The sequence below is a fragment of the Streptomyces sp. NPDC040589 genome (assembly GCF_055594445.1).
This window is the reverse complement of record NZ_JBVIWP010000004.1, coordinates 714,769-758,960: the sequence shown is the minus strand read 5'-3', so window position 1 is coordinate 758,960 and position 44,192 is coordinate 714,769. Positions and strand designations below refer to the sequence as shown.

The following is a 44,192-nucleotide window of genomic DNA, read 5'->3' as shown; positions in this document are numbered from 1 at the left end:
CCCCCCCTCGCCCCCCCCCCCCCCCCCCCCCCCCCCCCCCCCCCCCCCCCCCCCCCCCCCCCCCCCCCCCCCCCCCCCCCCCCCCCTCCGCCCTTGGACTCACGAACACCCGTGTTCAGGTCGCCGGTATCGGTACCGGCCAGCTGGCCGGGCACTGGGATGCCATCGCACCGGTGTCCGGCAAACTCCCGTACGACAACCACCTGTTCCGCCGGAGGGGCTGGTCGGCGAGAGCGGTGTTGTGTCAGGAGCCGTAATAGGGATTCACGGCGATGTACCCGGTCTCGCACTCGTCGGGCGTTCCGGGTGCGCTGCGGCACAGGGTCATCGTGAGGCTTCTGATGCCGCTCGGGTCGGTGGCGGCGAAGTTGTGGAACTCGGTGGTCGTGCCGCAGCCGTCGGTGTTGTGGTTGTCGCCCAGGGCGTGGGCGGCGCCGGAGCCGGTCTGGAGGGTGAGGGGGGCGTAGACGGAGCGGTCGTCGCAGGTCTGGTCTGTGACGGCCAGGGCGCCGTTGTGGAAGGAGTTCCGGTCGACCCAGGTCACCTGGACGCGGGTCCGGTCTCCCCGACTGGTGGTGGTGTCGCCACTGGTGGTGTGAGCCCAGCCCTGGCCGGCGGTCCCCAGCGTGAGCGCGGTCGTGGCGGCGACCACGAAACCTGCACGGCGCATGTACAGGCCTCCTCCGGCGGAGCGGCCAGCTGTGCTGCCGCGTATGTCGTGTCAATCCTCGACCGCTCCGGGCAGTCACTTCTCGCGAGGGGCCGCCACATGCGTGAGCGGCTCGGGAGGAGAGCCGGCCGCGGAGACCGCCGCGCTACCCGCGTTGGCCAAGGCGTCGCCACTCTCGTCCGCCATCGCGCTAGAGCGTCGCGCTGCCGCGGCGTCGGTCCGGTCGGGGCGGAAGCGTGGGGGTGGTGGCCGGGAACTTCACGACGCCGCCCGCCGGAGCTCCGGCTCCGCCCGGCCGTCGGGGTGGGTCAGGCCGAGGTGGTCGCGGAGTGTGGTGCCGGTGTAGTCGTGGCGGAACACACCGCGCTCCTGGAGCAGCGGGACGACGGTGTCGGCGAAGGCGTCAAGGCCGCCGGGGGTGATGTGCGGGACCAGGATGAAACCGTCGGCGGCGTCCGCCTGGACGAAGGCGTTGATGGTCTCGGCGACGGTGGCCGGGGAGCCGATGAACGACTGGCGGCCGGTGGTCTCGATGACCAGCTCGCGGATCGACAGGTTCTCCGCCGCGGCGCGCTCGCGCCACTGCCTGGCGACGGCGATCGGGTCGCGGAACATGCGGACGCTGGCCCGGCCGCGGGCGATGTGGGCGGCCCTGCGGGCTGCGCGGCACGTTGAACCGGCCCGCGATGTCGAAGTGCTGCCCGCGGTGGACGAAGGCTCCGGCTTGCGCGTCCTTCAGGAAAATGCCGGATTCCCGGTCGGCGACGATCTCGTCGCCGTGCCAGGAGTCGAACAGCTCGGTGGCGGTGGCGAGGAACTCCTTGGCCCGGGAGTAGCGCTCCTCCTGCGGGAGGAAGCCGCCGCGCCGGAAGTTCTCGCCGGTGAAGGCGTCCCAGGAGGTGACGACGTTCCAGGCGGCCCGTCCGGCCGACAGGTGGTCCAGGCTGGCGAACTGCCGGGCCACCTCGTAGGGCTCGTTGAAGGTGGAGTTGATGGTGCCGGTGAGACCGATGCGCTCGGTGACGGCTGCGAGGGCGGTCAGGACGGTGAAGGTGTCGGGGCGCCCCACCACGTCCAAGTCGTAGATCCGGCCGCCCTGTTCACGCAGTCGCAGCCCCTCGGCGAGGAACAGGAAGTCGAACTTGGCGCGTTCGGCGGTCCGTGCGAAGTGCGCGAACGAGCTGAACTCGATGTGGCTGCCCGCCTGCGGGTCGCTCCACACGGTGGTGTTGTTGACGCCGGGGAAATGGGCCGCGAGATGGATCTGCTTCACGGGCTTGCCCGTCGTCGCCCTGCTCGTGGCCGGTGCTCCGGTGGTCGGTTCGCTCATGGTCGTACAACTCCTCCGGCTTCAGGCGGCGGCATAGCGGTTGGCGGGGCGGGCGAGCCCGAGCAGCCCGCGCAGGGTGTTCGCCTCGTAGGCGTGCCGGAAGGCGCCTCGGCGTTGCAGTTCGGGTACCAGGCCACGGGTGACCTGCTCCAGGTCGTGGCCGATCGCTCCGGGGCGCAGCCGGAAGCCGCTCAGGCCGGCCCGGCGGCGCTCCAGCAGCAGGTCCGCCAACTGTCCGGGCGTGCCGGTGAAGATCTCGGCGTCGCTGGTGTACGGGTAGCCGGACAGGCCGTCCAGACGGGCCTTGCGGTCCGCCGCCGCCGTGGGGTCGTCGTCCAGGAACACGACCAGGTCACCGAAGATGTGCAGCGGCTCCTCCGCCCGGCCTGCCTCGGCCTGGGCGGCACGGATCTCGGCGACGACGGCCTGGCCCTGGTCGGTGTCGTGCGGCGTGACGTACCCGATGTCGGCCGAACGGCCCACCAGTTGATACGGCACGCTCTGGTGCGCGAGCGCGCTGACGACGGGCTGCCCCTGCGGCGGCCGGGGGGTGATCGAGGGTCCCTTGACGCTGAAGTGCCTGCCCTCGAAGTCGATGTAGTGCAGCTTGTCCCGGTCGATGAAGCGCCCGGTGGCGACGTCGCGGATCTCCGCGTCGTCCTCCCAGCTGTCCCACAGGCGGCGTACCACCTCGATGTGGTCGGCTGCCTCGTCGAAGAGGCCGGTGACCAGGTCCCGGCCGGCCGGGGTGTCCCAGTCCTCTGCGCGGAGGGGCGGGAAGGCACGACGGCCGAAGTGGGCGGCCTCGTTCCGCCGTGCCGACACCTGGACGCGCAGGCCCGCGCGGCCGGTGCTGACGTAGTCCAGGGTGGCGATGGCCTTGGAGATGTGGAAGGGCTCGGTGTGCGTGGCGACCACGGTCGGCACCAGCCCTATGTGCCGGGTCAGCGGTGCGACCCGGGCCGCGACCAGTACGGCGTCCAGCCGGCCCCGTAGCTGGTCGGTGCGCACGTCCGGCTCTGTGGGATGCGAGGACTGCGGTCCGAGCGCGTCCTCGAACGTCACGAAGTCGAGCAGGCCGCGTTCGGCCTCCGTCACGAGGCCGGCCCAGTAGCCGGCGGTGAACACGTCGTGGGGCCGGGCACCGGGCTCACGCCATGCCGCCGGGTGCCAGCCCGTGCCGTCCAGTGCCACGGCAAGGTGAAGAGGGGGAGGTGCGGACACGAAGAGGGTGCCTTCCAGGTCGGCCGTAAGTGATCACCAGCCCTCCCGAGGAGGGCACGGGGCCCGCCATGTTCCGGTATGGCGGGCCCCATGTCGTCGCAGATTAGGCGGGGTTGGGCGGACGAAGGTGGAGGGCGTATTGCGGTTCCATGAAACCGTTCGGCCCCTGCCGAGCGGGCCCTTCCGCGATGTGAACGGCCCAGTCGAGGATCTGGACCGCCGCCCCCGCGGCCTCCAGACCTTGGCAATGGGCGTGGTGCCTGCGGGCGATGCCGTCCAGGTCGAGATGGCGGCCGAAGGCGGGGTGGGCGGCAAGCCGTCGGGCGTAGGTCCACAGGTGCGGGTGGTCGGCGATGCGGTGGACCGCGGCGGCGTCGAGGTGCAGCCGGTGCACGGTGTCGAGCTGGACCAGGGCCACCCACAACCGCACGTCGGCGGCGGTCAGTTCGTCGCCGAGGACGAAGTCCTGGTCGGCGAGGCGCCACTCCAGTGAGCCCAGGACCCGTAGGAGGGAGCTGAGGGCGGTGTGGCGCGCCGTGGAGTCGGTGTCGGCCTGTCCGGCCTGCTGTGCGGCCTCGTTGATGTTGTGGTCACAGAGACGTTCGACGGCCTCTGTCTCCTCCTCCGCGCCGTGCGGGTAGAGGACGGGCCGGTCGGTGCCGTCGTCACCGAAGCGCCGGGCCAGGTCCCGGAGGATGTGCGAGGAGTGCGTGGTGACGATCCGCCCGGTCCAGGTGTCGCTCAGCACCGGTGCGAGGGCCGGCCCGGGATGCCGGTGCGAGCTGGCCTCGTACAAGGGGCTCAGGGCGGAGTGTCCGCCGTCGGGCAGGTCGGGGAGGACCGGCAGCAGCACGACCGGGAGGGTGTCCTCCAGGCCGAGCAGGCTGTGGGTGATGGCGATCCGCAGACAGTGGGGGCAGGACAGCGAGAGGTGGAGACGGTAGCGGCGCGGCGCGGCGTAGTAGCCGCTGTTGGCGTCGCAGCCGATCCTGCCCCGGAACGGCGGCGGTGAGGGGAGGGACGGGACGGTGGTCAGGGGTGCGGCGGGCATGTGTCTCCCTGGGTCCGGGTCCGGCTTCTGGTTCTGGGAGGTGCGGCGGGCGGGCGGCGCACATGGGGGACGGGTGCGCGGCGGCGTCGGCGCACACCCGTGCGCGGCGGGGTGCGGTGCCGGTGGGCGCCGCCGGTTCAGCGGAGGGGGCTCGCCGCGCTGCAGACGCGCAGGAGATCGATGTGCCGGCGGGAGGTGAGGAGCAGGGACCACCGGCCCGCGCGCGACGCGCGGTCGGCGGGCGGCTCCAGTCGCTCCATCATTTCCTACCGATGCACTAGGGATCTCTGCTCTGGAGTGTCAGGCGGCTTTCCCGCCACGTCAAGAGGGCCCGCACGCGCCGCGGCCGCTCCCTCTCCCCCTTCCACTGCCCCGGCCCGGTTCCTCAGCCGTTCGCCAGCTCTCCGAGCAGCTTCCAGGTGCGGCGCCGGTCGGCCTCGGTGCCCAGGTCCGTCGTGGTGAAGACCACTTCCGTCGCCCCGGCCTCCCGGTATCGCGCGACCTCGGCGGCGACCGCCTCCTCGTCCCCGATCACGGCCTGGTCGACGGCCCGGGTGCCGCCGGACAGTCCGATGACGCGCTGGTAGGACGGAAACCGCTCGTAGAACGCGAGCGTCTCGGCCGCCTTCTCCCGCACGCTCTCGGCGTCAGCGGTGACGACTCCGGGGACGAACGCCACGATGCGCGGCGCGGTCCGGCCGGCCGCCTCGGCCGCGGCGGTGACGGCCGGGACGATGTGTTCGGCGAGGGCGCGTGGGCCGGCCAGGTACGGGAGGATGCCGTCCGCGAGTTCGCCGGAGACGCGCAGCGCCTGCGGCGCCATGGCGGCGACCAGCAGCGGCACAGACGGTTCGGCACCCGGCACCGCGCCCGGCAAGGGGGTGGTGGCGGTCAGCAGCTCTCCGTGGAAGTCGGCGCTGCCCGTTTCGACGAGTTGGCGCAGGGCGGTGAGGAATTCCCGGAGCAGGCGGATGGGGCGCTCGTGCGGGATTCCGAAGCCGGTCTCCGTCAGGTACTTGGTGCCGAGCGCGAGCCCGAGGTGGTAGCGGCCGCGGGTCGCCGCCTGGGCGGTCTGGGCCTGGCTGGAGATGAGGAGCGGATGGCGGCCGAAGACGGGGATCGCGGAGGTCCCGACGTGCAGCCCGGGTACCTCGCGACCGACGATCGCGGCCAGCGTGGGCGAGTCGTATGCGAAGGTCTGCCCGAACCACGCGGAACGTAATCCGGCTTCGTGGGCCTCCCGAGCCAGCCGCACGGTGCCGTCGATCTCGTGGTGAAGGGGAAGCGCTACTCCGATGGTCATACCCGGGGCAACCGGCCCGCTCTCGACCGGCATTCCCGCTCGCGCATGACAAGCTCATGACCGCTTTGTAACGGGGTTTCCTTCTGATGGCTCGGCTACTTCCGGGCCATGCAGCGATCCGCTTCGTAAACCTCGGGCGCTCCGGCGTCAAGGGCAGCCCGCCGTACCCGGGGACCGGATTCCCGTAGCCGTACGGGGCGTTTCATCGCAACGCCGTCATCACCAGCCCCCGGATCTCCTGTTCCGACACGTTTCTTCCGCCGCTCACCAAGCGGTCGAAGACCAGCCCGTCCACGCAGGTCAGCAGCGTGACCGTACGGTTCTCGGAGTCCGGGAGGCCTTGCGCGGCCAGGAAGTCCCGTACGACCTGCCGCCCCGCGTTCTCGCGCGCCACGAGGATCTCCCGCAACTCGGGGTGGCGCACGCTCTCGAGGGCGCACGCGTAGCGCGCGAGGGAACGCCGCCGTCCGTCTCCGGTGAGCCGCCGCTCGACGAAGCCGGCGATCCCGGCCACCAGTTCCTCGGCATGCTGCGGCATCGGTGTCTGCTCCCCGATCTCCTGGAGTTCGGTCTGGTCGAGTGCGACCAGACGCCGGACCAGTGCGGTGAGCAGTGCCTGGCGGGTGCGGTAGTAGGCGGATGTGGTGCCGGGCGGCAGGTTCGCCGCCCGGTCCACGGCACGGTGGGTCAGTCCTCGTATCCCGCTCTCGGCGAGCACGGCGATGGCCGCGTCGGCGAGGAGGGTGCGTCGGTCGGTGGACATCCCTCCTTTCTACACCTGTAGAGAGTCGGAGTACTCTTCTTCTACATCTGTAGAAGCACGGTGAACGGGGGCGGGCCAGGCATGGGCGGCAGTGCGGTGGTGGTCGGGGCGGGCATCGGCGGGCTGGCCGCCGCGATCGGCCTGCGCCGGATCGGCTGGGACGTGACGGTCGTCGAACGCGCTGGCGTCCTGGCCGACGTGGGCGCGGGCATCTCCCTGCACGCCAACGGCATCCGCGCCCTGGACGTCCTCGGCGTCGGCGAAGCGGTACGCGCGGCCGCCCGGCCCCAGTACACCGGGGGCACCCGCACTCCCGACGGCAGGTGGCTGGCGCGTATGGACGGGGCCGTGCTCGAACGGGAGCTGGGCACGCCGATCGTCGGTATCCCCCGAGCCGTACTGCACCGCCTTCTGCGTGCGGCGCTGCCTCCCTCGTGTCTGGTCATCGGATCCGAAGTGGCATCCGTCGACCGCTCAGGCCCCGGCCGGGTCCGCGCGCCGGTCACCGACGGCGTCCTGGACGCCGACCTGGTCGTGGCTGCCGACGGTGTGAACAGCCGGCTGCGCGGACAGTTGTTCCCCGGCCGGCCCGGCCCCGCCTACAGCGGATCGACGGTCCTGCGTGCCATCACCGAGCATCCGGTGCCGTTGCGCACCGACTTCGAACTGACCTGGGGGAAGGGAGCCGAGTTCGGCCACATCGCCTTCACCGACGGCCGGGCCGAGTGGCACGCTGTGCTCAACTCGCCCCCGGGCATACGGCATCCGGACGCCCTCGCCGCGCTGCGTCGGCGGTTCGGTGACTGGCACGACCCGATCCCCGCGTTGCTCGACGCCACCCGGCCGGACGCCGTCCTGCACCATGACATCCACGAGCTGGCCACGCCCTTGCCGGCCTTCGCCGAAGGCCGGGTGGTCCTTCTCGGCGACGCCGCCCACGCCATGACCCCGAACCTCGGCCAGGGCGCCTGCCAGGCCCTGGAGGACGCGGCCACCCTGGCCGCCGCGCTCGCCACCGAACCCACGGTCGATTCGGCACTGGCCCGATACGACGCCGAGCGCCGCCCCCGCAGCCAGTCCGTGGCCCGGGCCGCCCGCCAGGCCGGCCGGATGGGCCAGCAACTGACGCACCCGCTGGCCGTCGCCCTGCGCAACGCGGCCCTCCGTCTGGCCCCCTCCCGCGCGACCGTCCACGCCATCCTGCGCCATGCCGACTGGACGCCACCGAGCCTGGAACGCACCGGGCCGACCAGAGACGCGGGCACGCGGTCTTGATCCAGTGCGGCGGCCGTTCCTCCACGTGGTCAGCGCTGAAGGGACGTGAGGAAGTCCCCGAGGAGTGTCGTTCTTCCGGCGCCAGGCCGACCTGCCTCCCGCTGCCTGGCGCGCCGCTTATGGCACAGCCGGCGCGCACAGCGTCTGACACCCGCGCGACAAGCCACCAGCCGCTGATCGGAAACGGTCGAGCGCACTACGTGCCGTCCAGACGGGCGAGGCCGCACTGCGCTGACTGACACCCCGCGGTCAGCCTTTGCCAGTGGGCAGCCGACGGGCCCTTCCGTCCAGGGGACGCGGCGCGTGCGGGCCCCTGTTCAGGTCCCCGCACGTCGAGAAGCCGAGCAACCTATCGTTGCGGTCATGGTCTTCCAGTCGACGACAGAACCCACCGTCTTCCACGCGGCGTTCCGCGATCAGTTCGAGATCTTCCTCGATGAGCATCGGTCCGCGCTGCGCGACAGTCTCAACGGGCTGACCGAAGAGCAGGCGCGCCGCTCGCTGGTCCCGTCCAAGACCACGCTGCTCGGCCTGGTCAAGCACGCCACGTTCGTCGAGAAGGTCTGGTTCGACGAGGCGGTCACCTGCCGGTCTCGCAGCGAGATCGGCATTCCCGACACGCCCGATGAGTCGTTCGACCTCCACGACGACGACACGGTCGCCTCGGTCCAGGATGCCTATCAGCAGGCATGCGCCGAGTCCCGCCGAGCCACGGAGAAGCTGACGCTGGACGACCTCGTACGAGGCAACCGCCGGGGCCCGCTGCCGCTGCGCTGGATCTACCTCCACACGCTGCGCGAGCTGGCTCAGCATTGCGGCCACGCCGAGATCCTTCGCGAGCAGATCCTCAGCGACACGACGCGCCACGGCTGATCCGGAGCGCCGACCCGGGCGCCGCCCCCGGGTCCCGTAGGGTCAACATCGTTGCACCGCGAGGGACTTGGAAGGCGGAGACATGAGGCGTGACGAGCTGATCCGGCCGGTGCCGGAGCTGTTGCGGCAGCACGCCGAGGCGGCCGGGCAGCGGGTCGCCTACTCCGACTCCTCGCGCAGCGTCACCTACGCCGAGCTGGAGCGCCGTACGCGGTCGCTGGCCTCGTACCTGAAGACCCGGACGACGCTGGGCGGCGGCGACCGTGTCGCGATCTGCCTCGGCAACCGCGTGGAGACGGTGGAGAGTTGCCTCGGCGTGCTGCGCGCGGGGATGGTCGGCGTCCCGCTGAATCCGCGGTCCTCCGACGCCGAGCTGGCCCACTTCCTCCAGGACAGCGGTGCCGAGTTCGTCATCACCGACGCCGCGCGTCTCGCACAACTGCGGCGCCTGGGAACGCCGTACGACCGCCTGGGCGTCCTGGTCACCGGGAGCGGCCCGGCCCCGGACGGCGCCGAGCCGTTCCTGAGCGCGGTCGAGAGCGACGCGTCCGCGGAGATCGACCTGCTCGGGCTCGACGATCCGGCCTGGATGCTCTACACCTCGGGCACCACGCACCGGCCCAAGGGCGTGCTGTCCACGCAGCGGGCCGCGTTGTGGTCCGTGGCCGCCTGCTACGCCCCGATCTTCGGCCTCTCGCCCGACGACCGGCTGCTCTGGCCGCTTCCGCTGTTCCACAGCTTCAGCCACTCGCTGGCCATCCTGGGCGTGACCGCTGTGGGCGCGAGCGCCCGGATCGCCGGTGAGCTGCTGCCGCCTGGCGGGCTACGGCACGAGCTGCTCACGGCTCACGAGGGGCTCGGCGGCCCCTTCACCATGCTGGCCGGTGTGCCGACGACGTATCACCAACTCGTCGATTCGGCGGGGGAATTCCCGCAGGCGCTGCGGATGTGCGTTGTGGCCGGTGCGTCGAGTGGTCCCGCTCTGCGCGCGGCCGTGGAGGAGAACCTCGGGGCGCCGCTGCTCGACGCGTACGGCAGTACCGAGACCTGCGGCATGATCGCGGTGAACCGCCCCGACGAGCCCGGAGCCGACGGTTCCTGCGGGAGGCCCGTCCCCGGCATGGACGTACGCCTGGTCGACCCGCGCGGCGGCGAGGACGTCCCGGACGGGGCCGAGGGCGAGGTCTGGGTGCGGGGGCCGGGCCTGATGGCCGGGTACCACGGGCAGCCCGAGGCGACGGCCGCCGCGCTGCGGGACGGCTGGTACCGCACCGGCGACCTGGGCCGCCGCGTGGAACGCGGTCATCTCCGGCTCACCGGCCGGGTCAGTGAGTTGATCATCCGCGGCGGTGAGAACATCCACCCGGCGGAGATCGAGCAGGCTTTGGCGCGGTGTCCGGGCGTGTCCGAAGCCGTCGTCGTGGGGGTGCCGCACGACGTGCTCGGCGAGGTGCCGGTCGCCTTCGTCGTACCGGGCCCTGACGGGATCGACGCACGGCAGGTGCTCGCCGAGTGCCGGACCCGACTGGCCGACTACAAGGTGCCGACCGAGATCCACGAGATCGCCGCCGTCCCGCGCACCGCGTCCGGCAAGATCGCCCGGCACGCGCTGGCCGTACCGGCGGCGGCCGCGGCCGACACCGCCCATACCGCCCTGCGCGAGCGGCTGCTGTCCCTCTCGCCCGCCGACCAGGAACGCGCGCTCCGCGAAACGGTGCTCGCCGAAACGGCCGAGGTCTGCCGGTACACGCCCGGCGATCTGCCCGACCCGGCCGGCCCCTTCACCGATCTCGGCTTGACGTCCGTCGGCGTCGTCGAACTGGTGGACCGGCTCGGCGAGCTGACCGGCCTGAACCTGCCGTCGACGCTGGTCTTCGACCACCCGACACCGGCCGAGGTCGCCCGCTACCTGCGCGTGGCGCTCTTCGAGGCCGGGTCCGAAGAACGCCCGAAGTCGTACGGCGGTCAGGACCGGTCCCCCGACGACGATCCCGTCGTGGTCGTCGCCATGGGCTGCCGCTATCCCGGTGACGTCAACTCTCCCGAGGGTCTGTGGGAGTTGGTGACGGAGGGGCGGGACGCCATCTCGGAGTTCCCGACCGACCGCGGCTGGGACCTGGACGCCCTGTACGACCCCGATCCCGACCGGATCGGCACGTCGTACACGCGGCACGGGGGATTCCTGCACCGGGCGGCGGAGTTCGACGCGGGGCTGTTCGGGATCTCGCCGCGCGAGGCGCTCGCGATGGATCCGCAGCAGCGGCTGCTGCTGGAGACGTCCTGGGAGGTGTGGGAGCGGGCCGGAATCGATCCGGCGTCGGTGCGTGAGAGCGACACCGGCGTGTTCGTGGGCGTGATGTACGGCGACTACTCGGCACGCTTCAGCCGCTCTCACGAGTTGGAGGCCCATCTGGGGCTGGGCTCGGCGGGCAGCGTGGCCTCCGGGCGGATCTCGTACGTCTACGGTCTGCGCGGTCCCGCGATCACGGTCGACACCGCGTGCTCGTCCTCGCTGGTGGCGCTGCACTGGGCGATGCGGGCGCTGCGCTCGGGCGAGTGCTCGCTGGCGCTGGCCGGCGGGGTCACGGTGATGGCGACGCCCAAGCCGTTCCTCGCGTTCAGCCGGCAGCGCGGGCTGTCGCCTGACGGGCGCTGCAAGTCGTTCTCGGCGGCGGCCGACGGCACGGCCTGGGGCGAGGGCGTGGGACTCGTCCTGCTGGAGCGGTTGTCCGACGCTCGGCGCAACGGCCATCCGGTCCTGGCCGTGCTGCGCGGCTCCGCCGTGAACTCCGACGGCGCGTCCAACGGGCTCGCCGCGCCCCACGGGCCGGCACAGCGGCGGCTGATCACACGGGCGCTGGCGGACGCGGGCCTGCGCGCCGGTGACGTGGACGCGGTGGAGGCCCACGGCACCGGCACCAAGCTGGGTGACCCCATCGAGGCGCAGGCCCTGCTGGCCACGTACGGACAGGGCCGCGAGCAGCCGCTGTGGCTCGGGTCGGTCAAGTCCAACCTCGGGCACACGCAGGCGGCGGCCGGAGTCGCCGGCGTCATCAAGATGGTGCAGGCCCTGCGACACGGCGAACTGCCCCGGACGCTGCACGCCGACTCGCCCTCACCGCATGTCGACTGGTCCTCGGGCCGCGTGGAACTGCTGACCGACGCCCGCCCCTGGCCTGCCTCGGACCGGCCGCGGCGAGCGGGGGTCTCGGCCTTCGGTATCGGCGGGACCAACGCGCATGTGATTCTGGAGGAAGCGCCGGAGAGGGGCGCGGCGGTCCCCCAGGAGACGGTGGCGGCACCGCCTGTGCCGTGGCTGCTCTCCGCCGCCGACGAACCCGCCCTGCGCACCCAGGCCCGCGGGCTCGCGACCGAAGTGGCGAACCGGCCAGGCCTGTCGCCCGCCGACATCGGCTACTCGCTGGCGGTGACGCGCTCCGCCCTCCCCCATCGCGCGTTCGTGCCGCCCGGTGACCGGACCCGCGCTCTGGACGCGCTGAGCGCGCTCGCGCAGGGCCGGGACGCACCAGAAGTCGTACGAGGACTGGCGGACCCGGAGATCCGTACGGCCTTCCTGTTCACCGGGCAAGGCGCCCAGCGCCCCCGGATGGGCGCCGAACTGCGCGCTGCCTTCCCGGTCTTCGCCGACGCCTTCGACGAGGTCTGCCGGTACCTGGACGACCGGCTCCCCCAGCCGCTCAGCGCGGTGCTGTCCGCCGAGCCGGGCTCGCCGGAGGCGGCTCTGGTGGACCGTACGGACTTCGCCCAGGCCGGGCTGTTCGCCTTCGAGGTGGCGCTGTTCCGGCTGCTCGAGTCGTGGGGCGTGCGAGCCGATCGCCTGGTGGGCCACTCGGTCGGCGAGTTGGCGGCCGCGCATGTCGCCGGCGTACTCGATCTGCCCGATGCGGCGAGGCTCGTCGCCGCTCGCGGCCGCCTGATGCAGGCACTGCCCGGCGGCGGCGCGATGGTGGCGCTGGACGGGTCCGAGGAGGAAGTCGTCGCCGCGCTGGCGGAGTTCGGGGCGCAGGCGGCCGTCGCTTCCGTCAACGGGCCCCGTTCCGTGGTGATCTCGGGCACGCGGGAGGCGGTGCTCGCCGTCGCGGCCTGCTTCGAGGCGCTCGGCCGCAGGGCCGTACGGCTGCGGGTGAGTCACGCCTTCCATTCGCCCTTGGTCGAGCCGATGCTTGACGATTTCCTTGGCGTAGCACGTGAGTTGACCTTCCGCCCCCCTCGCATCCCGATCGTCTCCACCCTGACGGGGCGACCCGCCGAGCCCGCGGACATGTCCTCGCCCGAGTACTGGGCGCGGCACGTCCGGCTGCCCGTGCGCTTCGCCGACGCCGTGCGTCGGCTCGCGGACGACGGGGTCTCCGCCTACCTGGAACTCGGTCCGGGTCCCGTCCTCACCGCGGCGGCCACCGACTGTCTGCCCGACGCGCTCACGACCGGCTCGGTTCTCGCCGTGGCGACACGAAGCGGAGCGTACGAACCGGAGACGCTGCTGTCGGCGCTGGCGCGGCTGCACGTGGCCGGGGCCGCTGTCGACTGGGCGGCGGTGTACGCGGGTTCCGGCGCGCGCCGGGTGGAACTGCCGACGTATGCCTTCCAGCGGCAGCGGTACTGGTTGGACGCCAGGTCTCCGGCAGCGGCCGACGGCGGGGCCCTGCTGAGCCCGGCGTTCCCGGTGCCGGAGACCGAGCGGACGGTGCTGACCGGGCTGTTGTCCCTCGCGGCCCACCCGTGGCTCGCGGATCATGTCGTCGCCGGGAGGGTCGTCGTGCCGGCGACGGTGTTCGTGGAGATGGCCGTGCGGGCGGGCGACGAGGTGGGCTGCGGCACGGTCGAGGATCTCGTGCTGCTGGCGCCGCTCACCCTGCCCGGTTCCTCGGGGGTGCGGGTCCAGGTCGTGGTGGGTGCGCGGGACGACTCGGGCCGGCGGACGGTCGACATCTACTCCCGGCCGGAGGATTCCACCGAGGACGCCTCATGGGCCAGGAATGTCACGGGTCAGCTGGGCCGGGGGCGCAGTACGCAGGACGAGTTGCCCGCGTGGCCGCCCCGGGGCGCCGAGGCGGTGGACCTCACCGGCGCGTACGCCACTCTCGCCGACGCCGGGCTCGCCTACGGGCCTGCCTTCCAGGGGGTCCGCACGGTCTGGCGGCACGGTGACGATGTCTTCGCGGAGGTCGGGCTGCCCGCTTCGCACACGTCGGAAGCGGGCCGCTTCGGACTCCATCCGGCGCTGTTCGACGCCGCGTTGCACGCGCCGTTGCTGGCCGCGTCCGCCGGGACGAGCCCGGTGCGCGTGCCGTTCGCCTGGAGCGGCGTGAGCCTGCACGCCACGGGAGCAACGGAGTTGCGGGTCAAAGTGACGCCGACGAGCCCGGACACGGTCTCCCTGACCCTGGCCGACCCGTCCGGCCGACTCGTGGCACGCGTGGACTCGCTGGCGACCAGGGAACTCCCGCCCGACCGGGCCGACATGACGGACGACATCGTACGAAGGGCTCTGCTGCGCCCTGAGTGGGCCGGCCTCGACGTCTCCGGCGACGCCGATGAGCGCGCCTGGGTGGTACGCGGGCCCGACGAGCTGAACCTCTCCGAGTTCCTGCCCGGCGCCGGGAACCCCGAAGTCGTCGCCGTCACTGGCATCGCCGACGCGACCGGCACCGATCTGCTCTCCGCCGTACACGAGCTGACCGGCCGCGTACTCAAGACGCTCCAGGACTGGCAGGGCGATCCGGGCACGGCGGGCTCGCGGCTGGTGGTGGTGACGCGGGATGCCACCGGGCCGGTGCCGGACCTGGCCGGTGCGGCGGTCTGGGGGCTGGTGCGTGCGGCGCAGTCGGAGCTGCCCGGTCGTGTGGTCCTGGTGGATGTGGACGGGCGGCCCGAGTCGCTGCGGATGCTGCCGTCGGCGATCGCGACCGGTGAGGCGCAACTCCGAGTGCGAGAGGGGAAGGTGACGGTTCCGCGACTCGTCGCGGCCGGTGATGCCTCAGGCGACGCGGCTCCCTTCAACGCGAACGGCACGGTGCTGATCACCGGAGGCACCGGCGCACTGGGCGCGGAGCTGGCACGTCACCTGGTCGCCGAGCACGGCGTACGGCATCTGCTGCTGACCGGACGCCGTGGGCCGCAGGCACCCGGAGCCCGGGAACTGCGCAGCGCGCTGGAGGAGTCGGGAGCGCGGGTCACCATCGTCGCCTGCGACGCGGCCGACCGTGCAGCCCTGGGCGAGGTGGTCAAGCGCTGCGAGCCACCGCTGACCGCGGTGGTGCACGCCGCCGGGGTCCTCGACGACGGCGTGCTGGACTCGCTGACCCCCGAGCGGATGGCGGCCGTGCTGCGGCCGAAGGCCGACGCGGCCTGGCATCTGCACGAGCTGACCCGGGACATGGGTCTGTCGGCGTTCGTCGTGTTCTCCTCCGTCTCCGGTCTGCTGGGCCGGGCGGGCCAGGGCAACTACGCGGCAGCGAACGCGTTGCTCGACGCCCTCGTCCAGCGCCGCGCCGCCGAGGGGCTCCCGGCGGTGTCGCTGGCGTGGGGCCCGTGGGAACACGCCGACGGCATGGCGGCGTGGCTGCCCTCACGGCACCCACAGCACCCACAGGCAAGTGGCGCGCTCGTGCCGCTGTCGACGCAGCAGGGCTTGGCCCTGTTCGACGCCGCGCTGCGCTCGACGGAGCCGGTCCTGGCGCCGATCCTGCTGGACCGGGCGGCGCTTCGGTCCGATGAGGGGCACCTGCCACCGCCGTTGCGCGGGCTCGTCCGCCAGAACCGGCCGACCGTCGCGGGGAAGTCCTCCGGTTCCGCCGGGTCTTCCGGGCAGATGCTGGAGCCGGGAGCCTGGCGGAAGCGGCTGGCCCCCGTACCCCCCGGTGAGCGGGAGGCGGCGCTCGTGGCGCTACTGCGGGCCGACGTCGCCGCAGTACTCGGCTACTCGCACGCCGACGCGCTCCCGGCCGGCAAGAGCCTTGCCGACCTGGGCTTCGATTCCCTCACCGCCGTGCAGATCCGCAACCGGCTCAGCATCGCGCTGAAGCTCCGGCTGTCGGCCGCGGTGGTGTTCGAGCACCGTACGGCCGAGGAACTGGCACGCCATCTGCTCGGTCTGCTGGACGGCGAACCGGCCGCCGCAGCCGCCCCCGAGACCACAGGGCCCGAGCGACAGGCGTACACCCTCGCCGCCCTGTTCCGGGCGGTCAGTGCCGCCGGACAACCGGTGGCGGCGACGCACCTGCTCGTCACCGCGTCCTGGGCGCTGCCCACGTTCCCGGCCGCCCAGGGTCGCGAACACGCGCTGCCCCCGATCCGCCGTTCCCACGGCCGCTCCGGCTCGCGAACGCCGACGGTCGTCTACTTCCCGGCCTACCATCCCTCGCTCGCGTCGGACGGCGGAGACTTCCCCCGCTTCCACCGCGCGTTCCAAGGCGCCCTGGACGTCCTGGAGTTCCCGCATCCCGGGATCGGCGCCGGTGCCGCCGTACCGGAGGACCGTGCCGCGCTGGCGCGTGCGCAGGCCGAGAACGTGCTGCGGCACGTCGGGGACGTGCCCTTCGTGGTCGTAGGACGGTCGGCGGGCGGCAATGTGGCGCACCTGGTCGCTCACCAGCTGGAGAACATGGGCCGCGCAGCGACCGGTCTGGTGCTGCTGGACACCTACCACATCACTCCGGACAACAGCGGCAAGGACTGGCTGCTGTCCCTGGCCGCCCCGCCGCCGCAGGACACCGGACGGCCCCTCTTCGGCGGGGACGACGACAGCGCCCTGGCGGCGACCGGTGCCTACAACCGGATCTTCCTCGGCTGGGACCCCGAGCCGGTCGCCACGCCCACGCTCCTAGTGCGCGCGCTGCGGCCCACGCCCGCCATGGCGGCCTCCGCCGACGCGGACCACTGGCGGACGTCCTGGCCCGCGGCACACGAGGTCGTGGACGTCCCCGGCGACCATCTGACGATGATGCGGGAACACGCGGAGACCACCGCGTCGGCGATCCGCACCTGGATCGACACGCGGACGACGAAGGGAGACCAGTGAGTCCGGCCCATTCCCCTCAGGACGTCGACGTCATCGTGGTCGGTGGCGGCCCGGCCGGGTCCACCGTCTCGGCGGCCGTCGCCCTGCACGGCCATCGCGTCCTCCTCGTCGAGAAGGAGACCTTCCCGCGGTACCAGATCGGCGAGTCCCTGCTCCCCTCCACCGTGCACGGGGTGTGCCGGATCCTCGGTGTCGAGGAAGAGATGGCGCGGGCGGGCTTCAAGCCGAAGCGCGGCGGCACGTTCCGCTGGGGCCGCAACCGGGATCCCTGGCAGTTCTCCTTCGCGCTGTCGCCGCGGCTGGCCGACCCGACCTCGTTCGCCTACCAGGTCGAGCGGTCCCGCTTCGACGCGATCCTCCTGGACAACGCCCGCCGGGTGGGGGTCGACGTACGGGAGGGCTCCCGTGTGACCGGTGTACTCGCCGACGAGGAGCGGGTCCGCGGGGTGCGCTGGACCGGCCCCGACGGCGAGATCCGCGAGGCCCGCGCCCGGTACGTCGTGGACGCCTCCGGCAACGGCAGCAGGATCCACCGGCACGTCGGCGGAAAGCGGATCCACTCCGACTTCTTCCGCAACATCGCGGTGTTCGGCTACTTCGCCGGCGGCGCTCGGCTCCCGGCACCGAACGACGGCAACATCTTCTGTGCCGCCTTCGACGAGGGCTGGATCTGGTACATCCCGCTCCGGGACGACCTGACCAGCGTCGGAGCCGTGGTCGCCCGCGAGAACGCGGAGGCCGTCCAGGGGGATCCGGCGACCGCCTGGCGCCGGCTGATCGACGCCTGCCCGGAGGTACGCGACCTCCTCGACGGCGTCCCGCAGGCTTCGGAGGCGCCCTACGACCAGGTCCGTGTCCGCAAGGACTGGTCGTACTGGAAGTCGCAGCTGTGGCGGCCCGGCATGGTGCTCGTCGGAGACGCGGCGTGCTTCGTCGACCCGGTGCTGTCCAGCGGGGTCCATCTCGCGACCTACGGCGGGCTGCTCGCCGCCCGGTCCCTCAACGGCTGCCTCGCCGGAACCCTGGACGAGGACCGGCTGTTCGCCGAGTTCGAGGCCCGCTACCGGCACGAGTACAGCCTGTTCCACGAGTTCCTGGTCTCCTTCTACGACATGCACCAGGACGAGCGGTCGTACTTCTGGAAGGCGCGCAAGGTCACCCACATCGGCACGACGGAACTGGAGGCGTTCGTCGAACTGGTGGGCGGTCTGGCGTCCGGCGACGCGTCACTGACCGGGGCCGAGCCGGCCGGCGAACGGCTGACCGCGGTCGCCGACGACTTCGAGCGAGCGGTGCGCCGCCTTCCGGACGCCGACGATCTGCGCAATCCGCTCTACGAGTCGCGGACGTTCCGGCAGGTGTTCCAGGAAGGGACCGTCCTGCAGGAACGCGGGCTGTTCGGCGGTCCGCTGGAGGACGAGGCCCCGCTGCGGCCGGGCGGTCTGGTGCCGTCGGAGGACGGGCTGTCCTGGGTCGACCCCGAGCCGTAGGAATCACATGGTCACCGCCGCGAGACACCCCTTGCCCGGATGCATAGCCTCATGCAGAGTTCTTTCTGCATGAATAGCGGTCAACTGCCTGGATCGAGGGGTGTTTGGGCTTGATCTCGTCTCAGATTGTGAACACTCCGGACACTCCGAGGGGTGTCGACCACGGCTCGGCTCTCGTCGCTCTCGACGGCACCGGTCTCGGTGTGGCGGACGTCGCGCGGCTCGCCTCCGGGACCGCGCGGCCGACTCCCCTGAGCAAGGCGATGCGGCGCATGGAGGAGTCCTGGAACGCCGCCCGGCAGATCGCCGCGACCGGCCGCGTCTACGGCCGCTCCACCGGTGTCGGCGCCAAACGGAACGAGGACGTACCCACCGGGGCGGACGCCGCGCACGGTCTGCGGCTGCTGCGCAGCCACGCCGGCGCCATCGGTGAGGAGATCCCCGCCCGTCAGGTACGCGCGATGCTCGCCGTACGGGCAAACCAGCTGCTGGCCGGAGGCGCGGGACTGCGGCCCACCGTCGTGACGGCGCTGTGCGAGGCACTGGAGAGCGGGGCGTACCCGGTCGTCAACGAATTCGGCTCCGTCGGCACCGGCGACATCGCGGCCCTGGCGCAGGCCGGACTGGCCTTGGCAGGGGAGCATCCCTGGCGCGGGGGCACCCCGCCGGAGCCCCTGCCGCTCGACAACAACGACGCGCTGGCCTTCATCAGCAGCAACGCCCTCACCCTCGGCCAGTCGGCCCTCGCCCTGCACGAGCTGCGCGGGCTGCTGGAGGCCACCCAGGTCGTCGCCGCGCTGTCGCTGCTGGCCACCGACGGCTCGCACGAGGCCTACGCCGCTCCCGTACACGCCGCCCGCCGGCACCGCGGCTGCGCCGACGTCGCCCGCCGTATGCGGGAGTTGATCGGCGCGGCCGATCGTCCGACCCCACCGCTGGACCGTCTCCAGGACCCGTACGGCTTCCGCTGCCTGCCCCAGATCCACGGACCGGCCCACGACGCGGCGGACGCCCTGGAAGAGGTCGTCGCCGTCGAGATCAACGCGGCCGCCGAGAACCCGCTGATCTTTCCCGAGGACATGGCCGCCTACCACCACGGCGGCTTCTACCAAGCCCAACTCGGCCTCGCCCTTGACCACTTCCGACTGTCGCTGACGCAGGTGGCACGCCTGTCGACCTCCCGCCTCGCGACCCTGAACGAGCCCGCCTACACCCGGCTGCGCCCCTTCCTCTCCGACCAGGAGCCCGCCTCCTCCGGCGTGATGATCCTGGAGTACGCCGCCGGGGCCGCACTCGGTGATCTGCGGGCGTTCTCCGCGCCCGCGTCGCTCGGCCACGCCGTCCTCTCGCGCGGCGTCGAGGAACAGGCCAGCTTCGCCTCCCTGGCCGCACGTCAGACGCTGCGCGCCTGCGGCGCGTACCGTCTCGTCGTCGGCTGCGAACTCGTCGCCGCCGTAAGGGCATTGCGCCAGCGCGGCCTGAGGCCCGAGCCAGGGCTTCCGGTGACCCACGCGCTCGAACTCGCCGGATCGGTGCTCGACGAGGACCATGCCGACCGGCCGCTCACGGACGATGTGACGGCGGCGGCCACACTGCTCGACCGGTTCACGGACATCTGGAGGAAAGGCGCGTGAGGTCACCCGTACGGATCGGCGCACTCGTTCCGCTGACTCGGCCGAGGATGGGCCGAGGCGGGCCACCACCTGCTCGCGGGACTCGAGTCGGCCGTATCCGAAGTCAATGACGCGGGCGGGATCGTCGGGAGGCCGCTGGAACTGGTGGTCCGGGACACCGCGGCTGATCCGCGGAGGGCCGCGGCGGCCGTGGACGAGTTGGCCGGCCTGGGCGTGGCGGCCGTGGCAGGGGAATATCACAGCGTCGTCGCTCGCACCGCTGCCACCAGGGCCGACGCTGTCGGCCTGCCGTTCCTCTGCTCGTCGGCGGTTCTCGACGCGCTCACCGAACAGCCGACGGAATGGGTCGCGCGCCTCTCCCCGCCGCAGTCACGCGGCTGGCAGGTCTACGCGGACTTCCTCCTCGGCGCGGGCCACACCCGCGTGGCCGTGGCGACCCAGCCGAGTGTCTACTGGGCATCCGGGACCCGCATACTGCGGGACCGCATCGCTCCACGCGGCGGCACCGTCATCGAACTCGACATGAGCGCGCTCACCCCCACGGCCGTGTGCGACGCGCTCGTCGACCATGGCGCGACCGCCCTCCTGCTGCTGGTCGGCCACCCGGAGCCGGCCGTGCCGATCGTCCGGTCCGTCCGCCGCGACCAGCGCCTAGCCGAAATCACGATCGGTGCTCCCGCCGGACAACCGGAATTCGCCGAATGGGCGACGCTGCTGGGCGACGACGGCGCCGGAATCCCGTTCCTGCGCTACCGACCCGAGCACCTCGGCCCCCTCGGTGCACGAGTCGAGACGGCCCTCCGCGAGCGGCTGGCCGAAGCGCCCTCCTTCGTCGCCTTCGAGGGCTACGACACGGTCGCGGTCCTCGCCGACCTACTGCGTTCGCACGGGCCGGACCGGCGACGCATCGCCGCGTCCTGGCCGGGCGTCGCAGTCGAAGGCACCCGCGGGCAGATCCAGTTCACCCGCACGCCAGGCATCAGCGTCTGGCAATGGGCCGGGCCACCCATCCAGGTCGTGGATCGAGATCCGGCGGAACCCGGTCGCTTTCGGATCCTTCACACCGGCTGAGCCGGGCCCTCGGTGAAGGTTGGATCCACGTCGGTGTGCAGCAGGTCGTGGTCCGAGTACGGGGTGGTCCGCACTCGGTGCTTGAGCGGGGCGATGCCCCGCAGGAAGACGTAGTCGAACTTGCTGTGCCAGTCGGTGGTCGTCTTGCAGGTGCCGGAGGACGAGGGACGGCACTCGGGGTCCGTATCGGCGGCCAGTGCCCAGATCGGGGCGAGTTCGGGAGCGTCCGGCACGGCGTTGAAGTCGCCGAGAACGATCGCACGGTCGTACCGGGCGACGTCCGACGCCAGTACGCGGGCCTGGTCCGCTCGGACCGCTTCTTGACGTCGTTGGGCGAGGTGGGTGTTGAAGACCCGGACGGGCTGGCCGCCCACCATGGTGGTGACGGCCATGTACCCACGGTCCTCGGATCCTCCGTCGGGGTACTCCACCTTGTCGGAGTCTGTCATCGGTGCCGCAGAGAGGACCGCCTGGCCGAAGGCTCCCGGACTCCACGGCGCTCCCCCGCAGCGGCCCCAATCCTGAAGAACCGTCCCGTACTCGACGTGGTACTCCAGCCCGTGAAGGCTCTTCAGATACTCCCGGATCATCTCGACGTCACGCACGCACGCTTCTTGCAGGCCGATGACCTGAGGCGCATACGTGGCGATCTCCGCAGCCCGGCCGACGTTGCTGGCGTCGCAGGGGTTGCAGATGTTCCACGTCATGACCCGGTTCGGTACGACATCCCTGACGGCGTCGACGGGCACCGACCTGCCGAAGAGGGCACCGCTTGGTGCGCTGGGTCCGACCAGCACCATGCAGGCCACGACCACGGCGCCCGCGAGCAACCGCGTATCCCTGACGAGCACCATCGCCTCCTCCATGCGGATCCATGTGGCATCCGACATCTCCACACACGAGGTTATGGGACGGGGCTGTCGGCGACACACGGTTCTGATCCTTCAGCAGAGGCCTCGTCCCTCCCCCTCGGGCTGTGCGCATGCGCCTCGTGGTACTCCAGCCGAACCAAGAGGAGGACGGCGAAGTAACACGATCGGACCTCCTTGGGAGCATCCGGCATGGGGCGACCCGGCTCGGATGATGAAGGCCATGGGCGCCATGGTCGCCGAGGACGTCGTCCGCGTACTGGCAGGCGAGGCGCCACACCACCAGGCCCGCTGAACCCCGTCACCTCCAGGCCGGCCGACCCCCACCACCCGCTCCCAGGCCACACCTCTGTCCCCATACCGGATACCGGTGACGACGCCGGAAGATCCCTAGGACCTGACATGGCCATCACGTCGACCGACGGCGCCGCCCCGACGCCGCCTCCCGCGCAGCCCGACCCGTACGCGCTGCGCGCCGAAGACGCCCGCCCGGCCCCCGACACCTTCCGCGGCCGCCTGCGCCACCTCGGTCCCGGGCTCATCCTGTCCGCCGCGGTCGTCGGCTCCGGTGAACTGATCACCACCACCTCGCTCGGTGCGAAGGCGGGCTTCGCCCTGCTGTGGCTCGTGATCATCTCCACCGCGGTCAAGGTCTGGGTGCAGATGGAGCTGGCCCGCTGGACCATCCTCAACGGCCGCCCCGCGCTGGACGGCTTCCGCGACGTCGGCCCCCGCATCGGCCGCCTCAGCTGGATCAACTGGCTGTGGATCGGCATGGACTTCGCCAAGATGTTCCAGCGCGGCGGCATCATCGGCGGCACCGCGGCCGCCTGCTCCATCCTCTTCCCGATCCACGGCGGGTCGCTGAGCGGCACGTCCCTCACGATCTGGGCCGTGATCGTCACCACCGCCGCCATCCTCATCCTCCAGACGGGCAAGTACCACGTCGTAGAGCGGGCCGAGGTCATCGGCATCACGCTCAAGACGGTGATCACCGTCGGCCTGGCGCTCGCCCTGCCGCTCACCGCCTACGGGTACGGCACCGAACAGTTCGCCGACGGGCTCAGCTTCCAGATCCCGGCCGGCACGGTGGGCATCGCCCTCGCGATGTTCGGCATCACCGGCGTAGGCGCCGACGAGATGACGACGTACACCTACTGGTGCCTCGAGAAGGGCTACGCCCGCTGGACCGGCCCCGACGACGGGACCGAGCAGCGCGCCCGGCGCGCCGAGGGCTGGCTCAAGGTCATGCGGCTCGATGTGGGTGTCTCCTGGTTCGTGTGCACCATCTGCACCCTGTCCTTCTACGTGATCGGCGCCTCCGTGCTGCATCCGCAGGGCCTCGCGCCCGAGGGCAACGACATGATCACCACGCTGTCGCACAGCTACACCGACACGCTCGGCCCCTGGGCCGAGTACCTCTTCCTGGGCGGCGCGATCTCCGTGCTCTTCTCGGTCACCGTCGCCTCTTCGGCCAGCGTCCCGCGCTTGTGGACCAACACCCTTGGTCTGCTCGGCGCGATCGACTGGAACGACATGCGCGTCCGCACCCGCACCATCCGGATCCTCACCTGGTGCCTGCCCCCGGTGTGGATGTGCTTCTTCCTGTGGGTCCAGTCCCCGGTCCTGATGGTGCAGATCGGCGGCATCGGCGGCGGCATCTTCCTCCTCGCCGTCGTGATCGCGGTCTGGCGCCTGCGCTACACCGGCGTCCCGCCCCGCTTCCGCGCCAACCCCTGGATGACCGCCGCCCTGGTCCTCAGCAGCGCGGCGATTCTCTTCCCGGGGGGTGTACGGGGTGCTCGACACCCTGGGCCTCGCCCCGGGCGACTGAACCAGCCACGCCTCGGCCTGGACGACGACCCGGATGACCCCGTGGTCGGCACCGGCTTCAAGGCCACCCGCGCCCGCAAGCTCACCACCAGCGAAAAGGAAGCGAACCGGGCGCTCGCCGCCGCACGCGCCCCGGTCGAGCACGGCTCCGCCCATCTCAAGAACTGGCGGATCCTCAGTCAGATTCGGCGCGGTACGGCTCCGTCCTGCCAGCGGTAGAGGTCGCGCAGCAGGGAAATCTCGGCGCCGTGATGGATCAGCTCCCTGTTGACGTGCAGGACCCTGTTCTCCATGGGAAACCGCTCGGGACCCACCGTGGGCGGATTCTCCAGGTCGGCGTCCGAGAGTTCGCGGACCCCCGCGTTCCATCTCGCATACATCTCATCGAGCTGCTTCAGCGCCTCGTCAGCGGTCCCCGCATAGGCGAATGTCTCGGAGTCGACGTCCTGGCCGCCGAAGTACCATCCGACCCGATAGCCCAGGCACGAGACGATGATGTGCGCCAGCCGCCAGGCAATCGTGGTCACCGGCGCCGGCACCGGGCCAGGGGACGCAAAATCCATCGCCCATTCCCCCGAACCTGCCGACATCGGAGCGGCCGACGTGCCACGTGGGCGGATGCTCCAGCAGCCGTGCACCGGCTCCCAGAAGTACTCCTCATCGGTAAGACCATCCAGCCGCGGACGCAGGTTTTTGTGCCAGTACCAGTCCAGCTGTTCTGCGAGTCGCTCGCTTCTTGTCATTTCCGCACACTACATAGAACGGAGACCTTGCTGCGGCCCTCGCGGACGCCGTCGCCGACCGTGGGCCGCGAGAGATACCGCACCGGGAGATGACGCTGGGGGCTGATGTGCCCTTCGGGCCGCGCCGCCGCGAGCGGCTGTTTGACATGGACAACCCGGCTGGCCGGGTTGGGTTCAATGAACCCGAATGTGACAGCCTCGACCCATGACATGACGGATGATCAAGACCACAGACTCCCGCCCGAGACCAGCATGAGCATCCCGAGCGAGCGCCACGCCAGAGCCTCTGACCCGCATGTTCGAAGATGGCGAAGACTCAGAGATCAGAGGTTTCGGGACGGACCGGCCCCAAGGTTCGGAGAAGGTGGCGGTCCGGCACGGTGTCTCTAAAGCCCTGGCGGGCCGAGCGGAGCTTCAGGCAGGCTCTGGCGCATGGTCTCGGTATTGCAGAATGTGGCGATCGACTGTGCGGATGCCTATGAACTGGCCCGGTTCTGGGGTGAGGTGCTCGGTTGTCCGCTGCATCCGGAGGACAACCCCGGTGATCCGGAGACTGCGGTGATGCTGCCGGAGGGCCCGCTGCTGTACTTCAACCAGGTGCCGGAACCGAAGACCACCAAGAACAGACTTCACCTGTGCCTGCGTCCCAGGACCACACGCGAGGAAGAGGTCGAGCGTCTACTGAACCTCGGGGCCACCCTCGTCGACGACCGCCGGGAACCCGATGGCGCCGGCTGGGCCGTCCTCGCGGACCCCGAGGGCAATGAATTCTGCGTTCTCCGCAGTGAGTCCGACCGTGCGGCGTCGACCACTTGAGGCCACACGCACAACTCAGCTGGAGGCTCCGACACCGCTGACCCAGACACGGAACGGCGTGATCTCCGGCTCGCTGTCGGCCAGAAACCCCTCGACGATCGGCCCAAGGTCGTCGGAGGCCACATAAGGACCGCTGAACGGCAACGCATCCGGGGACACAGAGCCGGTCGAGCAACGGAGCTGCCCGGCCTGTTCGTCGTGCCACACGTAAAACGTCGCCACCCCGGAAAAACCCAGCTCCCGAATGCGCCCCCGGATGGCAGCAGCAGTCCGCTCGAAGCCAGCCACCACCTCGGCGGTGGCAGGCGAGCCGCTGTCCTCGCCCGCCGCACCCAGCGACCAGGTATTGGTCTCCCACTCCACCGGCCGGTCAGACGGGTCCAGCACCAAGGGCTCGTCCGCCACCTCAGCAATCCACGTCAGCAGCACCACAGCAGTATCCCTGCACAACTCGGCCCCAGGAAACACAACTTGACCTGTCTGGCAGCCACTCACAGTCCAGCAGCGCCCTGGTGGTCGTCCTGGTCGGCGTGGCGTGGATCTCGCGGCGCTGGGCGGGGTGGCTGGTGCCGTCTGGTCCCGCAGAGGGTCGGTCCTGGATGAAGCCAGGACGGGCACGTGACCTTCTGCATGACCGGTGGCGATCACGGGCCAGTTGTCCAGTGCCGCGCCCGGCCGGATCACCGGACGGGCGCAGCACTGCCCGAGATCACCTGAGATTTTCCTCCATCACTGCTGCGGGCAAGGAGATCCGCCAGGCGACGAACCCGGCCGCAGCGCGGCGACCGGATCAACCGCGACCAGTCCAGGAGCCGGCACGCCGGTCCCCGTGAGCAGGGTCAGGGCTCCGGCCTCCCTGTTGAGCCACTCCTCGGCGTGCTCCACGTTGACGAAGGTCCTCACACCAGGTCACGGGTATCTCCGGCGTTCCGATGGTCAGCCTCCGCATTTCGGCAGTGATGCCGCCGTGCAGCGCCTCGGTCCCGACGACCCGTTCGCCGACCTCCAGGTGCCGGCCCACCCAAGCCAGCGTCAACGGCCGGACAGCCACCGCCTCATCGTGGCTGGTCACCGAGCCACCTCATCATCCAGACAGCGGCACGCGCGACCTGGGCGCTACGCCCGCCCCTCATCAGCCGCGGTCAAACGCGTCTTCCAGCAGGTGGTCGATGTGGCGTTGGAGGATGGCCAGTGCCGTGGCCGGGGAGTGGTGGCCTGTCAGGACGTGAGTCGTGAGGCCGTCGGCCAGGGCGAGGAGCGTGTGTGCTTCGCGATCGGGGTCCAGGCGCTGGGGAACTTCCCTGGTGTCCTGGCCGTAGCGGATGAGCCACGCGATGAGGCCGTGGAGCTTTGCATAGGTGTCGCGCAGGACGGCGGCCAGTTCCTCGCTGGCGGGGGCATGGGCGACGAAGGCCAGCCAGACCTGAGCCTGTGTCCTCGATTCCTCATCCAGCAGGGCGAGTTCGGCCAGGGTGTGGGACAGCAGGGTTGATGCGGCCTGGGGCGTGGAGGTGGCGGCGATGCGCTGGTTGGCGCGTTCGCTGACGTGTTGGGAGATGTGCTCCAGCGCGAAGAGCAGCATGTCCTGCTTGGTGCGGAAGCACCGCTGGACAGCGCCCATGGACACACCGGCTTCGGCGGCGACGTCGCGGAGGCTGACGGCCTCCATGCCGGAGCGTGCGATCAAGGTGCAGACCGCCTCGGCGATCCGTCGACGTCGGTCCTCGTAGTCGACCTGCCTGGGCACGGTTCACTCCTTCCCACGTTCTGATGCACTTGCATCGTATCCGGATTCACTGCACGATGTGATGCGATCGCATCGGAACGATGCGCGGACAGCGGGAGGGAAGGCTCGTCATGGACAAGCAGCTCAAGAGGACGGACAGCAGCTCGGGGCAGGGGCTGCTGTGGCTGTTCGGTGCCATCCTCGTCATCCAGGGCTTCGGCTCCGCCATCACGGAGGCCGGGTGGGATACGAGCTTTGGTGTCGCCGGCCTCCTGCGGGCAGCCCAAATGCCTGAGTGGACAACGCTGCTGGTCGGCGTCGCGGGTCTGGCCCTGCTGGGAATGGCGGCGCGCCGTCACTACGCGAGGAGGCGTGCACACCACCAAGCGTGAGGAATCCGCAGACCGCCGGCGAGCTGGGACCCTCCGGAGCCCACTGGGAGAGCCCCGTTCACCGGGCCGATCTCCTCGGCGTGTGACCGGCGTCCTGGTGGTCGCGGATGTTCGCGATCAGGTCCTGGAAGACCGGACGGTGGTCCGGGTCGGCGACGTTGATGGTGATGACGAGGTCGTTGTCGCTGGTGCCCTGGAAGTGGAGACTTCCGGCGTCACGCACACACCCGATGCGCGTCGTCGCGGTCGAGTCCAGAGCGAAAGCCGTCTCCGGGGCGGTCGCCATGTCTCACGCTTGGAAACTTTCCGGGGCAGCGGCCGTCCGGGCCACGGCGGATTCGGGAGAACGGACCAAGGGCAATCGGCAGACGTCGGCACTGCCAGCCCCCTGATCACGGTTGACGCACGGGACCGGCCGTCTGTCGGGGCCCTCGCGCCGGCCAGACGAAGCACCAGCGGACGGAGCCCGGTCACGACCTGGATGTATTGATCGCCTCACATGGCCGGCGAGACCTGGTGGCGCGGTGGGCCGGATCTCCCCCCTCACGCCTGTAAAGGACTGACTTTTCCTGATAAGAACTGACTGAAGCGCGAAGCAGGACCGGCCAGGAATCACCCTCCGTCACGGATCATCCAGAACACTCCAGAAGGCACTGGGGAGGCAGCCGGTGGGAGACGTCGGGATCGACCGCAGGGCCTTCCTGAGTGGGGTCGGCGGAATCGCAGCCGGTGTGGCTGCCGTATCGCTCACCGCGTGCGACAGCCGCACCGACCGGAGTTCCACCAAGAGCAGCAAGTTGCTCGTGGTCCGTGACTTCGGCGGCTCTTACGGCGAGGCGAACCGCAAAGCGATCTACGACCCGTTCACCAAGGAAACCGGCATCCGGATCAACGTGGTGAACTACTCGAGCACCCAGATCCTCGCCCAGATCAAGGAAGGCCGTCCGCGCTTCGACGTCATGGACATCGACATGTCCAATCTGGTGCGCTTCGAGCACGAGGACGCCTCCGAGGAACTGGACTACGGCCGACTGAGGAACACCAGGAACGCGGGAATCGCCGAGTCCCTGCTCTCCCCCAACGGTGTGGGCAAGAGCTACTGGGCCAGCGTCCTGGCCTACGGCGCGGACGCCTTCGGCGGGAGAAAGCCCGCATCGTGGGCGGACTTCTGGAACCTCGGCGCCTTCCCGGGCAGAAGGGCACTTCAGGGCACGGTGGACTGGCCGGAACTGGAGTTCGCCCTGCTCGCCGACGGAGCGCCGCTCGACACGCTTTACCCGCTCGACGTGAACCGTGCTTTCAAGGTCCTCGACGAGATCAAGGGCTCGGTGCGGACATTCTGGGAGTACGGCGCCGAACCGGGTGAGCTGCTGGATCGCAACCGGGTCGCGGCCTCCAGCACCTGGGCCGGCCGCGTCCAGAGCCTGATCAAGGGCGGCTCTCCGCTCGCGTACGAGTGGAACGGCGCCCGCAGGCAGAGCAACGGCTACGGAATCCCCAAGGGCGCCGCCAATTCCGACGCCGCTTACCGGCTCATCGATTTCGCGCTGCGGCCCGAGGTGCAGGCTCATATGGCCCGTATATACCCCGAGGGGCCTGTGGTGCCCGCTGCCTACGGATTTCTCACCGAATCCACCGCCGTGAACCTGGCGAGCACGCCCGGACACCTGCTGTCGGGCTTCGACCTGGACATCGCGTGGTGGCTGGAGAACGGGGACTCCGTGACCAGGCGCTGGCAGGAGTGGGTGCGCAACTGACCGACTGAACCCAGCCATATGGCCGTATATGAACACGCATGGTAAAGAGTCCGTATGGCCAGGCACCTTGGTCGACTCTCGGACTTCCGTCCGCACGGCGGAGGGCGCCCTCGGCGGGCCTCGCGACGGGTCGAGGAGCCCGACCCGCAGCCGGAACCGGAGCCTGGCGGCCGGCCCTCCGGGAGACGCCGGCGGCTCCTGCCAAGGGTGCGCAGCGTCGCCGGCCGAGTGTTTCTGCTCCAGCTCGTGATCATGGTGCTGTTCGCCGCCGCCGCGGGAGGGGCTCTCGTGGTGCAAGCCCGGAACTCGAGCATGCAGGAGGCCCGGCAGTTGTCGATGGGCGTCGCACAGTCCTTCGCGCGCGCCCCGGGGACGCTGGATGCCATGAAGTCCGGCGAGCCCACCAAGCTGCTGCAGCCGCGCGCGGAGGACACCCGGCGGCACACCGGGGTCGACTACGTGGTCGCGTTCGATCCTCAGGGCTTTCGCTGGACCCACCCCGACCCGAAGTTGATCGGCAAGCACATCTTCGCCCTGCGCGAGGGCGGCGCCGCCGACCATCCCTTCACCAAGACGTTCGAAGGCAGCCTGGGCCTTGCCGTGGACACGACCGTTCCCGTCTACGACACCGACGGGACCACCATCGTCGGCTTCGTATCGGTCGGGGTCACCGTCGCCAGCGTGGACGACGTGGTGCAGGAGCAACTGCCGCAGCTGCTGGGTTTCGCCGGCGGTGCGCTTGTGGTGGCCGCGGTCGGCACAGCACTGGTGTCCTGGCGGCTGCGGCGGCAGACCCGCGCCCTGGATCCGTCCGAGATGACCCGGATGTACGAGCACCATGACGCGGTGCTGCACGCGGTGCGGGAAGGCGTACTGATCATCGGTGATGACGGACGGCTGCTGCTCGCCAACGACGAGGCGCGGCGACTGCTGGGCCTGCCCGCGGACGCCGAGGAGCGCCGCGTCACCGAGCTCGGCCTCGCGGCGGACACCACCGCACTGCTGGGCTCGGCCCGAGTCGTCACCGACGTGGTGCACCTGGCAGGCGACCGGCTGCTGGCGGTCAACATACGGCCGGTCGATCCCGGCAGCCGCCCCGCGGGCAGCGTCGTCACGTTGCGTGACTCGACAGAGCTGCGTGCGCTGGCGGGCCGGGCGGAGGTGGCCCGGGAGCGGCTGGGGCTGCTGTACGAGGCGGGGATCCGGATCGGCACCACGCTGGACGTGGTGCGCACCGCGCGGGAACTGGCCGAGGTGGCGGTCCCCCGGTTCGCCGACGCCGCGACGGTCGATCTGCTGGATCCGATCCTGCGGGGTGCGGAGTCGGCCGGCCCCGGCCCCGAGATGCGCCGGGTTGCGGTACACGGCGTCGACGGTGCCCGGTCTCTCTACCCGGTGGGGGAGCTGATCCGCTTCGTCCCCACCTCGCCCGTGGCCGTCGGCACCGAGCGCGGCCGTGCGGTCCTGGACGCCGACCTGACCGCGTCCCGTGAGTGGATGAATGCCCAGGACCCCGAACGCGCCCGGCACCTGCTGGACCTCGGCTTCCACTCCCTGATCACTGTGCCGCTGCAGGCCCGCGGTGTGGTGCTGGGCATGGCGAGTTTCTGGCGCTCGGACGCGGACCCCTTCGGCGGGGAGGATCTCGCCTTCGCCGAAGAACTGGCCGCCCGGGCCGCGGTCGCCGTCGACAACGCCCGCCGCTACACCCGCGAGCACACGCTGGCCGAGACACTCCAGCGGAGCCTGCTGCCCAGCTCCCTGCCCGACCACTCGGCCGTGGAAGTCGCCCACCGCTACCTGCCCGCCCTGGAAGGCGTGGGCGGCGACTGGTTCGACGTGATCCCCCTGCCCGGCGCCCGGGTCGCCCTGGTGGTCGGCGACGTGGTGGGGCACGGCCTGCACGCCGCGGCGACGATGGGCCAGCTGCGCACCGCGGTGCACAACTTCTCCGCCCTTGACCTGCCCCCGGACGAGCTCCTCGGGCATCTGGACGAGCTGGTCGCCCGGATCGACAGCGACGAGAACGTCGAGCGGGACAACGAGAGCGTCTCGGGAGCCACGTGTCTCTACGCGATCTACGACCCGGCATCCGGGACGTGCGCACTGGCACGGTCCGGGCATCCCGAGCCGGCCCTGGTGCGCCCCGACGGCACGGTGGAGTTCCTGCGGGTACCCGGTTCACCGCCGCTCGGTCTGGGCGGCGGCCTGCCCTTCGAGACCACCGAACTCGCCCTCCCCGAGGGCTCCCGCCTGGTCCTCTACACGGACGGCCTGATCGAGAACCGGGAATGGGGCCTCGACACCGGCCTCGAGGGACTGCGTCACGCCCTGGCGCACCCGGACCGGACACCGGAGGAGACCTGCCAGGACGTCCTCGACGCGGTGCTGCCCGCTCGGTCGAGCGACGACATCGCGTTGCTCGTCGCCCGCACCCGCCTGCTGGACCCCTCCCACGTGGGCGAGTGGGACGTGCCCAACGATCCGGCGGTCGTCGCCGGCATCCGGTCGGACGTCACTCGCCGGCTGGAGACCTGGGGGCTGGAGGAGATGGCCTTCACGACCGAGCTGATCATCAGCGAGCTGGTCACCAACGCCATCCGCTACGGCACGGAACCGATCCGGCTACGGCTGGTTCAGGACCGCGACAGCCTGATCTGCGAGGTCGCCGACGGCAGCAGCACCTCGCCACACCTGCGCCGGGCCGCGACCACCGACGAAGGCGGACGAGGGCTGTTCCTCGTCGCCCAGTTCGCAGAGCGGTGGGGCACCCGCTACACGGCCCGGGGCAAGGTGATCTGGACGGAACAGTCCACCCAGAGCCCGGTGAGCGACCCCGGCGGAGTGTCGGCCGACGCCCTGCTGGACCAATGGGAGGACGCGGCCTGGTGAGCCGACGGCGCCGGGGCCGAACGCCTCACGGAGTGCGGAACCCGCGAAACGTCACGTGCTTCCGGGTCTCGAACCCCAGCCGCTCGTAGAGCGCGATCGCGCCGGTGTTGGCCTCGGCCACGTGCAGGAAGGGACGATCACCCCGGCCCACGATGCGCGCGACGAGCGCGCGCACCAGACGGGCGGCGTGGCCCTGTCCGCGTGCCTCGGGAGCGGTGCAGACAGCGCTGATCTCGGTCCACCCAGGAGGCCGGAGCCGCTCCCCCACCATCGCCACCAGAGTGTCGCCGTCGCGGATGCCGAGATAGGTGCCGAGTTCATGAGTGCGTGGCCAGAACGGACCCGGCCGGGTCCGCTCGACGAGGTCGAGCATCCCGGGCACGCTCTCAGGGCCCAACTGGACCACAGCGGGGTCTAGTTCGGCACGAGAGACATCCGTACGACTCTCACCGGCCCAGATCATCTGGCGGCCCTCGAGGACGAAAACCGGCTCCCAGTCCGACGGCGGCGTCGCCGGGCAGCTGAACATGTCGGCGAACTCGCCTCGCCCCAGCAACTGGGCGAGGTCGTCCCACCCCTCCGAGTCCACCTCCGCGGGGACCGCGGAAAAGGTCGCGACTCCCGGCAGATAAGTGACAGCCCGGCCGAGTCGGCGAGCCAGATGCCCATGGTGGCCGCGGAGCGACTCCCCCACCGGGTCGTCGAGTGCGACGACGTCGCGGAGACCTGTCATCGTGCTGCGCCACTCCTGCCCTTTGTCGAAGCCGTTCGCCCCGTGACGGACACGGTGCCATCGGATGCCGACGGACCATCGTAGTCAGCCCCGGTCCGCGAGGAGGCAGGGCATCCGCCGGCTGCGCCGGCTCATCGATCAGCGTGGAAGCAACGCTGATCCTTGGTGGCCAGCATGGTCGAGGCCGAAAAGGCATGTGATGGTGGCCAGCGGGTCGAGGACTTCGTGAAGCAGAGGCGATCCGCAGGTCGTACGCAGCTGAGCCGTCGCGATCACCGGCTGCGGGGCCATCTCACTGTCGGATCACGCCAGTTCCTCGATACCCGGAATTCCGTGTATCGCAGGCGTATCGAAAATCGCATACGCCACGGCAACGGTCCTCCGCTTCCCATGGGGGCATGAACCGCGACGCATCCCTGTCAGTACCGCTCCGCCGCACGCGCAAGATCGTGCTCCTCGGCCTGGCGATCCTCGGCTTGGCGAGCGCCGCGTTCGTCGTGCGGAGGCCGCTCTTGATGTCCGCTCCGATGTGCATGGCCGGGCGGTGGCACGGCTGCTTCGACACGTTCAACGGTGTGGTGCTCATGACGTTGGTCGCGTTGCCGTTGGCCGCGCTGGTGGCATGGGCTCTGGCGCGGCGTCGGCGTGCCGCCGGCGTCATGTCGGCGTGGCGGATGTCGCTGGCCGAGGTGGGCATGGTTCACGGGACGGTGCCGTTCCTCTGGCTGACCATGATGCCGGGCGCCGGGGCCGGCACCGTCCCCGGCCGGTTCAGCCTGGTACCGCTGCGGGACCTGGTGGTGATGGGGCCGCTCGGGATCGTCGGCAACCTGCTGGTCTTCGCGTCACTGGGGTTCTTCGCCCCGATGCGGTTCGCGGCGCTGGCGTCCGTGCCGCGGATCCTGGCGCTCGGGGCGGGCTCCTCGGTTCTGGTCGAAACCGCACAGTACGTCCTGCGGCTGGACCGGGTGTCCTCCGTGGACGACGTACTGGTCAACACCGTCGGCGCCGTGCTGGCCGCGCTGGCGTCACACCGCTGGTGGCGCACCACAGCACAAGCGCCGTCGGACCAACATCGCCCCGCGCCGGCACCGGCAGGCTGAGTCGAGTGTCCAGTGTGCACCCCATGTTGCATACGCCGGCGATATGTTGTGCTGCTTAGGCTTCGGACATGCGCGTACTGATCGTGGAGGACGAGCCCTACCTGGCCGAAGCCGTCCGTGACGGTCTGCGGCTGGAGGCGATCGCCGCCGACATCGCCGGCGACGGCGACTCCGCCCTGGAGCTGCTCAGCGTCAACTCCTACGACCTCGCGGTCCTCGACCGCGACATCCCGGGCCCCTCCGGCGACGAGGTCGCCCGGCGCATCGTCGCCTCCGGCAGCGGCATCCCGATCCTCATGCTCACCGCAGCCGACCGGATCGACGACAAGGCCTCCGGCTTCGAGCTCGGCGCCGACGACTACCTCACCAAACCGTTCGAGCTGCGGGAGCTCGTCCTGCGGCTGAGGGCGCTCGACCGCAGACGCGCGTACGCCAGGCCCCCGGTCCGCGAGATCGCGGGCCTGCGGCTCGCCCCCTTCCGGCGGGAGGTCTTCCGCGACGGACGCTACGTCGCGCTCACCCGCAAACAGTTCGCCGTGCTGGAAGTCCTCATCGCCGCCGAGGGCGGGGTCGTCAGCGCCGAAGAGCTGCTGGAACGGGCCTGGGACGAGAACGCCGACCCCCTCACCAACGCCGTGCGCATCACCGTCTCCGCACTGCGCAAACGGCTCGGCGAACCATGGCTCATCGCCACGGCGCCCGGCGTCGGCTACCGGATCGACACCGGCATGGGACACCACGAGCCCTGGCAGTACTCATGCATAGGCGCTCAGGGCTCAGCGCCCGAATGAAACTCACCATCAGCTACGCCGGGTTCCTCCTCCTCGCCGGCGTTCTCCTGCTGGCCGTGATGTGGGTATTCGTGCTGCGCTGGCTACCGACCGCCGACCCCAGATCCCTCCAGAGGACGTACGGCGGCGTCATCTTCATCGGGCCCAGCCGCACCGACCTCCTGCGCGGCTTCGCCCCCGCCGCGGCCACAGCGCTGGCCTTCCTCCTCGTGTTCGGCCTCCTGGGAGGATGGATCCTCGCCGGCCGGATGCTCGCACCACTCACACGGATCGCAGACGCGGCACGGATGGCCGGGAACGGATCACTGTCCCACCGGATCCGTATGAAGGGCCCCGACGACGAATTCCGCGAACTCGCCGACGTGTTCGACGCCATGCTCGAACAACTTGAATCCCACGTCGCCGAACAGCAGAGGTTCGCCGCGAACGCCTCCCACGAGCTGCGTACGCCGCTGGCGATCTCACGGACACTCCTCGACGTAGCCCGTAACGACCCCACGCGGGACCAGGGCGAACTCATCGAACGCCTCCACGCGGTCAACACGCGGGCGATCGACCTCACCGAGGCACTCCTGCTGCTCAGCCGCAGCGACCGCAAGAGCTTCAACCGCGAGCCCGTCGACCTCTCCCTGATCGCCGAAGAAGCCGCCGAAACGCTGCTTCCTCTCGCCGAGAAGCGCCAGACCACACTCGACGTCACCGGCGAGACCACACAGACCGTCGGCTCCGCGGCGCTCCTACTACGGATGATGACGAACCTCGTCCAGAACGCCATCGTCCACAACCTCCCCGCCGGCGGCACCGTAACGATCCACACCGAGCCGCAACACGACGCGAGCGTGCTGCGGGTCGAGAACACGGGCCATCCGCTCCCATCGGAGCTGGTACCGGCCCTCACCGAACCCTTCCAACGCGGAACAGAACGCGTACGCACCGACGAGCATGCCGGTGTCGGCCTGGGACTGGCCATCGTGCACAGCATCGTCCGAGCACACGACGGCACCCTCGACCTCGCGCCCCGCCCGACCGGCGGCCTCCTCGTCACGATTCGACTTCCCGGCCAAGAGTTGTCCCGTAACTGATGCCGGCAGGGGCTGTCCTCCTCCCGACAACACGCCGATCAACGCCGGGAGGTGAGCAACTGAGCCCCTTGCTATGGTGCGCCGATGTCATCGATCAAGCGGTTCCAAGTCACCTTCGACTGCGCAGAACCCGCGCGCCTCGCCGGTTTTTGGTGCGAGGTGTTGGGATACGTCGTACCGCCGGTCCCGGAAGGCTTTGCCACTTGGGAGGACTACCATCGCTCGCTGCCGCCTGAGGATCAGGTCACCTACTTCGCATGCGGTGATCCCTCGGGTGAGGGCCCGCGCCTGCTCTTCCAGCGCGTTCCCGAAGGGAAGATCGTCAAGAATCGGGTGCATCTCTGCGTGCGGGCCGGCACCGGGCTCGTGGGCGAGGAGCGCCTCGCCACACTGGAGGCCGAGTGCGCACGACTGGTCTCCCTCGGTGCGGTACACGTACGAACGCTGCTTGCCGATGGCACCAACGAGTCGTGCATCGTGATGCAGGACATCGAGGGCAACGAGTTCTGCCTCGACTGAGCGTCCTCCGCGACGGCGAGAACCTCCGAGGGGTGTGGGCACCGAGCGCGCCGCTGCGAGCCATCGTCGGCGCCCCGGTCGCGGAAACGCCGTGACCGGGGCCCCAGGATCAGCTGCCGCGGAAGGCGCCGTCCGCCGCTAGTTCCGGTACCGGAACACGATCCGGCCGCGCGTCAGGTCGTACGGCGGGAGCTCCACCAGCACCCGATCCTCCAGCATGATCTTGATGTAGTTCTTGCGGATCTTCCCGCTGATGTGCGCGAGCACCTGGTGGCCGTTCTCGAGCTCCACGGTGAACATGGCGCTGCGCAGGCACTCGACGACCTTGCCCTCGACTTCGATGACGTTCTTGTTCTTCGTCATCGCACCAGCTCCAGGTTGCTGCTCATCGGCCGGGCGCCGATGCCCTCGAACAGCGCCGAGGCCGCTTGGTTGGACTCTTGGACTTCGGTCCGGGCCGCGGCGAACCCCGAGCGGTGCAACGTCCCCAGCGCGTGGGCGAGCAGCGCCCGTGCGATGCCGTGGCGCTGCTCGCCGGCCCGGACCGCGACCAGCCCGATGCGTGGCCGGTTCACCGTAACCACCCGGATCAGCCCCAGGTAACGGTCCGGTGCCGCGGCCACCGCGTACTTCGACGGGTCGACGATGGTGTCGCCTTCGGGACGGGGAATCACCTCCGCGGGCATCGACTGCCACCCGACGGTCGCCTCGACTTCGTCACGGATCGCGCGGTCCACCGCCCGCAGCAGACTCTCGTCCGCCTGACCGGCGGGCACGATCGTCACGCCCGAAGGCGGCAGGACCGCTTCGAGCCCTGTGACCCGCGGGTCGGTCGGCACCACGTACTCCCACTCGCGGCGCCGGATCGTGAAACCGGCCCGCCGCCAGCCGGCCGTCAGCTCGGCGTCGGCTTCGTCGACCAGCGTGTACAGCGGCGCCGGCAGTTCCGCCAGCATCGCCTCGGCGAGCCGGTCGAAGGCGGCGTCGTGCCAGGCGTCGATACTGACGAACAAACGTCCGTCGGGCCGGTGTTGCGCATGCCCACGGCCGACCACCAGGTCGTCATCCAGTGCATGCCATTGCCTGTCCGCGACGCGCGTGATCATCACCGCGTTCTCGCTCAGGTCAGACGCGAAAGGCTCAGTGTTCATCGGAGTCTCCCTAGGAGTGCCTCGATCTCAGGCGCTCCTGGCGACACCGAACGTCAGCCGCCGGACCGTGACGGGTTGAGGGAGCACCCATGGGTAACTGTGTTCACGGGTCTCACCTCCCTACGACGACTTCACGGTCCACCGCGAAAGTAGCAGCGGGGCGCCGCCTCGCTCAATTCATTTCCCGCAGAACGAGAAGCGGCTCATCGAGCGGCGTCTGGTCTCCCTTCCTCGAACTGTTCCCCGCGCGTCTGGCCGCCGAGTACGGCCTGGCTCAAGGCGATCGTCAGGTTCCGGAGCCAGCACTCGCGTCCGTAAGCGAAGGGTTCACGCCGCCGACATCGCACACGCGGCGCGAAGCGTCTCCAACGCTCAGTTCGAGCACACCTTCGACACCGGGACCCGGACCGCCAGCGCCACCGCCGACCACCTCGGCACAATCCACGACACCCGGCCCACGGTCAGCGCCGCCATGGCCAAGGAATTCGCCCAGCGGACGGAGAGACTCGCCCGCATCCGGAGCGAGAAGGCATCCGCTGGCGCGGACGCCCTCTCAAGACCGCGGCGTGAACAACCCGGCGAACCCACGCGGTTGCGGCATTGTCGGGCGCCAGGTCACGGCTACTGGAATGCGACCTCGGGATGCGTGGCTTTGGGGCCGTCGAGGAGCGGCTGCGATATGCCCCGCAGATGAAGGTCAAAGAAGGCTGACACGTAGTCGTGGGTTATGCGCCACCCGCGTTCTCCGGACAGCGGTATGGCAGGGTCCGACAGGCCCAACTGCCCAGCCAGATACGGCTGGTCCGTGAAGGAGAAGTGTCCAGCGCCGGCCACGGTCAGCCAGCGTTTCCAGCCGTTCAGGTGCTTCCACGCCTTAGGCCAGTCGGTTGTCGGGCTGTTGGGGCTGTGGGCGGACTGGGCGCCGAGCATCATGAACGGGCGCCCGCCGAGCCTTGTCGCGGCAGGGTGCAGAACGAAGTTACCGTCCAGGTCGACCCCCGCCCGCACACGACGGTCGGCGGCCATGGTCGCCGCCGCGGTTGCACCCCCGATCGAATGCCCGCCGATTCCGATCCGGCGTGGGTCGATCACATGGGACAGCGTCCCGGCCCGTCGGCCGTTGGTCAACTCGCTGATCACGAAGGACATGTCCCTGGCCCGGCCGCGCACGACAGCCGCCCGCTCCGGCAGAGTGTCGCCCCGTTCGCAGGCCACACAGGTCAGCATCCGGCCCCCGGGGAAGGCAGTGCCGACGGATTCGTAGGCGTGGTCCACCAAGGCGACGACGTAGCCGCGGCTCGCGAGATTGTCGGCGATCGAGGTGAGTGTGGTGCGAGGCATCGAGAAGCCCGGGGAGAGCAGCACCAGGGGGAAACGCCCTGGCGCCGGGCGAGTGCCCACGTGCGCGTGGGTACGCGCCCCGGCAACCGTTTCGTGGGGCACGACGCCGCCGAGTCCCCTCGCCTCCAAGAGGAGCCGCGCCTCCTCGTCGGTCATGTATGCCGCCGGTAATCCACTCGCCGAGCGTGCCGGGTAGGACACCGTCACCATCAGTTCCCGGTTACCGGCCGTCGGCACCCATGGGTCGGTGCGGTTCCGGTCGACCAGGTGCAGGGTACGGCGGCCCACGGGGTACGGACCGGTGGGGGACGGTAGTTCCAACCCGCTGCCGTACGGGACTTGGGGCGCGGTCTGCGCGGCGTTGACGGAGGCGGCCGGTGTGGCGCCCAGAAGCGGCGCGGCCAGGGCCAGGGTGAGCAGGGTGGCCGCAGTGGCTCTGCGATGTCTGGAGATCATGCAGTCGACGCTAGGCCCTGGTTCGCCTCAACACGTCCGGCTCCAGGGTTACTTGGTTGTACCCCTGTCGGCGGATCCCGTCAGACCCCGGTATCACACAGATGAGGGCGGCGGTCTGCATGGTGAGGACGTCACCGCCCATTCAACCGCCACGACCGCCGGCCCGGCGAACCTATGCGGTCAGAGCAGTAGCATCCAGGCCGACAGCGTCAGCTGTGCTCGTTTCCTGCTGTGGGGGCGGTGGGTGTGGCCTGGGCTTCGTCGGCGCCGTGCTTGAGCACGTCGCAGGTGTGCTGGAACTCGTCGGTGAGGCGGGTGGCCTCGGCCATGAGGATGCCGTACGGCTGGGCGGGGTCGCTGAGCGGGAGGGAACCGGCGCGTGCTTCCTCCTCCAGCCGGTCGCGGCACTGCTGAGCCTGCGCGGCGGCTTCACACAGCTGGTCGGCCTGGTCTTGCAGACGGTCTTCGTCGACCTGGCTGAGCAGTTCGGCGATGTGGGCGAGGGAGGCCAGGAAGTCGCCGTAGGAGCGGGCGAAGTCGACGTCCCCCCGGCTGCCGTCGGCACCGTGCCACTGATCGAGGCTGCGGGTCATGGAGGCCACCTGGTGGGAGACGCGCTCCAGGGCGTCGACGACGGCCTGGTAGCCGTCGAAGGACATGCGGTGGCGATGACGGCGCCGCAGGCGCCGGGGGTTGTAGAAGGTGCTCTCCCACGCGGTGTGGACCGAGGACTGGGCCTGCTGCACGATCGGTGCCAGGTGGGAGGCGCGCCGGCGCCAGTGCCGGGTGCGTTCTTCATCCGGCTTCCCTTCGCGCAGCGCCGGGTACATGTCGCCGACCAGGTCGCACAGCGAGTGGGCGAGGGTGTGGATGCCGTACTCGGCGCTGCGGTAGCGCAGGGGAGGCAGCACCAGCGTGTTCACCACGACGCCGATGCCGCAGCCGATCAGCACGAGCACGATGATCTGCCCGAGCTGGGACCAGCGCTGTGCGTCGCTGGTGGCCGAGACGTAGGTGGAGAAGGCGAAGAACGCCGCGGTGGCGACCTGGGAGCCCTGCGAGCCCAGGGGCCGCCACCGTCCGATGGCCAGCGCCGCCAGCGTCACCAGCACGAACGTGAGCAGGTGAGGGCCGGCCAGCAGGCCCAGCACACCCTGCAGACCCACGCCCACGGCGACCGCACCGACGTAACGCAAAGCCTGCACCAGCGACTGGTAGACCGTGACCTGCATGATCAGCACCGCGGAGAACGGCGCGAACGCCGGCGACTGCGCGGCCATGACATCGCGCGCGATCACCCAGGAGACGGCGGCCGCGAGGGTGCTCTTGCCGATGAGGGCCAGGGTGTGCCGCTCGTGCCCGTCCGAACCCGCCCGTCCGAACCACTGCCCTATCCGGGCCAGCCGGCCCTGCGATGCCGCCCGTGTATGCCGCTCCCCTGCAACGGCTTCAGCCATCTTCTCTCCCGTTCTCGTCCCGCCACGACTGCCGGGTCCACGGGGTACCCCGTACAGATCACCGCAGACTGTGCAAGAGGTCATACGTCCGGCTCGTCATGCGGGACCGGAGAGGATCGTCGAGCTCGGCATCGGTGTCGGCCGCACACCCGTCGGCTCCCACGCCGGTGACCGCCACATGGCGGGCTCCCGGCCCTGCCCCATACCCACTGGTCAGAGGGGGAGGTAGCCGCTAGCAGGAGGCGTCGACGGCGCTCCCTCCGGCAGCAGCTCGCGCTCGGCTGAGGTGCAGTCGCGCCCTGCGGCGGCGCACAGGGCACGGAACTGAGCGTCGGGGCGCAGGTCGGAGGTCTGGCGCAGCCCGCCGCGCACACCTCACGCCGCACAGTTCACCGTCGAGTCACCACGCACACCGCACAGCGCCCCAGGCAGCCTTCAGCGCTTCCACTCGTTGGCTGCTTCCGCGCGCCTGTTGAACGCCTCTGGCGCCATGGGGTGGAGGCTTGGCCACGGGCGCCAGCCCGCCTACGCAGGAGTCATGGACAGTTGGCTCGTCTTCATCATCGTGGTGGGCGTCGTGTGGACGATCCATGAGTACGCTCGGCCTCTCCCTTCCGACGCATGCCCTGACTGCCGAGGCAGGGGCAGGACACTGACCCGCGAGTACTCTGTGATGAAGGGCGGTTACACGCCGGAAGGGGGACCGTGCCCTGGCTGTCGAGGCTCAGGTCTCGTCGTTCGGCCGCCGCCGCTCCGGTAACGCCGCCCGCGGTGATTCCGTACGCGTCACCATGCCGCGCCATCCCCCGACTCGCATGCGTTCCACCAGTGTTGGCAGGGCGGCGGTCGAAGGCCATACCCGCGGCCGAGGACTCGGGGCGACTCCGCGCGCCGAGTGGGCAAGGTCGGCGAGATCCCGGTATGAGGGCGGCCGTCCTCCTACGGACTCGGGTGGGCCCTTCCGCGGTACGCGATCGCGCCGAGCACGACGTCCACGGCGAGGAAGGCGGCCAGTGGGATGCCGAGCAGGGGCACGAAGCAGCCCAGTACGCCGATCCCCCCTGCCAGCAGGACCAGCAGGTGGACGGGGGCATGTCGCCACGCCCCTCGCGGCACGGGACGCCCGAAGCCGGCACCGCGGCCGCGCTGCCACCACATGCGGTACCCCCACACGATCAGGAGCACGAGGGCGACGGCCAGTGCGGCGAGCACCAGCTGGTTGACCACGCCGAAGAGCACGCCGGTGTGGGCGTCGATGCCCCAGCGGGTCAGCTTGGCCAGCACCGGATAGTCGGCGAACCGCAGTGTCTCGGTGACCTCACCGGTCATCGGGTCGACCGCGACCGTGTCCTGCTTCTCCGGCCAGCTGCGCTGGATCTGCCGGACCACGTAGGCGGCCGACGGGTCGGCCGGCGGCACCAGCTCGACCGGATCCGAGAGGCCCTCGCTCCGGGCAGCCTTGAGGACGGTGTCGACGCCGACGCCCTTGCCGGTCTCCGTGCCCATACCCGCGTGCGTTGCGTGCTCGGCGTGCCCGCCGCCGGAGTCGACGGTCGCCGTCACCGCAGGCGTCGCCTGCCCGAGCGCGTCGCGCAGATCGCTGATGTTCTGCCCCGCGTACGCCGACCAGGTCAGGCCCGTCGCCGAGAGGAAAAGCAGCCCGGCGGCGGCCCACACGCCCACCGTGCCGTGCAGCGAGAGCGTGCGACGGCGTCCGCGGAGACCTCGTGGTCGCCGTAGCGCCCGACGCCTTCCGAGCCACAGCACCAGACCGCCGCCCGTGATGACCCACAACCAGCTCGCCGCGAGTTCGCTGTACAGGCGGCCCGGCTCTCCCAGGTGCAGATCGCGGTGGAGGTCGTCGATCCAGGTACGCAGCGGCAGCGCGCCCGTGGCGCCGTACTGCTCCAGCGCACCGCGGATCTCGCCGGTGTACGGGTTCACGAACACGGCCAGCGTGTGGCCGGCCTCGACGCCCCGCACCCCGGACAGCAGCACACGCGTGGTCGCACCGTCTTCCGGAGAGGGCCGGACCGCACTGACCACGCCCTCGGGGTGCGCCTTGCGGGCCGCGGCCACCTGCCGCGAAATCGGCAGATCGTTCTTGCCGACGGGAACCCGCAGTTCATGGGCGTAGGCGATCCGCTCGGCCTGGAACGAGCAGGCGTACAGGAATCCCGTCGCGGCGGCGACGAGCAGGAAGGGCGCGACGAACACACCCGCGTAGAAGTGCAGCCGCAGCACCATCGGGCGCAGCGACGCCCAGGCGGACCGGCCTGCGGAGGATCGCCCCTCCACGACCTCCTGGCTGCCCCCCGGGGTGCGGGCGTCCGGTGGTGTGACGGACATGGTCTGGTCTCCTGACTCCGGTAGCGGTACGAGGTGGTCGAGGCCGGTTCTTCCCCTGAGATCAGCTCGGTCCCGTGTCGCCGGTACGGGGCGCGGTGGCCGCTGATCGGGAGCCGACCAGGAGCAGGCACAGCACCGCGACGCCGGCGACGATGCCCGCGAGGAGGAGCAGCGGATCGAGGGGCCGGACCGCGGAGGCAGCGCTCTGGGCGGCCACGGCGGGTTGCGCCGAGGCCGCGGACGCCTCGGACCTCGCGGCGGCCGAAGGTGAGGGCGAGGGCGAGTCGTCCTTCTCGGCGGAGGCCATGCCGCTGTGGTCGCTGCGGGAGGCGGATGAGGGGTGGGAGGCGGATGCGGTCGTGTGGGTGGGCCGTGTCACGGGACGTCCGGCAGCGGGGGCGGACGTGGCGTGCTGGTGGGCGGTCGGGTGTGCGGTGGGCGAGGGCGCCGCCGCAGCCTTCACGACGAGCTGTGCGGTCATGCCCGGGTGCACGGTGCAGACGTAGCCGTAGGTGCCCGGCGTGGTGAAGGTGTGGCTCCAGGTGCCGCCCTTGTTCAGCATCGGGGAGTGGACGGACGCGGGACCGGACGTGGTCTTCACGTCGTGGGGCGCCTGGTCCTGGTTGGTCCAGGCGACGGTGTCCCCCGCGTCGATGGTGAGGGAGCGCGGGCTGAACGCGTAGCCCGACATGAGGACTTGGTGGGCGGTGGCCGCGAGAGCCGTGGGAGCGGCACCGGGCAGAACGGTGACGGCGCCGGTCACGAAGAGGGCTGCCGGCAGCGCGCGCAGGACGGTCAGGCGGGGCATGTGAACTCCACGGCGACGAGCAGCCGTATGCGGTCTGCGGGACGGATGCGGGGCAGGGTGAGGCCGGTCGTACGGCGGAGCGGGCCGTACGGGAGTCGTAGGGCGCCGAGGACGAGGAGCCGGTCGTCGGCGCGGTCGACGACACGCAGGGTGAGCTCGGCCGGTACGAAGGCGTCGTCGGAGCCGTCGGCGCCGTCCAGGGCGAGTTCGCCGGGCACGCTCAGGCGGGAGCCGTCGGCCTCCGGCGTGATGCTCGTACTGACGAACCCGAGGGTTCTGCCCCGCAGCGGCCTGCCGGTCAGCTCCAGACTCAGGACGCAGTCCTCGGCGTCGGCCGCGACCGTGAGGCCCGCCTGCTCGGCGGTCAGGCGTCGGCGCAGGGTCGGCAACGGGCCCAGGCGGGCGGTCAGTTCGGCGATGCAGCGGCCCGGCGCGGCGGTGTAGGTGCCGGGCAGGGGAAGCCAGGAGGGTCCGGTCCGTGGCGGGGGAAGGACGGCGGTGGGGAGGGATTCGGTGGTCATCTCGGGCACCTCGGTGGGCGAGCGGAGTGACGGGGGACGACAATGGTCCGGTGGGGGGGGGGGGGGGGGGGGGGGGGGGGGGGGGGGGCAAGGTCCCCGTCCACCTGTTAGCACGGGGGGGGTGGTGG

Annotated in this window: 32 protein-coding genes and 3 pseudogenes; 15 read left to right on the top strand and 20 right to left on the bottom strand. The window is 70.7% G+C overall.

The window, feature by feature from the left end; genetic code table 11:
• Positions 1-244 precede the first annotated feature (244 nt).
• The 6 genes and pseudogenes from ACZ58V_RS21305 to ACZ58V_RS21280 all read right to left on the bottom strand — a co-directional run bounded on the left by ACZ58V_RS21305 (position 245) and on the right by ACZ58V_RS21280 (position 6,341).
• Positions 245-670 carry a hypothetical protein gene (locus ACZ58V_RS21305; RefSeq protein WP_468196299.1) on the bottom strand — a complete coding sequence of 142 codons (426 nt, stop codon included), beginning with the start codon at positions 668-670 and terminating at the stop codon, positions 245-247.
• Positions 671-928: 258 nt separating this feature from the next.
• Positions 929-2,000 (bottom strand): annotated as a pseudogene (locus tag ACZ58V_RS21300) (LLM class flavin-dependent oxidoreductase).
• Positions 2,001-2,021: 21 nt separating this feature from the next.
• Entirely contained in the window at positions 2,022-3,224 is a 1,203-nt protein-coding gene (locus ACZ58V_RS21295) for an LLM class flavin-dependent oxidoreductase (RefSeq protein ID WP_471291415.1), read from the bottom strand.
• A 103-nt stretch (positions 3,225-3,327) separates the two neighbouring features.
• Positions 3,328-4,275: a glutathione S-transferase C-terminal domain-containing protein gene (locus tag ACZ58V_RS21290; RefSeq protein WP_471291413.1), complete on the bottom strand. Its 948-nt coding sequence runs from the start codon at positions 4,273-4,275 to the stop codon at positions 3,328-3,330.
• 385 nt (positions 4,276-4,660) lie between these two features.
• Positions 4,661-5,578, bottom strand: a complete 918-nt coding sequence (locus tag ACZ58V_RS21285) for an LLM class F420-dependent oxidoreductase (RefSeq protein WP_471291411.1) — start codon at positions 5,576-5,578, stop codon at positions 4,661-4,663.
• A 202-nt stretch (positions 5,579-5,780) separates the two neighbouring features.
• Positions 5,781-6,341, bottom strand: a complete 561-nt coding sequence (locus ACZ58V_RS21280; RefSeq protein ID WP_471291409.1) for a TetR/AcrR family transcriptional regulator — start codon at positions 6,339-6,341, stop codon at positions 5,781-5,783.
• An 81-nt stretch (positions 6,342-6,422) separates the two neighbouring features.
• On the opposite strand from ACZ58V_RS21280, the gene ACZ58V_RS21275 reads away from it, so the two are divergent.
• From ACZ58V_RS21275 to ACZ58V_RS21250, 6 genes and pseudogenes are all read left to right on the top strand, one after another.
• Positions 6,423-7,616, top strand: a complete 1,194-nt coding sequence (locus ACZ58V_RS21275) for an FAD-dependent monooxygenase (RefSeq protein ID WP_471291408.1) — start codon at positions 6,423-6,425, stop codon at positions 7,614-7,616.
• Positions 7,617-7,979: 363 nt separating this feature from the next.
• Positions 7,980-8,489 carry a DinB family protein gene (locus ACZ58V_RS21270; protein ID WP_471291406.1) on the top strand — a complete coding sequence of 170 codons (510 nt, stop codon included), beginning with the start codon at positions 7,980-7,982 and terminating at the stop codon, positions 8,487-8,489.
• Positions 8,490-8,571: 82 nt separating this feature from the next.
• Positions 8,572-16,530, top strand: coding sequence for an SDR family NAD(P)-dependent oxidoreductase (locus ACZ58V_RS21265; protein WP_471291404.1), 7,959 nt, complete (start codon positions 8,572-8,574; stop codon positions 16,528-16,530).
• Entirely contained in the window at positions 16,527-18,020 is a 1,494-nt protein-coding gene (locus ACZ58V_RS21260; protein ID WP_471291402.1) for a tryptophan 7-halogenase, read from the top strand. The genes ACZ58V_RS21265 and ACZ58V_RS21260 overlap by 4 nt, the downstream gene beginning before the upstream one ends.
• A 113-nt stretch (positions 18,021-18,133) precedes the next feature.
• The gene (locus ACZ58V_RS21255; protein ID WP_468196608.1) at positions 18,134-19,654 is read left to right on the top strand and encodes an aromatic amino acid ammonia-lyase; all 1,521 of its coding nucleotides are present in this window, start codon (positions 18,134-18,136) and stop codon (positions 19,652-19,654) included.
• Positions 19,636-20,725: pseudogene (locus ACZ58V_RS21250) on the top strand (ABC transporter substrate-binding protein). The gene ACZ58V_RS21255 and the pseudogene ACZ58V_RS21250 overlap by 19 nt, the downstream one beginning before the upstream one ends.
• On the opposite strand, the gene ACZ58V_RS21245 reads toward ACZ58V_RS21250, so the two are convergent.
• Positions 20,713-21,615: an endonuclease/exonuclease/phosphatase family protein gene (locus ACZ58V_RS21245; RefSeq protein WP_471291400.1), complete on the bottom strand. Its 903-nt coding sequence runs from the start codon at positions 21,613-21,615 to the stop codon at positions 20,713-20,715. The pseudogene ACZ58V_RS21250 and the gene ACZ58V_RS21245 sit on opposite strands and share 13 nt — an antisense overlap.
• A gap of 381 nt (positions 21,616-21,996) precedes the next feature.
• Between ACZ58V_RS21245 and ACZ58V_RS21240 the strand changes: the two genes are divergently transcribed.
• A complete protein-coding gene (locus ACZ58V_RS21240) occupies positions 21,997-23,646 on the top strand; it encodes an Nramp family divalent metal transporter (protein ID WP_471291398.1) in 1,650 nt (549 codons plus the stop codon).
• Here ACZ58V_RS21240 and ACZ58V_RS21235 read toward each other — a convergent pair.
• Positions 23,607-24,170 (bottom strand): DinB family protein, encoded by a 564-nt coding sequence (locus tag ACZ58V_RS21235; protein WP_468196272.1) that lies wholly within the window; start codon positions 24,168-24,170, stop codon positions 23,607-23,609. The genes ACZ58V_RS21240 and ACZ58V_RS21235 overlap by 40 nt on opposite strands.
• 432 nt (positions 24,171-24,602) lie before the next feature.
• On the opposite strand from ACZ58V_RS21235, the gene ACZ58V_RS21230 reads away from it, so the two are divergent.
• Positions 24,603-24,986, top strand: a complete 384-nt coding sequence (locus ACZ58V_RS21230; protein ID WP_468196270.1) for a VOC family protein — start codon at positions 24,603-24,605, stop codon at positions 24,984-24,986.
• A gap of 15 nt (positions 24,987-25,001) precedes the next feature.
• Here the strand turns inward: ACZ58V_RS21230 and ACZ58V_RS21225 are convergent, their stop codons facing one another.
• The 3 genes and pseudogenes from ACZ58V_RS21225 to ACZ58V_RS21215 form a co-directional block, all read right to left on the bottom strand.
• Positions 25,002-25,418, bottom strand: coding sequence for a hypothetical protein (locus tag ACZ58V_RS21225; protein WP_468196267.1), 417 nt, complete (start codon positions 25,416-25,418; stop codon positions 25,002-25,004).
• 345 nt (positions 25,419-25,763) lie between these two features.
• Positions 25,764-26,058 (bottom strand): annotated as a pseudogene (locus tag ACZ58V_RS21220) (aminoglycoside phosphotransferase family protein); the annotation flags it as partial.
• Between the two features lie 60 nt (positions 26,059-26,118).
• On the bottom strand, positions 26,119-26,733 hold the full coding sequence (locus ACZ58V_RS21215; protein WP_468196265.1) for a TetR/AcrR family transcriptional regulator: 615 nt from the start codon (positions 26,731-26,733) through the stop codon (positions 26,119-26,121).
• A gap of 110 nt (positions 26,734-26,843) precedes the next feature.
• Between ACZ58V_RS21215 and ACZ58V_RS21210 the strand changes: the two genes are divergently transcribed.
• On the top strand, positions 26,844-27,104 hold the full coding sequence (locus ACZ58V_RS21210) for a hypothetical protein (RefSeq protein WP_471291394.1): 261 nt from the start codon (positions 26,844-26,846) through the stop codon (positions 27,102-27,104).
• Positions 27,105-27,162: 58 nt separating this feature from the next.
• Here the strand turns inward: ACZ58V_RS21210 and ACZ58V_RS21205 are convergent, their stop codons facing one another.
• Positions 27,163-27,390 (bottom strand): hypothetical protein, encoded by a 228-nt coding sequence (locus ACZ58V_RS21205; RefSeq protein ID WP_471291393.1) that lies wholly within the window; start codon positions 27,388-27,390, stop codon positions 27,163-27,165.
• 445 nt (positions 27,391-27,835) lie between these two features.
• On the opposite strand from ACZ58V_RS21205, the gene ACZ58V_RS21200 reads away from it, so the two are divergent.
• Complete coding sequence (locus tag ACZ58V_RS21200) at positions 27,836-28,861, top strand: ABC transporter substrate-binding protein (protein ID WP_471291391.1); 1,026 nt, start codon at positions 27,836-27,838, stop codon at positions 28,859-28,861.
• A 252-nt stretch (positions 28,862-29,113) separates the two neighbouring features.
• Positions 29,114-31,753 carry a SpoIIE family protein phosphatase gene (locus tag ACZ58V_RS21195; protein ID WP_471291752.1) on the top strand — a complete coding sequence of 880 codons (2,640 nt, stop codon included), beginning with the start codon at positions 29,114-29,116 and terminating at the stop codon, positions 31,751-31,753.
• A 25-nt stretch (positions 31,754-31,778) separates the two neighbouring features.
• Here the strand turns inward: ACZ58V_RS21195 and ACZ58V_RS21190 are convergent, their stop codons facing one another.
• Positions 31,779-32,486 (bottom strand): GNAT family N-acetyltransferase, encoded by a 708-nt coding sequence (locus ACZ58V_RS21190; RefSeq protein WP_471291389.1) that lies wholly within the window; start codon positions 32,484-32,486, stop codon positions 31,779-31,781.
• Positions 32,487-32,884: 398 nt separating this feature from the next.
• On the opposite strand from ACZ58V_RS21190, the gene ACZ58V_RS21185 reads away from it, so the two are divergent.
• The 4 genes from ACZ58V_RS21185 (at position 32,885) to ACZ58V_RS21170 (ending at position 35,981) form a co-directional block, all read left to right on the top strand.
• Complete coding sequence (locus ACZ58V_RS21185) at positions 32,885-33,589, top strand: VanZ family protein (RefSeq protein WP_468196255.1); 705 nt, start codon at positions 32,885-32,887, stop codon at positions 33,587-33,589.
• Between the two features lie 68 nt (positions 33,590-33,657).
• Positions 33,658-34,380, top strand: a complete 723-nt coding sequence (locus tag ACZ58V_RS21180; RefSeq protein ID WP_471291387.1) for a response regulator transcription factor — start codon at positions 33,658-33,660, stop codon at positions 34,378-34,380.
• Positions 34,347-35,462, top strand: a complete 1,116-nt coding sequence (locus ACZ58V_RS21175; RefSeq protein WP_471291385.1) for a sensor histidine kinase — start codon at positions 34,347-34,349, stop codon at positions 35,460-35,462. The genes ACZ58V_RS21180 and ACZ58V_RS21175 overlap by 34 nt, the downstream gene beginning before the upstream one ends.
• Before the next feature lie 84 nt (positions 35,463-35,546).
• Complete coding sequence (locus ACZ58V_RS21170; protein WP_468196248.1) at positions 35,547-35,981, top strand: VOC family protein; 435 nt, start codon at positions 35,547-35,549, stop codon at positions 35,979-35,981.
• Between the two features lie 138 nt (positions 35,982-36,119).
• On the opposite strand, the gene infA is transcribed toward ACZ58V_RS21170, so the two are convergent.
• From infA to ACZ58V_RS21135, 7 genes are all read right to left on the bottom strand, one after another.
• On the bottom strand, positions 36,120-36,344 hold the full coding sequence (infA, locus tag ACZ58V_RS21165) for a translation initiation factor IF-1 (protein ID WP_010981942.1): 225 nt from the start codon (positions 36,342-36,344) through the stop codon (positions 36,120-36,122).
• Positions 36,341-37,132 (bottom strand): GNAT family N-acetyltransferase, encoded by a 792-nt coding sequence (locus tag ACZ58V_RS21160; RefSeq protein WP_471291382.1) that lies wholly within the window; start codon positions 37,130-37,132, stop codon positions 36,341-36,343. Before ACZ58V_RS21160 ends, infA begins: the two co-directional genes overlap by 4 nt.
• Positions 37,133-37,753: 621 nt before the next feature.
• Positions 37,754-38,929, bottom strand: a complete 1,176-nt coding sequence (locus tag ACZ58V_RS21155) for an alpha/beta hydrolase family protein (protein WP_471291380.1) — start codon at positions 38,927-38,929, stop codon at positions 37,754-37,756.
• Positions 38,930-39,138: 209 nt separating this feature from the next.
• Positions 39,139-40,386 carry an FUSC family protein gene (locus ACZ58V_RS21150; protein WP_468196239.1) on the bottom strand — a complete coding sequence of 416 codons (1,248 nt, stop codon included), beginning with the start codon at positions 40,384-40,386 and terminating at the stop codon, positions 39,139-39,141.
• A 939-nt stretch (positions 40,387-41,325) separates the two neighbouring features.
• Positions 41,326-42,735: a PepSY-associated TM helix domain-containing protein gene (locus ACZ58V_RS21145; RefSeq protein ID WP_471291378.1), complete on the bottom strand. Its 1,410-nt coding sequence runs from the start codon at positions 42,733-42,735 to the stop codon at positions 41,326-41,328.
• Between the two features lie 61 nt (positions 42,736-42,796).
• Positions 42,797-43,543, bottom strand: a complete 747-nt coding sequence (locus tag ACZ58V_RS21140) for a cupredoxin domain-containing protein (RefSeq protein WP_471291376.1) — start codon at positions 43,541-43,543, stop codon at positions 42,797-42,799.
• The gene (locus ACZ58V_RS21135; protein WP_468196232.1) at positions 43,531-44,064 is read right to left on the bottom strand and encodes a hypothetical protein; all 534 of its coding nucleotides are present in this window, start codon (positions 44,062-44,064) and stop codon (positions 43,531-43,533) included. The genes ACZ58V_RS21140 and ACZ58V_RS21135 overlap by 13 nt, the downstream gene beginning before the upstream one ends.
• Positions 44,065-44,192: the final 128 nt, after the last annotated feature.

What these genes read in the sequence shown, in the direction of transcription:
- ACZ58V_RS21305 (WP_468196299.1), bottom strand. Translation starts at nt 670, where the DNA reads ATGCGCCGTGCAGGTTTCGTGGTCGCCGCCACGACCGCGCTCACGCTG.
- ACZ58V_RS21290 (WP_471291413.1), bottom strand. Translation starts at nt 4,275, where the DNA reads ATGCCCGCCGCACCCCTGACCACCGTCCCGTCCCTCCCCTCACCGCCG.
- ACZ58V_RS21285 (WP_471291411.1), bottom strand. Translation starts at nt 5,578, where the DNA reads ATGACCATCGGAGTAGCGCTTCCCCTTCACCACGAGATCGACGGCACC.
- ACZ58V_RS21280 (WP_471291409.1), bottom strand. Translation starts at nt 6,341, where the DNA reads ATGTCCACCGACCGACGCACCCTCCTCGCCGACGCGGCCATCGCCGTG.
- ACZ58V_RS21275 (WP_471291408.1), top strand. Translation starts at nt 6,423, where the DNA reads ATGGGCGGCAGTGCGGTGGTGGTCGGGGCGGGCATCGGCGGGCTGGCC.
- ACZ58V_RS21270 (WP_471291406.1), top strand. Translation starts at nt 7,980, where the DNA reads ATGGTCTTCCAGTCGACGACAGAACCCACCGTCTTCCACGCGGCGTTC.
- ACZ58V_RS21265 (WP_471291404.1), top strand. Translation starts at nt 8,572, where the DNA reads ATGAGGCGTGACGAGCTGATCCGGCCGGTGCCGGAGCTGTTGCGGCAG.
- ACZ58V_RS21245 (WP_471291400.1), bottom strand. Translation starts at nt 21,615, where the DNA reads ATGTCGGATGCCACATGGATCCGCATGGAGGAGGCGATGGTGCTCGTC.
- ACZ58V_RS21240 (WP_471291398.1), top strand. Translation starts at nt 21,997, where the DNA reads ATGGCCATCACGTCGACCGACGGCGCCGCCCCGACGCCGCCTCCCGCG.
- ACZ58V_RS21235 (WP_468196272.1), bottom strand. Translation starts at nt 24,170, where the DNA reads ATGACAAGAAGCGAGCGACTCGCAGAACAGCTGGACTGGTACTGGCAC.
- ACZ58V_RS21230 (WP_468196270.1), top strand. Translation starts at nt 24,603, where the DNA reads ATGGTCTCGGTATTGCAGAATGTGGCGATCGACTGTGCGGATGCCTAT.
- ACZ58V_RS21210 (WP_471291394.1), top strand. Translation starts at nt 26,844, where the DNA reads ATGGACAAGCAGCTCAAGAGGACGGACAGCAGCTCGGGGCAGGGGCTG.
- ACZ58V_RS21205 (WP_471291393.1), bottom strand. Translation starts at nt 27,390, where the DNA reads ATGGCGACCGCCCCGGAGACGGCTTTCGCTCTGGACTCGACCGCGACG.
- ACZ58V_RS21195 (WP_471291752.1), top strand. Translation starts at nt 29,114, where the DNA reads ATGGTGCTGTTCGCCGCCGCCGCGGGAGGGGCTCTCGTGGTGCAAGCC.
- ACZ58V_RS21190 (WP_471291389.1), bottom strand. Translation starts at nt 32,486, where the DNA reads ATGACAGGTCTCCGCGACGTCGTCGCACTCGACGACCCGGTGGGGGAG.
- ACZ58V_RS21185 (WP_468196255.1), top strand. Translation starts at nt 32,885, where the DNA reads ATGAACCGCGACGCATCCCTGTCAGTACCGCTCCGCCGCACGCGCAAG.
- ACZ58V_RS21180 (WP_471291387.1), top strand. Translation starts at nt 33,658, where the DNA reads ATGCGCGTACTGATCGTGGAGGACGAGCCCTACCTGGCCGAAGCCGTC.
- ACZ58V_RS21175 (WP_471291385.1), top strand. Translation starts at nt 34,347, where the DNA reads ATGCATAGGCGCTCAGGGCTCAGCGCCCGAATGAAACTCACCATCAGC.
- ACZ58V_RS21170 (WP_468196248.1), top strand. Translation starts at nt 35,547, where the DNA reads ATGTCATCGATCAAGCGGTTCCAAGTCACCTTCGACTGCGCAGAACCC.
- infA (WP_010981942.1), bottom strand. Translation starts at nt 36,344, where the DNA reads ATGACGAAGAACAAGAACGTCATCGAAGTCGAGGGCAAGGTCGTCGAG.
- ACZ58V_RS21160 (WP_471291382.1), bottom strand. Translation starts at nt 37,132, where the DNA reads ATGAACACTGAGCCTTTCGCGTCTGACCTGAGCGAGAACGCGGTGATG.
- ACZ58V_RS21155 (WP_471291380.1), bottom strand. Translation starts at nt 38,929, where the DNA reads ATGATCTCCAGACATCGCAGAGCCACTGCGGCCACCCTGCTCACCCTG.
- ACZ58V_RS21150 (WP_468196239.1), bottom strand. Translation starts at nt 40,386, where the DNA reads ATGGCTGAAGCCGTTGCAGGGGAGCGGCATACACGGGCGGCATCGCAG.
- ACZ58V_RS21145 (WP_471291378.1), bottom strand. Translation starts at nt 42,735, where the DNA reads ATGTCCGTCACACCACCGGACGCCCGCACCCCGGGGGGCAGCCAGGAG.
- ACZ58V_RS21140 (WP_471291376.1), bottom strand. Translation starts at nt 43,543, where the DNA reads ATGCCCCGCCTGACCGTCCTGCGCGCGCTGCCGGCAGCCCTCTTCGTG.
- ACZ58V_RS21135 (WP_468196232.1), bottom strand. Translation starts at nt 44,064, where the DNA reads ATGACCACCGAATCCCTCCCCACCGCCGTCCTTCCCCCGCCACGGACC.